Annotated in this window: 57 protein-coding genes (2 of these 57 cut by a window edge); 40 read left to right on the top strand and 17 right to left on the bottom strand. The window is 36.8% G+C overall.

What is annotated here, in order from left to right; all coding sequences use genetic code 11:
• Nucleotides 1-1,540: the 5' portion of an ABC transporter ATP-binding protein gene (locus tag MKX53_RS16440; RefSeq protein ID WP_340912644.1), read on the bottom strand. The gene continues 179 nt to the left of window position 1, outside the view; 1,540 of the gene's 1,719 nt are visible here — the first part of the coding sequence; its start codon is at nt 1,538-1,540; the stop codon falls past the left edge of the window.
• Nucleotides 1,541-1,864: 324 nt separating this feature from the next.
• Between MKX53_RS16440 and MKX53_RS16435 the strand changes: the two genes are divergently transcribed.
• From MKX53_RS16435 to zupT, 11 genes are all read left to right on the top strand, one after another.
• The gene (locus MKX53_RS16435) at nt 1,865-3,352 is read left to right on the top strand and encodes a peptide MFS transporter (protein WP_340912642.1); all 1,488 of its coding nucleotides are present in this window, start codon (nt 1,865-1,867) and stop codon (nt 3,350-3,352) included.
• Nucleotides 3,353-3,427: 75 nt separating this feature from the next.
• On the top strand, nt 3,428-4,273 hold the full coding sequence (locus MKX53_RS16430; protein WP_340912640.1) for a DUF6612 family protein: 846 nt from the start codon (nt 3,428-3,430) through the stop codon (nt 4,271-4,273).
• 328 nt (nt 4,274-4,601) lie between these two features.
• Nucleotides 4,602-5,558 carry an ABC transporter permease gene (locus MKX53_RS16425; protein WP_093537503.1) on the top strand — a complete coding sequence of 319 codons (957 nt, stop codon included), beginning with the start codon at nt 4,602-4,604 and terminating at the stop codon, nt 5,556-5,558.
• Complete coding sequence (locus tag MKX53_RS16420) at nt 5,545-6,501, top strand: iron chelate uptake ABC transporter family permease subunit (RefSeq protein ID WP_340912637.1); 957 nt, start codon at nt 5,545-5,547, stop codon at nt 6,499-6,501. The genes MKX53_RS16425 and MKX53_RS16420 overlap by 14 nt, the downstream gene beginning before the upstream one ends.
• On the top strand, nt 6,498-7,265 hold the full coding sequence (locus MKX53_RS16415; RefSeq protein WP_093537505.1) for an iron ABC transporter ATP-binding protein: 768 nt from the start codon (nt 6,498-6,500) through the stop codon (nt 7,263-7,265). The genes MKX53_RS16420 and MKX53_RS16415 overlap by 4 nt, the downstream gene beginning before the upstream one ends.
• A gap of 122 nt (nt 7,266-7,387) precedes the next feature.
• Nucleotides 7,388-8,425 (top strand): siderophore ABC transporter substrate-binding protein, encoded by a 1,038-nt coding sequence (locus tag MKX53_RS16410; protein ID WP_340831687.1) that lies wholly within the window; start codon nt 7,388-7,390, stop codon nt 8,423-8,425.
• 306 nt (nt 8,426-8,731) lie between these two features.
• Nucleotides 8,732-9,343, top strand: a complete 612-nt coding sequence (locus MKX53_RS16405; RefSeq protein ID WP_340912635.1) for a phosphatase PAP2 family protein — start codon at nt 8,732-8,734, stop codon at nt 9,341-9,343.
• A 44-nt stretch (nt 9,344-9,387) separates the two neighbouring features.
• Complete coding sequence (locus MKX53_RS16400) at nt 9,388-10,038, top strand: uracil-DNA glycosylase (protein ID WP_340912632.1); 651 nt, start codon at nt 9,388-9,390, stop codon at nt 10,036-10,038.
• 91 nt (nt 10,039-10,129) lie between these two features.
• A complete protein-coding gene (locus tag MKX53_RS16395; protein ID WP_340912629.1) occupies nt 10,130-10,486 on the top strand; it encodes a hypothetical protein in 357 nt (118 codons plus the stop codon).
• Between the two features lie 36 nt (nt 10,487-10,522).
• Nucleotides 10,523-10,855: an antibiotic biosynthesis monooxygenase family protein gene (locus MKX53_RS16390; protein WP_093537509.1), complete on the top strand. Its 333-nt coding sequence runs from the start codon at nt 10,523-10,525 to the stop codon at nt 10,853-10,855.
• A 284-nt stretch (nt 10,856-11,139) separates the two neighbouring features.
• Entirely contained in the window at nt 11,140-11,949 is an 810-nt protein-coding gene (zupT, locus tag MKX53_RS16385; RefSeq protein WP_093537510.1) for a zinc transporter ZupT, read from the top strand.
• Nucleotides 11,950-12,355: 406 nt separating this feature from the next.
• Here zupT and thrB read toward each other — a convergent pair whose 3' ends face one another.
• Together thrB and thrC are read right to left on the bottom strand one after the other, a co-directional pair.
• On the bottom strand, nt 12,356-13,267 hold the full coding sequence (thrB, locus tag MKX53_RS16380; protein WP_340912626.1) for a homoserine kinase: 912 nt from the start codon (nt 13,265-13,267) through the stop codon (nt 12,356-12,358).
• Nucleotides 13,267-14,325: a threonine synthase gene (gene thrC / locus MKX53_RS16375; protein ID WP_340913382.1), complete on the bottom strand. Its 1,059-nt coding sequence runs from the start codon at nt 14,323-14,325 to the stop codon at nt 13,267-13,269. The genes thrB and thrC overlap by 1 nt, the downstream gene beginning before the upstream one ends.
• A gap of 180 nt (nt 14,326-14,505) precedes the next feature.
• Here thrC and MKX53_RS16370 point away from each other — a divergent pair, with 180 nt between their 5' ends.
• From MKX53_RS16370 to MKX53_RS16355, 4 genes are all read left to right on the top strand, one after another.
• The gene (locus MKX53_RS16370) at nt 14,506-15,708 is read left to right on the top strand and encodes an MFS transporter (RefSeq protein ID WP_093537513.1); all 1,203 of its coding nucleotides are present in this window, start codon (nt 14,506-14,508) and stop codon (nt 15,706-15,708) included.
• Nucleotides 15,709-15,803: 95 nt separating this feature from the next.
• Entirely contained in the window at nt 15,804-16,334 is a 531-nt protein-coding gene (locus MKX53_RS16365) for a DNA topology modulation protein (RefSeq protein ID WP_340912624.1), read from the top strand.
• A gap of 105 nt (nt 16,335-16,439) precedes the next feature.
• The gene (locus MKX53_RS16360; protein WP_340912621.1) at nt 16,440-17,711 is read left to right on the top strand and encodes an acetyl-CoA hydrolase/transferase family protein; all 1,272 of its coding nucleotides are present in this window, start codon (nt 16,440-16,442) and stop codon (nt 17,709-17,711) included.
• 1 nt (nt 17,712) lies between these two features.
• Nucleotides 17,713-18,312: a DNA-3-methyladenine glycosylase gene (locus MKX53_RS16355; RefSeq protein WP_340832091.1), complete on the top strand. Its 600-nt coding sequence runs from the start codon at nt 17,713-17,715 to the stop codon at nt 18,310-18,312.
• 487 nt (nt 18,313-18,799) lie between these two features.
• Here MKX53_RS16355 and MKX53_RS16350 read toward each other — a convergent pair whose 3' ends face one another.
• Together MKX53_RS16350 and hmpA are read right to left on the bottom strand one after the other, a co-directional pair.
• A complete protein-coding gene (locus MKX53_RS16350; protein ID WP_340912618.1) occupies nt 18,800-19,564 on the bottom strand; it encodes a GNAT family N-acetyltransferase in 765 nt (254 codons plus the stop codon).
• A gap of 183 nt (nt 19,565-19,747) precedes the next feature.
• Nucleotides 19,748-20,935 (bottom strand): NO-inducible flavohemoprotein, encoded by a 1,188-nt coding sequence (gene hmpA / locus MKX53_RS16345; protein ID WP_340912615.1) that lies wholly within the window; start codon nt 20,933-20,935, stop codon nt 19,748-19,750.
• 154 nt (nt 20,936-21,089) lie between these two features.
• Here hmpA and MKX53_RS16340 point away from each other — a divergent pair, with 154 nt between their 5' ends.
• From MKX53_RS16340 to MKX53_RS16325, 4 genes are all read left to right on the top strand, one after another.
• A complete protein-coding gene (locus MKX53_RS16340; RefSeq protein ID WP_093537518.1) occupies nt 21,090-21,539 on the top strand; it encodes an RrF2 family transcriptional regulator in 450 nt (149 codons plus the stop codon).
• A 38-nt stretch (nt 21,540-21,577) separates the two neighbouring features.
• The gene (locus tag MKX53_RS16335) at nt 21,578-22,507 is read left to right on the top strand and encodes a manganese-dependent inorganic pyrophosphatase (protein WP_340763714.1); all 930 of its coding nucleotides are present in this window, start codon (nt 21,578-21,580) and stop codon (nt 22,505-22,507) included.
• A 240-nt stretch (nt 22,508-22,747) separates the two neighbouring features.
• Nucleotides 22,748-23,395: a DsbA family oxidoreductase gene (locus tag MKX53_RS16330; protein ID WP_340770602.1), complete on the top strand. Its 648-nt coding sequence runs from the start codon at nt 22,748-22,750 to the stop codon at nt 23,393-23,395.
• A 106-nt stretch (nt 23,396-23,501) separates the two neighbouring features.
• Nucleotides 23,502-24,899 carry an alanine/glycine:cation symporter family protein gene (locus MKX53_RS16325; RefSeq protein WP_093537520.1) on the top strand — a complete coding sequence of 466 codons (1,398 nt, stop codon included), beginning with the start codon at nt 23,502-23,504 and terminating at the stop codon, nt 24,897-24,899.
• A gap of 90 nt (nt 24,900-24,989) precedes the next feature.
• Here the strand turns inward: MKX53_RS16325 and MKX53_RS16320 are convergent, their stop codons facing one another.
• The gene (locus MKX53_RS16320; protein WP_340912613.1) at nt 24,990-25,346 is read right to left on the bottom strand and encodes a DUF2500 domain-containing protein; all 357 of its coding nucleotides are present in this window, start codon (nt 25,344-25,346) and stop codon (nt 24,990-24,992) included.
• A gap of 100 nt (nt 25,347-25,446) precedes the next feature.
• Between MKX53_RS16320 and MKX53_RS16315 the strand changes: the two genes are divergently transcribed.
• The 5 genes from MKX53_RS16315 to MKX53_RS16295 all read left to right on the top strand — a co-directional run bounded on the left by MKX53_RS16315 (nt 25,447) and on the right by MKX53_RS16295 (nt 31,631).
• Nucleotides 25,447-26,979, top strand: coding sequence for an FAD-dependent oxidoreductase (locus MKX53_RS16315; RefSeq protein WP_340912611.1), 1,533 nt, complete (start codon nt 25,447-25,449; stop codon nt 26,977-26,979).
• A 147-nt stretch (nt 26,980-27,126) separates the two neighbouring features.
• Entirely contained in the window at nt 27,127-27,588 is a 462-nt protein-coding gene (locus MKX53_RS16310; RefSeq protein ID WP_340912609.1) for a PadR family transcriptional regulator, read from the top strand.
• A 12-nt stretch (nt 27,589-27,600) separates the two neighbouring features.
• Nucleotides 27,601-29,343 carry an ABC transporter ATP-binding protein gene (locus MKX53_RS16305; RefSeq protein ID WP_340912606.1) on the top strand — a complete coding sequence of 581 codons (1,743 nt, stop codon included), beginning with the start codon at nt 27,601-27,603 and terminating at the stop codon, nt 29,341-29,343.
• Between the two features lie 118 nt (nt 29,344-29,461).
• Nucleotides 29,462-31,153 carry an ABC transporter ATP-binding protein gene (locus MKX53_RS16300; RefSeq protein ID WP_445678285.1) on the top strand — a complete coding sequence of 564 codons (1,692 nt, stop codon included), beginning with the start codon at nt 29,462-29,464 and terminating at the stop codon, nt 31,151-31,153.
• A 229-nt stretch (nt 31,154-31,382) separates the two neighbouring features.
• Entirely contained in the window at nt 31,383-31,631 is a 249-nt protein-coding gene (locus MKX53_RS16295; RefSeq protein WP_445678269.1) for a DUF4288 domain-containing protein, read from the top strand.
• A 42-nt stretch (nt 31,632-31,673) separates the two neighbouring features.
• Here the strand turns inward: MKX53_RS16295 and MKX53_RS16290 are convergent, their stop codons facing one another.
• From MKX53_RS16290 to MKX53_RS16255, 8 genes are all read right to left on the bottom strand, one after another.
• Nucleotides 31,674-32,708 (bottom strand): LCP family protein, encoded by a 1,035-nt coding sequence (locus MKX53_RS16290; RefSeq protein ID WP_340912602.1) that lies wholly within the window; start codon nt 32,706-32,708, stop codon nt 31,674-31,676.
• Between the two features lie 97 nt (nt 32,709-32,805).
• Entirely contained in the window at nt 32,806-32,928 is a 123-nt protein-coding gene (locus tag MKX53_RS16285) for a hypothetical protein (protein WP_340912600.1), read from the bottom strand.
• Nucleotides 32,925-34,211 (bottom strand): helix-turn-helix domain-containing protein, encoded by a 1,287-nt coding sequence (locus tag MKX53_RS16280; RefSeq protein WP_340912598.1) that lies wholly within the window; start codon nt 34,209-34,211, stop codon nt 32,925-32,927. Before MKX53_RS16280 ends, MKX53_RS16285 begins: the two co-directional genes overlap by 4 nt.
• A 353-nt stretch (nt 34,212-34,564) precedes the next feature.
• On the bottom strand, nt 34,565-36,286 hold the full coding sequence (locus tag MKX53_RS16275) for an ABC transporter ATP-binding protein (protein ID WP_340912596.1): 1,722 nt from the start codon (nt 36,284-36,286) through the stop codon (nt 34,565-34,567).
• 132 nt (nt 36,287-36,418) lie between these two features.
• Nucleotides 36,419-36,700, bottom strand: a complete 282-nt coding sequence (locus tag MKX53_RS16270) for a hypothetical protein (protein WP_340912593.1) — start codon at nt 36,698-36,700, stop codon at nt 36,419-36,421.
• A gap of 136 nt (nt 36,701-36,836) precedes the next feature.
• On the bottom strand, nt 36,837-38,012 hold the full coding sequence (locus MKX53_RS16265; RefSeq protein WP_340912591.1) for a M20 metallopeptidase family protein: 1,176 nt from the start codon (nt 38,010-38,012) through the stop codon (nt 36,837-36,839).
• A 111-nt stretch (nt 38,013-38,123) separates the two neighbouring features.
• A complete protein-coding gene (locus MKX53_RS16260) occupies nt 38,124-39,311 on the bottom strand; it encodes a hypothetical protein (protein WP_093537531.1) in 1,188 nt (395 codons plus the stop codon).
• Between the two features lie 182 nt (nt 39,312-39,493).
• Nucleotides 39,494-40,021 (bottom strand): YceI family protein, encoded by a 528-nt coding sequence (locus MKX53_RS16255; RefSeq protein WP_340912588.1) that lies wholly within the window; start codon nt 40,019-40,021, stop codon nt 39,494-39,496.
• A 250-nt stretch (nt 40,022-40,271) separates the two neighbouring features.
• Between MKX53_RS16255 and MKX53_RS16250 the strand changes: the two genes are divergently transcribed.
• The 6 genes from MKX53_RS16250 to MKX53_RS16225 all read left to right on the top strand — a co-directional run bounded on the left by MKX53_RS16250 (nt 40,272) and on the right by MKX53_RS16225 (nt 47,964).
• Nucleotides 40,272-40,577 (top strand): winged helix-turn-helix transcriptional regulator, encoded by a 306-nt coding sequence (locus tag MKX53_RS16250; RefSeq protein WP_093537533.1) that lies wholly within the window; start codon nt 40,272-40,274, stop codon nt 40,575-40,577.
• Nucleotides 40,578-40,656: 79 nt separating this feature from the next.
• A complete protein-coding gene (gene murB / locus MKX53_RS16245; RefSeq protein ID WP_093537534.1) occupies nt 40,657-41,574 on the top strand; it encodes a UDP-N-acetylmuramate dehydrogenase in 918 nt (305 codons plus the stop codon).
• A 234-nt stretch (nt 41,575-41,808) separates the two neighbouring features.
• Entirely contained in the window at nt 41,809-44,166 is a 2,358-nt protein-coding gene (locus MKX53_RS16240; RefSeq protein ID WP_340912586.1) for a penicillin acylase family protein, read from the top strand.
• Between the two features lie 199 nt (nt 44,167-44,365).
• Nucleotides 44,366-44,740 (top strand): ArsR/SmtB family transcription factor, encoded by a 375-nt coding sequence (locus MKX53_RS16235; protein ID WP_093537536.1) that lies wholly within the window; start codon nt 44,366-44,368, stop codon nt 44,738-44,740.
• Nucleotides 44,724-46,820: a heavy metal translocating P-type ATPase gene (locus tag MKX53_RS16230; RefSeq protein WP_340912584.1), complete on the top strand. Its 2,097-nt coding sequence runs from the start codon at nt 44,724-44,726 to the stop codon at nt 46,818-46,820. Before MKX53_RS16235 ends, MKX53_RS16230 begins: the two co-directional genes overlap by 17 nt.
• A 19-nt stretch (nt 46,821-46,839) precedes the next feature.
• The gene (locus tag MKX53_RS16225) at nt 46,840-47,964 is read left to right on the top strand and encodes a GNAT family N-acetyltransferase (protein ID WP_093537538.1); all 1,125 of its coding nucleotides are present in this window, start codon (nt 46,840-46,842) and stop codon (nt 47,962-47,964) included.
• A 62-nt stretch (nt 47,965-48,026) separates the two neighbouring features.
• Here the strand turns inward: MKX53_RS16225 and MKX53_RS16220 are convergent, their stop codons facing one another.
• Nucleotides 48,027-48,182 (bottom strand): lmo0937 family membrane protein, encoded by a 156-nt coding sequence (locus MKX53_RS16220; protein ID WP_340912582.1) that lies wholly within the window; start codon nt 48,180-48,182, stop codon nt 48,027-48,029.
• A 108-nt stretch (nt 48,183-48,290) separates the two neighbouring features.
• Here MKX53_RS16220 and MKX53_RS16215 point away from each other — a divergent pair, with 108 nt between their 5' ends.
• The 7 genes from MKX53_RS16215 to MKX53_RS16185 all read left to right on the top strand — a co-directional run bounded on the left by MKX53_RS16215 (nt 48,291) and on the right by MKX53_RS16185 (nt 53,833).
• The gene (locus tag MKX53_RS16215) at nt 48,291-48,569 is read left to right on the top strand and encodes a late competence development ComFB family protein (RefSeq protein WP_340912580.1); all 279 of its coding nucleotides are present in this window, start codon (nt 48,291-48,293) and stop codon (nt 48,567-48,569) included.
• 335 nt (nt 48,570-48,904) lie between these two features.
• Nucleotides 48,905-49,333 (top strand): transcriptional regulator MntR, encoded by a 429-nt coding sequence (mntR, locus tag MKX53_RS16210; protein ID WP_093537539.1) that lies wholly within the window; start codon nt 48,905-48,907, stop codon nt 49,331-49,333.
• A gap of 242 nt (nt 49,334-49,575) precedes the next feature.
• Nucleotides 49,576-50,436 (top strand): CvfB family protein, encoded by an 861-nt coding sequence (locus MKX53_RS16205; RefSeq protein ID WP_093537540.1) that lies wholly within the window; start codon nt 49,576-49,578, stop codon nt 50,434-50,436.
• A gap of 96 nt (nt 50,437-50,532) precedes the next feature.
• Nucleotides 50,533-51,450 (top strand): DUF1002 domain-containing protein, encoded by a 918-nt coding sequence (locus MKX53_RS16200; protein ID WP_093537541.1) that lies wholly within the window; start codon nt 50,533-50,535, stop codon nt 51,448-51,450.
• Between the two features lie 289 nt (nt 51,451-51,739).
• The gene (locus tag MKX53_RS16195; protein ID WP_340912577.1) at nt 51,740-52,708 is read left to right on the top strand and encodes a ring-cleaving dioxygenase; all 969 of its coding nucleotides are present in this window, start codon (nt 51,740-51,742) and stop codon (nt 52,706-52,708) included.
• Between the two features lie 33 nt (nt 52,709-52,741).
• The gene (locus tag MKX53_RS16190) at nt 52,742-53,023 is read left to right on the top strand and encodes a GNAT family N-acetyltransferase (RefSeq protein ID WP_340912575.1); all 282 of its coding nucleotides are present in this window, start codon (nt 52,742-52,744) and stop codon (nt 53,021-53,023) included.
• Nucleotides 53,024-53,347: 324 nt separating this feature from the next.
• Nucleotides 53,348-53,833, top strand: coding sequence for a DUF4064 domain-containing protein (locus tag MKX53_RS16185; RefSeq protein WP_340912573.1), 486 nt, complete (start codon nt 53,348-53,350; stop codon nt 53,831-53,833).
• Between the two features lie 17 nt (nt 53,834-53,850).
• Here the strand turns inward: MKX53_RS16185 and MKX53_RS16180 are convergent, their stop codons facing one another.
• Entirely contained in the window at nt 53,851-54,342 is a 492-nt protein-coding gene (locus tag MKX53_RS16180; protein ID WP_340912572.1) for a GNAT family N-acetyltransferase, read from the bottom strand.
• Between the two features lie 220 nt (nt 54,343-54,562).
• Here MKX53_RS16180 and MKX53_RS16175 point away from each other — a divergent pair, with 220 nt between their 5' ends.
• A complete protein-coding gene (locus tag MKX53_RS16175; protein WP_093537546.1) occupies nt 54,563-54,901 on the top strand; it encodes a hypothetical protein in 339 nt (112 codons plus the stop codon).
• A 45-nt stretch (nt 54,902-54,946) separates the two neighbouring features.
• On the opposite strand, the gene MKX53_RS16170 is transcribed toward MKX53_RS16175, so the two are convergent.
• Entirely contained in the window at nt 54,947-56,071 is a 1,125-nt protein-coding gene (locus MKX53_RS16170; protein WP_340912571.1) for an MFS transporter, read from the bottom strand.
• 104 nt (nt 56,072-56,175) lie between these two features.
• On the opposite strand from MKX53_RS16170, the gene MKX53_RS16165 reads away from it, so the two are divergent.
• Both MKX53_RS16165 and MKX53_RS16160 read left to right on the top strand, forming a co-directional pair.
• On the top strand, nt 56,176-57,063 hold the full coding sequence (locus MKX53_RS16165; protein ID WP_340912569.1) for a diacylglycerol/lipid kinase family protein: 888 nt from the start codon (nt 56,176-56,178) through the stop codon (nt 57,061-57,063).
• Between the two features lie 111 nt (nt 57,064-57,174).
• Nucleotides 57,175-57,671, top strand: partial view of an AraC family transcriptional regulator gene (locus tag MKX53_RS16160; protein WP_340831647.1) — the 5' portion only. 295 nt of this gene lie beyond the right edge of the window; the window shows 497 of its 792 coding nt (coding positions 1-497); it begins with the start codon at nt 57,175-57,177; the stop codon falls past the right edge of the window.

Below are 57,671 nucleotides of genomic sequence, written 5' to 3'. Positions count from 1 at the left end.
CCATTAAAGACTTCTGGATAAACCGCTCTGTTTCCGTATCAAGAGCTGATGTAGCTTCATCCAGAATTAGAATTGGTGGGTTTTTTAAGAACATACGAGCTATCGCAAGGCGTTGTTTTTGTCCACCTGATAACTTAAGTCCACGTTCCCCGATTTGTGTATCATAACCTTCTGGTAGAGAAGCAATCATATCTTCTAAATGTGCCTTTTTGGCAGCGTCTCGAATTTCTTCCTCACTTGCATCTTGTTTACCATAGGCAATATTCTCACGAATAGATCCCGTAAACAAAAATACATCCTGTTGAACAATTCCAATTTGAGAACGCAATGATTTCATCGTAATATCTTGGATGTTCAATCCATCTACGGAAATCGCTCCTTCTTGAACATCGTAAAACCTTGGGATTAGGGAACAAATAGTAGTTTTCCCTGCTCCAGATGGACCTACGAATGCGATAGTTTCTCCTGCTTTAATAGACAAGTTAATATTATCTAATACAGGTTTATGTTCATCGTATCGGAAACCAACTTGCTCGAAATTTATATCTCCTTTTAAATGCTGAACAGTTAGGGCGTTTGGAGAGTCTTGAATTTCAGGGTCCTGTTCAATTAGTTCTAAGAAGCGTTTGAAACCAGCCATTCCTTTAGGATATAGCTCAAGTAGTGCCGTTATTTTATCAACAGGTTTTATCAACACGTTGACATATAGTACAAAACTTACAAGTTCCCCGGTGGTAAGAGCTCCTTTATATGTAAACCAAGCTCCGACAACAAGCACGACCAATGTTACGAGACGAGTTAACATATAAATACTAGAATGTGTACCGGCCATCACTTTATAGGCCACCAGCTTAGCTAAACGGAATTGTCCATTATCTTCTTTGAAACGGGCAATTTCAAAAGTTTCATTGGTAAATGATTGAACAACACGAACACCAGAAACACTGTCTTCTACTCGTGCATTTACATCTGCAATATTTCCATACATGTTTTTCCATGCTCTATTCATCATAATGTTACCGTACGTTGCTACGACGGATAAGATCGGCACCATGACAATAGCGATAATCGCAAGTTCCGGATTAATATTGTACATAATCGTAAAAGCACCGATTAATGTCATAATAGCAATGAACAAATCCTCCGGACCATGATGGGCAAGTTCACCAATATCAAATAAATCATTTGTAATTCGACTCATAATATGACCTGTCTTCGTATTATCAAAGAACCGGAATGATTGACGTTGAACGTGGGTGAATAATTGCTGTCTCATATCGGTCTCTATATTAATGCCGAGTTTATGGCCAAAATAACTTACTACATATTGTAGAAAAGTGCTGAGGATAAATACTACCAATAGTAGGATGCTTATTTTTGTTATCATGCTCCAATCCCCAGTAGGTAACAAGTCATCGATAAACCATTGAACTGCAACTGGATAGGCGAGCTCTAAAATTGCGACAAATACAGCACTACTGAAGTCAATGATAAATAGTCGTTTATGCGGTTTGTAATATGAAAAAAACTTCTTGAGCATTTTCTTAGCTCCTTCCTTCTGTCATAACGACTATTATAACCAACAATTTCAAAAGTCGAAATAATTAAATTCGATAGAATAAATAAAATTCCAATTTCAGTAAAAAAATGCTCTGTATTTTATATTAAAACGTTGATATTACGCTGTTTTATACTAGAAATCTTCCTAGTTGAAATATAAAAGGTTTTTTGACAATTGCAAAAGGGCAGTTTATAATAATTGTCTTGTTAGTTTTATGGGCATTAGGTTACTTTTCATGTAATCCATTAATATGGCGATAGTGTATGTTCCTAATGTTTTCAAAATTAGAAAAGAGGTAAAGAAATGGCAACAAGAGAAGAGATTGTTAAATCCGTCCCTCAGAAGGGATTTTTTGGTCATCCGAAAGCATTACTATCATTGTTTTTCACGGAGTTTTGGGAGCGTTTTTCTTACTATGGAATGCGCGCAATACTAATCTACTATATGTATTACGAAGTAACACAGGGAGGATTGGGATTAGAACGTTCTACTGCTAACTCCATTATGGCTGTGTATGGTTCACTAGTTTATATGTCTGGAATTATTGGAGGTTGGATAGCTGACCGCCTATTCGGTACGACGAAAACGGTATTCTATGGTGGGGTTCTCATCATGTTCGGTCATATCGTCTTGGCATTCCCTGGTGATTTAACTACTTTGTTTACCTCAATGGCATTAATCATCATTGGGACAGGCTTGCTGAAACCAAATATTTCAAGTATTATCGGGGATCTGTATTCTAAAGAAGATACTCGTCGTGATTCAGGTTTTAGCATTTTCTATATGGGGATTAATATGGGAGCGTTTATCGCACCATTAATCGTTGGAACAATTGGTCTTGAGTATAACTTCCATTTAGGATTTGGTCTTGCGGCTGTAGGTATGGCAATTGGTTTAGTCGTATTTTTAGTAACTAAAAAGAAATATCTAGGGTTAGCAGGTACATATGTGCCAAACCCAATGGCTAAAGATGAACGTAAAAAAGTACTAACTAGAATTGGTATTGCTTTAGTCATTATTTTAATTGTTGGATTCATATTGATTCAACAAGGTATTTTAACAATTGATAGTTTCATTATGACAGTTTCTATTTTAGGTATTGTTATTCCTACCTTGTACTTTATCGTTATGTATAGAAGCAGTAAAACAACAGAGGATGAAAAGTCTCGCTTACTGGCATACATTCCATTATTTGTTGCAGCTATGATGTTCTGGGCAATTCAAGAACAAGGGTCCAACATTTTAGCACAGTATGCAGATGAACGAGTAGACTTAATGATTGGATCTTTTGAGATTTCACCTGCCTGGTTCCAATCATTAAATCCATTGTTCATCATTGCCCTTGCACCAGTGTTTGCATGGATGTGGGTAAAACTAGGAGACAGACAACCATCTACTCCTAAGAAATTCTCATTTGGTTTGTTCTTTGCGGGGATGTCCTTCATCGTCATGATCATTCCAGCTTACTTCAATGGCACTGACTCTCTAGTTAGTCCTTTCTGGCTAGTACTGAGTTTCTTCCTTGTAGTATTAGGTGAGTTATTATTATCACCAGTAGGATTATCTGCTACAACGAAACTTGCACCGGGAGCATTCGCAGCACAAACGATGAGTTTATGGTTTATGACGAACGCGTCAGCTCAGGCTATCAATGCCCAAGTTGTTAAATTTTACTCACCAGAAAACGAAATTATATACTTCGGTGTTATAGGTGTAGTAGCTTTAGTAATTGGTTTATTACTCTATGTAATGACTCCATTAATCCAAAAATATATGCGTGGCGTTAAGTAAAATTCAAAATAGTGAAACTTTATAAGTAATCATCCCGTAAAGTAAGTATCTTACTGAGAAGGGATGATTATTTTTATGAAGAAATGGACAGCTCTATTATCTATAGCAACCTTAACATTAGGCTTAGCTGCTTGTAACGAAACTGCAACACCCGTACAAGAAAAAGAGGTAACAGAAACTAGTAAACTTACTTTACAAGAAGTATATGACAAGTCAATGAAAGTTTCTGAAGAGTTAAAAAGCGTTAAAGGCACGATAGATATGAATCAGACGATGACAATGCCTAGTGAAGAAATGACTTTGGACATTAAGTCAGCGCTAGATATGGAATATATACTGGAACCAATGCAAATGCACCAAAAGGGCACAACGACAATGATGGGTATGGGTGAAGGTGGAGAGTCTCAAGAAACTGAGATGGAGACTTATATTACAGAAGATGCAATGTATGTGTATGAAGGCACAACTGCACAATGGATGAAGTTCCCTCAGGAAATGGTAGACCAAATCATGAGTTCTGCAAACCAAACAGATCCAGCTACTCAACTGCAACCCTTACAAGAGTATTTAGAACAAGTAGAATTTGAACAAGACGATGACACCTATATTCTAACACTGAAAGGCAGTGGTGAAGAGTTTACTGCCCTTGTGAAAGACCAAGTAGATGAAGCACTTCAAAATTTAACTGCAGGTGAAAATATTAACTTAGACTTTACGATTAACTCGGTTGACTACGAAGTCCATATTGATAAAGATTCGTATCAAACGACCAAATTAGATACAGTGATAGATATGGATATGACGATGGACGGAGAAACAATTAATCTGAAAATGGATGCTAAAACAGACTTCTCTAAGTTCAATGAAATAGGGGGAATTGTCGTTCCTCAAGAGATTATTGATAGCGCTACATCAATTTAATAAAATAATAGAATAGGTTTTAGCTAATAGGCTGTTTCAATTGTTATGAAATTCGACAATTGAAACAGTTTTTTTAATTAAACCAAAGTAGGATAGGGTGGGATTAATATAGGGGAATAGTCACTCATTCCTATATCTAAATGACAAGCGTTTTCATTTAGACATTGACTTAAATAGTCAGGATGCTATAATTAAATTGATGGTAATTGATAATGATTTTCAATGCTGTTTATTATAAAAATATCTTCTATATACAATAAATAAATGTTTACTCAGTGTGGAAGAAATTTCACTATCGTCTGAGAATAAAAGAAATATGGGGTTTAAAATGAGACTGTGGATGTTGATAGTTACAGTGATCATCCTGTCAGTTATTTCGCTATTTATTGGTGCGATTGACATAAAACCGAGTCATTTGCTTAATTGGGAATCGTTAGAGACACAGATTTTCTTAATAAGTCGTTTACCAAGATTATTAGCTATAATTTTAGCTGGCGCAGGGATGGGTATCGCAGGTTTAATCATGCAAAGTTTAAGTCGAAATAAATTTGTGTCGCCAACAACGGCTGGTACATTAGATGCAGCAAAATTAGGGATTATCATATCAATGATATTCTTTACAGGTTTATCTTATATTGGACAAATCCTTTTTAGTTTTGCTTTTGCTTTAATTGGTACATTTATCTTTATGCAGTTACTTGAGCGTATTAAGTTCAAAGATGCAGTGTTTGTTCCACTTATCGGAATTATGTACGGAAATGTTATTGGAGCACTATCTACTTTCTTAGCATACGAAGCAAACATTTTACAAAATGTAGATGCGTTTTTCCAAGGAAGTTTCACGTTAGTTGTATCTGGGCGCTATGAGCTTCTATATGTAGCTGTACCAGCGATCATTATTGCTTATATATATGCCAATAAGTTTACTGTTGCAGGTATGGGTGAGGATTTTGCTAAAAATCTAGGTTTAAGTTATCGAACGGTGTTGAATATTGGTTTAATAATTGTGGCTATTATTACGACAACAGTTATTTTAACTGTTGGTGTAATTCCGTTCTTGGGATTAATAGTGCCAAACCTTGTTTCTCTTTATTTAGGGGATAATTTACGTAAAACGATACCCCATACTATTTTTATGGGTGCAGCATTTTTATTGTTCTGTGATATTATTAGCCGCTTAATCGTACATCCATATGAAATTCCCGTTAACACAACCGTTGCAGTAATCGGTAGTGTGATCTTCTTAATTATGTTGTTTAGGGGGAAAGCATATGCGCAAAAATAGTACGAAGCTAATTATATTAGCAGTTATTGCAATTATTTGTATGCTGTTATTTGCTTTTTATAATATCCAAGGCGGGTTTAGTTATGCATTTCCGAAACGTTTAGAACGAATGTTTGCGATGGTTATTACAGGAACAGCGATTGCTTTTGCTTCTATAGCGTTCCAAACCGTAACAAACAATCGACTATTAACTCCATCGGTTATGGGTATTGACTCTATGTATGAGATAGTTCAAACGATTATTTACTTTGCGTTAGGATCGACTTCGATTTTTGTTGTAAGCCGCTACTTAAACTTTGGAGTATCCATTATAGCGATGGTTTTATTTGCTTTAATATTATACCGTTTCTTATTCCGTGCAGATAAGTATCCAATTTTTTTACTACTATTAGCAGGGATGGTTCTCGGTACACTACTAGGAAGCTTAGGTACCTTTATGCAGGTAATAATTGATCCTGTAGAATATGAAAGTTTACAAGCTCGATTGTTTGCGAGCTTTATGAACGTAAAAACAGAATTGCTATTTTTATCCGCAGGTATTTTAGTTTTAGCATTTCTTTATGGTTCACGCATATTACATAAGTTAGATGTTATGGCTTTAGGGCGTGATAATGCTATGAACTTAGGCATTGACTATGACAAAATGGTATTACATATTCTGATTTTATCTTCGATTTTAATAGCTGTATCCACAGCGTTGGTCGGACCAATTACGTTCTTAGGTTTAATAGTTTCTAACTTGGCATATCAATATTTTGCTACATACAAACATTCAGTCTTAATAATAGGTGCAAGCTTAATAAGCATTATTGCATTAGTCGGCGGACAATTTTTAGTGCTACATGTATTTAATTTAACAACAACGATTAGTGTCATTATTAACTTTATCGGTGGTCTTTACTTTATATACTTATTACTAAAGGAAAGTAGGAAAGCGGCATGATTGAGATTAAAAGGCTTTCTAAAAGCTTTGGGAAAAAAACTGTTGTCGAAGATGTCACTCTAAAAATTCACTCGAAAGCCATTACGTCCTTTATTGGACCTAATGGTGCGGGTAAATCAACGCTATTATCAATGGTAAGTCGATTGTTAGATGCGGATACAGGAGAAGTATTGTTAGATCAATCAAACGTAAAGAAAATGAAGTCTGATGCATTTGCAAAACGTGTTGCAATTTTGAAGCAAGCAAATCATTTTAATATTCGTTTAACTGTTAGGGAACTTGTAGCTTTTGGGCGTTATCCGTATTCAAAAGGCCGGTTAAACGCAGAAGATCACAAATTCGTTGACCAAGCGTTAGATTATATGAACTTAACAGATATGCAAGATATGTTTTTAGATGAGCTTTCGGGTGGTCAAAAACAGCGTGCATTTATTTCGATGGTTATTGCGCAAGATACTGAATATATTTTGCTTGATGAACCCTTAAACAATCTCGATATGAAGCATTCTGTACAAATTATGAAAATTTTGCGTAAATTGGTGGATGAGCTAGGTAAAACAGTTGTAATCGTATTGCATGATATTAACTTTGCCTCTGTCTATTCAGACCGAATTGTTGCATTAAAAAATGGACGTCTAGTAAAAGATGGTCCTACGGAAGAGATTATCAACTCAGAATCTTTACGTGAAGTGTATGATATGCACATTCCTGTTCAAGTGCAAGATGGATGTAGAATTTGCGTCTATTTTAATTCACACAATTAATTTTCAAGATAGTATTTGACAATTGAAGCAAACTAAATTAGAATTTGAGGTAGTTGATTGAGAATGATTTTCATTATCAATCAAAACTTGAAAGAGCATTTATTTAGGAGGAGAAATTTAGCATGAAGAAATGGAATATAATTACTGCTGCTGCATTAGCATTAATGTTAGCTGCATGTGGATCAGAAGAAACAGAAACACCAAAGGCAACTGAAACAAACGAAGCGAGTGATACAGAAAAAGATGTAGCAGAAGAGTCAGCATATCCGATGACGGTATCTTCTTTAAGTACTGCTCGTGAAACAGAAGAAGGTGCTTCAGTTACTTTTGAAGATATTACATTAGAAGAAGAGCCTAAGCGCATTATCTCTTTAGACTACGGTTTCTTAGATACTCTTGATGCTTTAGGTGTTGAAGGTATCGTAGGTGTAGCAGCTAACGGTGGTCAAGGGAATATTCCAGAACACTTGAAAGAAAAGTATGCACCAAGTGATGATATTGCTGATGTTGGTACTTTAAAATCTATTAACTTCGAAGCAGTTGCAGCTGCAGATCCAGATATAATTTTTATCTCTGGTCGTCAAACAGCCTTCTATGAAGAGTTAAAAGAAATTACACCAAATGTAGTATTTATCGGTTCAGATAACTCTAACTATATTGATGCAGTTTATGAAACAGTAGACTTAGCGGCTAATATGTTTGATAAAGTGGAAAAAGGTGAAGAGCTAAAAGCTGCATTACAAGAAAAAGTAGATGAAGTGAAAGAAAAAGCAACTGGCTATGAAAATGCATTAGTTGCTATGTATAATGACAAAAAAATGTCTGGCTTTGATAACAGTGCAGAATCACGTTTTGCATATGTGTACAATGATTTCGGTTTCAAACCAGCAACAACTGATATTGAAGCATCTTCACACGGATCAGACTTTTCTTATGAGTCAATACTTTCAGTAGATCCAGAAGTATTATTAGTAATTGACCGCACAGTTTCGGATGTAGAAACGATTAAAGCGGATATCGAAAATGATATTATTAAACAAACTCGTGCTTATAAAGAAGGCAAAATCGTATACTTAGATGGTACGAACTGGTACTTCTCAAGCAACGGTGTAACAACTGAAACAGCAAAATTACAAGAAATCTTAGATGAATTAAAATAATTCATAGTAACCAGAACTACTCTATTCGTGTAAACGAGTAGAGTAGTTCTTTTTTTATACGTTTATGAGGATCGATAAGCCGGTATCATCTCTAACGTGCCATTTGATGTCTTATCTGGCTCAATCATCCCACCTGATTTTCCAACTTCTCATAATCTCCATCAGAATAACTCGGTTAATAATTAGCCGGAATTCTGCACGCAGGTCTTTCGAAGACTATAAACAGATTCTGCTTAAAGGGTAGGTATTCATTGTACATCCATATATTACTAGCTTATAATTTTGTTATGGGATAGGAGGGATTTTTTGAAGAAATGGTTTTATCCACTTAGTCTGGTAACATTATTAGGTTTTGCAGCACTGTTCGTATATTTCAATTCAAAAGAAATAGCACAGTTTGATAATCAAATGTCCCAAATATTTGGAGATAATAATATTATAGGATTTTTTCATAATTTCGGGGACACTAAATTTATTATATTTGTCACGCTGTTATTAGTTATTTATCTTTGGTTACGCTCAAAAAATTATCGAGGAATGCTTTTTGTTTTACTCTCTGTAGGGTTTGGAAATGTTCTGAATCAAATGCTTAAAAAGTGGGTGGAAAGAGAACGACCAAATATTCCACAACAGCTGGAGACCTTTAGCTTTCCATCTGGACATGCCATGGTGGGCCTTTTATATTTATTTACCATTGCCTACTTTTTAACAGAGCATCAGTCGAGTAAACCGAAACGAGTTCTAATTTGGTTAGTCGCTATACTTGCTACCATAATGGTTGGACTTTCACGGATTGCGGAACATAGGCATTATGCTTCAGATGTTTTAGCTGGGTGGATGATTGGGTATTCTTGGTTTGTCATCGTAGCATTGTGGTATGAATACAGAAACAGAGTTTTTAAAAAGTATACAGAGTAGAAACCTTTCCTCGTTGGAAAGGTTTTTTCTAAGGAGTGGGGTATATGTTTGAAATACCAAAGGAGCTTATTAAACTTGGGATCAACCGGATAGAGGGTTTTCCTGTAGAAGGGTTTGTTAAAGGGAAGGGACCTAAAAAACCAAGTATCTTACTTATAGGCGAAGCTCCTGGAGAGAATGAGGCTATAAAAGGGGTTCCATTTATCGGTAGAGCAGGTGACGAACTCAACAAGTCATTAGAAAGTATTGGATTGACCAGAGAAGACGTATATATGACTAGTGCAGTTCGTAGCCGGCCGTATGTATGGAGAGATAAGAAGACTCGTAATGGTGAGTTAATACAAAAAAAGTATAATCGCCCACCAACCCAATTAGAAATAGTGGCACATGCACCCATATTAGATTATGAACTAAAAAATATTGTCCCTAATATTATTGTTACGTTAGGGAATGTAGGTTTAAAGCGTTTGTTAGGAAAAGAGGCAAAGGTTTCCAAGTTACATGGAGAGCTGCTTCATCGACCAGTACGTCACTTAAAATCACTAGATTCTATTGAATTTGTATGGTCGGACGAAAGCTATATGATTATTCCTACCTACCACCCTGCCTCTGTGTTTTATAGACCTTCCAATCGCGACTTTCTTGAGCAAGATTGGATTAATATTGGGAATTATTTAGCGAATAGAAAGTATTGATTGTATTTGAATTGAGTTAATTGATTGACTCGATGTATACGTTTGTATACAATATATATAAGTATACAAACGTATACAAAGGGGGCTTTGTATGAGAAGTGAATCACATCCTCGAGGGAGACATGACCGAGACGAAAATCATCGGGGGGATAGACGTGGAGGAAGACCAATACAAGCAGAAGACAAAGAAAAAAGACATGGTGCGAAAACGTTCCGACGTGGGAGAGCGTTAGCGTTTTATGATATGATGAATATGAAATCAAACGCATTAAAGAAGCAATTAGAAACTCCTGAATTACAATCGATTAATCCGATTATAGTTGGTGAATTGAAGGCAGTAGAAACTCTTATGGAAGAGTTTGCACAGTTATTTGAACTATATGAAGTAGAAGAACCCACAACTCAAGACACAATTAATGAAGAAAAACCAATTGATACACAAAATTAAAAACACAATCGCTAAGATAAAAATGGGGGAATAGAAATGTTAGTACAAATTCGTAAATGGACAGTGACAGAAGGAAATGCCGATAAGATTCTTGAACGTTTTAAGAAGAAACCAGATCAAGGTCCATCATTGATTGAACAACGTGAAGGATTCATCGGGCGTGAGTTATTAGTTAAGAATGTTCGTCGAGGTGAAGAAGAAGTAGTAATGATTGTTCGTTGGGAATCAGAAGAGGCTTGGAAAGCATGGGAAAAGAGTCCTGAGCATATTGCCGGACATAAAAAGAAAATAAAAGAGCATGGTGGAAAACCACCACAGCCTGAATTTGTAATTGCTATGGAACATGGTAGTTATACTGTTGTGGAATAGAATATAATAACAAAAGTAGTCATATTATGATAAAAAAATTAGCATTGGATTAAGTGGTATACACTTCTTCCAATGCTTTTTTGTTTAATAACATCACTTATAGGTTAAACCACTGTTGCTTAGGGAAGTAATAAATAACTAAGTGATGTCTCCATAATTAGTAATAAATTTGTAGAATTCGTAAAAATAAAAAAATTATATTTTCACTAGTTGAAAAGAGTTGCGCAAAGGAAACATTTTGCGTATAATAAATGAAAATCGATAAATAGAAAGAAGTTGGGTCAATGGATGGAAATGTAGCGTTTGCTTTATTACTTACATTATTTGCTGGTCTGGCAACTGGTATTGGTAGTCTACTTTCATTATTGACATCTCGCACAAATACTAAATTTTTATCCGTTGCACTAGGTTTCTCAGCAGGTGTCATGATTTATGTATCCTTGGTAGAAATTTTTGTGAAAGCTAAGGACTCTCTCGTTGCTGAACTTGGAGAGACAAATGGGTATTGGATGACATTAGTTGGTTTTTTCGGTGGGATGTTCGTAATTGCGGTAATTGACCGATTAATACCTAGTCTTGGTAACCCACATGAAGTTAAAAGTGTAGAAGATATGGATGTCAAAATCAGTAATGCTGAGCAGACAAAACTCATGAAAATGGGTGTCTTTACAGCACTTGCAATAGGGATTCATAATTTTCCAGAGGGAATTGCAACCTTTGCATCTGCTCTACAAGATCCCAATTTAGGGATTGCAATTGCCGTTGCCGTAGCTATTCACAATATACCGGAAGGAATTGCTGTAGCAGTTCCTATATATTATGCAACTGGTAGTCGTAAGAAAGCTTTCAAGTTATCTTTCTTGTCTGGCTTAGCGGAACCGGTTGGAGCGTTCGTAGCTTATTTAATACTGATGCCCTATTTAAATGGAGTCATGTTTGGAGTAATATTTGCCGGAGTAGCGGGGATTATGGTCTTTATTTCTTTAGATGAGTTATTGCCAGCAGCGAAAAAATATGATGAAACCCATTCATCTATTTATGGACTCGTTGCAGGAATGGCAGTAATGGCCTTAAGTCTTGTTCTCCTAGCTTAATAAAAGCTCAATCATAAAAAGGCAGTGTAACCTTCAAACGAAGTTGCACTGCCTCAGACTATAGACAAACTTAATTTTATAGAGTTGAATATTAAACTCGGCAATGCCCATCACTTCGCTTTCCATGGGCTTGGCTTCAGCCTCCTCGTCACTACGTTCCTGCGGGGTCTTCAGCTCAAGCTATTCCCATAGGAGTCTTCGTGGTGGACCTTGCCTTATAAACAGTTCCAACAGAGTATGCAATATATTCCCTTTTCAGTAAATAAATCCCTTGTGGATATTTATTACTATTCATAACCATTTATAAAAATACCTTTGTCGTCAAACTGAGGCAGTGTAACCTTCAAACGAAGTTGCACTGCCTTTTATAATGGAATGTATAACTTCTGACTAGTGAAAGTTTCCTTTAGTGGGCATTCTCTGTATCTTTAATCGTAACGACAATACCTGTGCGATTCATAGGTACTTCAACGAGATTAAAATCAGGGAATTGACCTTTTAACTTAGAGATGAAATCCTGTTCTGTTCCTTTTTCCACTAACGAGAGCAGGGTAGGTCCTGCACCACTGATACAAGTTCCATAAGCACCCGCTTGTTTAGCTGCTATTTTTATCTCTTTGCTCTGTGGAATCATATCAAGTCGGTAAGGCTCGTGAAACAAATCTTGTTCCATATAAGTTCCAACCTGTTCAAAAGCTGATGATAGGAAAGCGGCAGTTAATAAGTTTGCGATTGCACTTGCTTGTGCTGCTTCTTGACGTGAATAAGAATCCGGTAAAACTTGTCTCGCCATTGTTGTTTTTAATTCAAAGTTGGGTATAAATAACACAAATGAGGCCTCGATGTGATTTGCATGAAACACATTTATCTCCCCGTTTGTTGCATTAGAAGAGATGGTAAAACCTCCATAAATGGAAGCTGCTGCATTGTCAGGATGTCCTTCCATTAGTGTTGCAACTTTTAGTTTATCCTGTGCAGTTAGATGTAACTCCATAATTTGATTGGCTAACTCAATACCAGCAACAATGGCTGAAGCACTGCTCCCCATTCCTCTTGCTAGTGGAATTTCACTCTTCACTCTCACTGTGCATGGAGGAAGGGAAAAACCATGTAACTCGGCCGTTTTTTCAGCTGCTTGGACAATTAAGTGATCTAGTGGGTTTGGAACATCCGGAAGATTACCGGACAAGTTAATGATTTTCCAATCAAATCCTAATTCGACTTCCAGTTCTAAATATTTGTCTAGGGCGATACCGATGGAGTCAAAGCCTGGTCCAAGGTTCGCTGTACTTGCTGGTATTGAAATACACCAAACCATTAGACTAGCACCTCCTCTATAAATGCGCTAAGAGCTGAAGCATTACTTTCAAGTTTATGGGGCTCAGCAACTTTAACATCAATTGCAGTTTGTGGATCCTTTAAGCCATTGCCAGTTAATACTGCAACTACTGTACTTCCTGCTGCTATTTTTCCTTCTTTTACGGAACGTAGTAGTCCAGCTATTGAAGCGCATGAGCCAGGCTCTGCGAAGATGCCTTCTCTGCTTGCGATTAGTTTATAGGCTTCGATAATTTCATCATCCGTTACAGCTTCGATGACACCATTAGACTCATCGCGGGCAGCTTCAGCATCTTTCCAACTTGCTGGATTACCGATACGAATTGCAGTAGCAATTGTTTCAGGGAATTCGATAGGTTTTCCTTGTACAATAGCAGCAGAGCCCTCTGCCTCAAATCCAAAAATTTGAGGTAAACCTGTTTGTTTTTTGTCGTTATATTCTTTGAAACCTTTCCAGTAAGCCGTAATATTACCGGCGTTTCCTACTGGTATTGCTAGATAGTCTGGAGCTATTCCTAACACATCGCAAATTTCAAAGGCAGCAGTCTTTTGTCCTTCAATACGATATGGGTTAACTGAGTTCACTAGTGTAATAGGAGAGGTTTCGCTAATTGCGCGTACCATATCGAGTGCTACATCGAAGTTTCCTTCTATTTGAATAACCTCTGCTCCGTACATATATGCTTGAGCTAATTTTCCTGCAGCTACTTTTCCTTCGGGTATAACAATAACTGCACGCATTCCAGCACGAGCCGCATAAGCAGCAGCCGCGGCTGACGTATTTCCTGTAGAAGCACAAATAACTGCTTTGCTTCCTTCTTCTTTTGCTTTTGCAACTGCAAAAACCATCCCTCTATCTTTAAAAGATCCAGTAGGATTTGCTCCTTCTACTTTCACATATACTTCGACGCCTAATTCTTTTGAAATATTTTCTAGTTTAATGAGAGGAGTATTACCCTCCAGCAAAGTCAATTTAGGGGTATTTTCTGTTACTGGTAAAAACTCCTTATATTCTTCGATTAGTCCTTGCCAAGCCATGATGTATTCCACCTCTCTGTTCTCCTTGAACAAACATATGTATTTGTATAAAGGACATTTTACTCTAATAAAGTGGAAAAAACAAGGTAAAATTTATATTGTAACTTTGATATTGAATGCGTATACTAAACAGGTAAACTAAAAACTTTACAGGTGTAAAGACAGGAGTGAAAAAGTAGCATGAAAGAACAAAAAAAGATATCAAAAAATAAATTACTCGGGATAGCAGGACTTGCATGGATGTTCGATGCAATGGACGTTGGGATTCTTTCATTTGTAATTGCAGCCTTAGCGATAGATTGGAATTTATCACCAGAGCAAATGGGATGGATTGGTAGTGTCAACTCTATTGGAATGGCAGTAGGAGCTCTTGTTTTTGGAGTTTTTGCAGACAAAGTAGGGCGAAAGAAAATATTTATGATTACATTACTGTTGTTTTCTATTGCAAGTGGATTGTCTGCACTAACAACAACACTTGCGGCATTTTTAATTTTAAGATTCTTTGTAGGAATGGGTCTCGGTGGAGAGCTACCGGTAGCGTCAACATTAGTATCTGAAAGTGTGGAAGCAAAAGAACGAGGAAAAGTAGTTGTTCTTTTAGAAAGCTTTTGGGCCGCAGGATGGATTATTTCCGCAATCATTGCCTATTTTATTATTCCTGATTACGGTTGGAGAATTGCTTTAATAATTACTGCATTACCTGCATTTTATGCAATTTACTTACGTTTAAAATTACCCGATTCGCCTAAATATACAGAGAAAAAGTCCGAAACTAGAACGATTATGCAAAATATGAGTGAGGTTTGGTCAAAGAAATATGCGAAGCGAACGTTAATGTTATGGATAGTATGGTTTACAGTTGTATTTTCCTATTATGGAATGTTCCTATGGTTACCAAGTGTAATGGTCATTAAAGGATTTACGCTTATTAAAAGCTTTGAATATGTATTGATCATGACGATAGCTCAATTACCGGGTTATTTCTCAGCAGCTTGGTTAATAGAGAAGGCAGGACGTAAATTTGTATTAATTACATATTTATTGGGAACTGCGGCAAGTGCATTCGTCTTTGGTTCTGCGGAGACAACAACGCTATTGATGGTTTCAGGAATTCTTCTATCATTCTTTAACCTTGGGGCATGGGGAGCCTTATACGCATATTCTCCAGAGCAATATCCAACTGTCATTCGAGCTACTGGTTCTGGTATGGCCGCCTCTGTTGGACGTATTGGAGGCATCTTAGGACCTCTATTAGTTGGGACTCTAGTTATGAGAGGCTATGAAATTGGCTACATCTTCACTATTTTCTGTATTGCGATTGTTATTGGAGTATTGGCGGTACTGTTCCTAGGCACAGAAACAAAACAAATAGAATTAGAGTAGAAAACAAAACCTGTTCCTCCTTGGGAGCAGGTTTTGTTTTGCCTAAGGGTGAAAACATAGTAAAATGAAGAATGGCTATACAAGGGGGGCAGAGGATGTATCAATTAAAACATAAACGCATACTCATCATCGGTTCAAGCGGTGCTGGTAAGTCTACATTGTCCAAACGATTATCTAAACAATGGGGTTTGCCTTTAATACATCTCGATACCCTTTTTTGGAATGAGGGTTGGGTCCCTACACCAAAGCCAGAATTTCGCGAAAAAATTCAAGAAGAGTTAAAAAAAGATAAATGGATTATAGATGGGAATTTTGATTCGACATTAGAGTTGCGGGTTTCCTATGCAGATTTAATAGTCTTTTTGGATTTCTCTAGAGTATTATGCACGTACAGAGTCTTGAAGAGAGCATGGATCTATCGGGGTAAAACACGTCCGGATATGGCTGTGGGCTGTAAGGAAAAAATGGATATGGAATTTGCAAAATGGGTATGGCGATTTCCACAGGATGTACGTCCGCATACCCTCGACATATTAAGGGACGTCAAAAATACAGATATATGCATTTTAAGAAATCCTAAAGAAGTAGAAGGATTTCTAATGACTGCACCAAGGAGTAAATCGTGAAAAACGCTGGACGGATAATTATTTGTAGAAGTTTATCCACAGGTCGTAGATTTTATGATTTCTAAGAGCATAAAAAAATATCGAATACCATAGGAGTATGCCAATATGAATAACAAACTACTAACAGCACAACAAGTAATTGATTTGATTCCACATAATGCAGATATTATTCTTCCACTAACAAACGGGGAACCACATAAATTACTGGACATTTTAGAAGATCAAGCACATCAATTAAAGAATGTAAAAATACATCAACTGCTTGCATTGCAATCTAGAAAGTATATGAATGGTGCGTTTCCTGGGCAACTAAACCATGTCTCTTACTTCTTAAGTGGGGCAACAAGAAAACAGTTTTACCAAGGTTTAGTAGACTTAGTGCCAAATCATTTTCATGAAATGCCTCGTATATTAAAAAGCTCCACAAATCTCTCCATGATTATGGCTGTTGCTTCACCAATGGACGAATTTGGTTACTTTTCACTTGGAACACAAGCAGATATCGTAAGTGAGTTTATCGGTACAGTACCATTTATATTAGAGGTGAACCAGCATATGCCTCGTACTTTTGGCCAAAACCAAATACACATTAGCCAAATAGCAGGATTTGTTGAAAATGATCGTCCTTTATTCGAGGATGTTGCTGCTCCTATTGGTGAGAAAGACATGAAAATTGCTGAGTATGTGACGGAATCGATTAAAAATGGAGACACGCTCCAAATAGGTATTGGCTCAATTCCCAATGCAGTAGTAAGCTTGTTAAAAAATCATCGTCATTTAGGAGTTCATACAGAAATGTTCGTCGATGGCATTGTTGATTTAGTACAAGCTGGTGCTATAGATGGCACACAAAAGTTTACGAATAAAGGGAAGATTATTGCAACATTTGCTCATGGCTCAAAGAAAATGTATGACTTCCTAAACAATAATCCTTCGGTAGAGTTTTTACCTGTCAGTATTGTGAATGACCCAAGAGAAATTGCTAAAGAAGAGCGAATTGTTTCGATTAATGCCACTACCGAAGTTGACCTATTCGGGCAATGTGCTTCCGAAACAGTAGCTGGAAAGTACTATTCATCTACTGGTGGGCAAGCTGACTTTGCTCGTGGTGTTCGATTTGCTAAAGAAGGAAAAGGCTTTGTTTGTATGACTTCTACAGCAAAAAATGATGAAATTTCTCGTATAAAACTAAGTCTTAGTCCAGGTTCAGTTGTTACGACTTCTAAAAATGATGTAGATATGATTGTTACGGAGTACGGGGTAGCTAAAATGTTTGGAAAACCAATTTCAGAACGTGCGAAACAACTTATCTCGATAGCACACCCGAAATTTAGGGAAGAGTTAACATTTGAAGCAAAACAAAATGGTTATATTTAATATGGAGCCAATTGATGTAAGTTTTTTTCAACAACCGACTCTAGAGCTTGCCCGCCAATTATTAGGCAACTATATTGTTCATGAGCATCCAAGTGGATTAATAATCGGTAGGATTGTAGAAACGGAAGCGTATATGGGACCAGATGATCGAGCCGCGCATAGTTTTGGAAATAGAAGGACGAAGCGCACAGAGATTATGTTTGGTGAGCCAGGTTTGATATACAGTTATCAAATGCACACCCATACCCTGATCAATGTTGTCTCGGCACCTCCAGATATTCCTAATGCGATATTAATCCGTGCTGTGGAACCAGTAGAGGGCTTAGAATTGATGAAGGAATTCCGTAATGATCTTCCGATGAAGCAGTGGACGAACGGACCCGGAAAGCTAACAAAAGCCATGGGTATAACCATGGAACATTATGGTTCCCATTGGACTGAGAAGCCTTTGTATATAGCAGAGGGTGAGCCAGTAACCGCTGTATCAACGGGTCCGAGAATAGGCATTGAAAACAGCGGAGAGGCTGTACATTACCCCTATAGATTTTGGGAAACAGATAATCCATTCGTATCAAAAACAAGAAAACCAGTGAAGACCTGAAATTAGGTCCTCACTGGTTTTTTAGATGATAAGAGTAGTCCAAGTTAATGTAAGGATAAAATCGACTTTTAATTAGGGAAACTATTCTACAAGGAGTTGAGGAAGAAAGTGGATTTTCCCTTATCTAATGGAATTAAAGAGAAATAGTAAGTGCTCCCTAAATAAAGAAGCGAAAGAGCGAACGAGATTGTATCTTCGTGAGCTTATACTATGAATAGGAGAGTTTCATATCTCTAGTTACCCAAAAACGAACTAACCCGTTTTTAAAAGTTGTAGGAAAGCGACGGACAGTAAAATTGTAAGATTACTGTGAAAAAAGAGGTTGGTAGTGACGTCAGTCACTACCAACCTCTTTAAAAAAATCAAACGGTAATCATAGAGCAATAAGTCTGTCCAAAGCCCTTCGGAAACATTAGAAACAGATTTAGATCTTAAAGGAACGGGCGTTTTTTTACCCAATTTTTTTATTATGAAGTATTGGTTTTCCTTAAATCTGTTTCCCCATGTAATATTCATCAACGAATTGGTCATTTATAACCAATGCGTTTTTTCGAGTACCTTCTAATTCAAACCCCAGTTTCTTATACAGTCTTTGAGCATTCGCGTTTTCTTTAATAACCGTAAGTTCTAGCTTAGAAATACCAGATCCCTTTGCCCATTTCTCTCCTTGGAGCATTAGTGAAGAAGCAATTCCTTTCTTAGAGAAGGCCTGTTTGACCCCGATAACTACGGAAGCTCGGTGGACAGCACGGGGAGCAGGACCTCCGATAAACTGTACATAACCAGCATATTGACCGTTCATAATTGCTAAAAGTAAAATGGAATTTGGTGAAGTTTTCCAAGTGTTCATGCTTTTACGGATACTTTGGACTGTTAATTGTCTATCTGCTTTTCCAAATAGCATAAAATCAGTCTCGGTAAAGATAGTTTCTTGTAAGTTAATGAAAGGGCGAGCATCCTCTAAATCAGCTTCCCGAATTATAAGGATATCCTGACTATCATCATCAGAATTTCGTTCATTGGATTCATGTAAAATACTTTGGAAATGAATGGCTTTTCCAAGATCCACGTTTTTTACAGAATACCCAGATTCGGTCCATGCAAAATAATGAAGTGCAGGGGGCTTTGTTTTTTTCCACCAGCTACTACTTAAATAGGCGGCATTCGGCAGAACATGACCAATAATTGCTTCAATTTCAACATATGTTAATGTAATTTCTTGGGTAGTCGATTGTTTAAAAAAGGCTGCCAAGGGAATGTACTTGCTCTCGGAATTTTTGGGCATTGAACATGTTCACTCATTTCTTCTGAATTAGGAATATATCCTAATTATAACATTATTGTTGATAACTTCACATCTCTCGCAATGTATAATTATTCCATTATAAAAAAGTGTCACTCCATATAGAAGTGACACTTTTTTGAGATTATTTTATTAAGCGTTTGCCAGCTCTAATTGTATGGCAGGTCCAAAGAATTCATAATGAATTCTTTCATTTGGAACTCCTAATTCCAATAAGTAGTTGATCATAGATTCCATAAATCCTGTTGGACCACAAACGTAAACGTCACCATCTGCAATAGTATGTTCTTTAAGCACGTCTTTCGTGATAAAACCATCGCCACTTTCGGAGTAAAGTGTTACATATTTTGCATCATCCATATTTTCCGATAAAGAACGGATATCTAGGTCAAATGGATGCAAGTTCTCATTGCGGGCACTATAGATAAAGGATACAGGACGGCTCTGGTTGTTTTTTGCAACCGTCTCAAACATACTCATCATTGGTGTGATTCCAACCCCACCACTTACAAAAGTAACTGGTGTTGTTTGTGATGGATCTAAAACGAAATCTCCCGCTGGAGCGGTAAGCTCTACTTTATCGCCAACTTTCACATTATTGTGAAGGTGAACCGATACTTTACCCTCTGGGTTATTTTCATCCTCTTTTTTTACAGAAATACGGAAAGATTCATTGTCCGCAGCTTTTGATAAACTATATTGTCTATTCATCAAGTATTTTTCACCAGGAATACTCACTCGAATCGTGATAAATTGACCAGGTTCATAAGATGGAACTACTGAACCATCAGCAGGTTTTAAGTAGAAAGAAGTGATATTATCACTTTCTTTTACTCTTTCGGCAATAACGAAATCCTTGAAGAATCTCCAACCGCCTTGCTTGGATTCCGTAGCAGTATACATTTCTTCCTCAATACCGATAAATGCATCAGCAATTACTCCGTATGCCTCTGCCCAAGCATTGATAATATCATCGGTTGCTGCATCACCTAGTACTTCTTTAATAGCACCAAGAAGATGCTCACCAACGATTGGATAATGTTCAGGTTTGATACCTAAGCTTACATGTTTTTGGCCAATTTGTTTTACTACAGGAATGATTGCAGCAAGATTATCAATATGAACAGCAGCAGCATAAACGGTATTCGCTAATGCAGTTTGTTGACGTCCTTTTGCTTGGTTGGCATGATTGAATATATTTAATAATTCTGGATGAGCTTTAAACATATTTTTGTAGAAAGCGGTGGTAATAGCGACACCATGGACTTCTAAAACCGGTGCAGTAGATTTTACAATATCAATTGTTTTTTGAGATAACATTCTAATCCACGTCCTTTTCTTTGTTTATATCCACAATATACTCTTGTAATTTTTTAAAAGCAATATTTAAAATACATCTTTAATAAATCAGACACATTTATACCACAATGTTGTCAAAATCGTTATAATGATATGGAAGAATGGCGGTGGCAATATGAGAATGACTATGTATACAGATTTCTCACTTCGCGTGTTAATATACCTTGGAGCACAGGAAAAGGATAAACTCTCTACAATACAAGCTATATCAGATGCATATGGTATTTCTAAAAACCATTTGATGAAAGTGACCCATGAACTTGGAAAGCTTGGATATATACAAACTGTTAGAGGTAGAGGTGGCGGCATCCGTTTAGCGATGGAACCGGAGGATATTAATATAGGACAAGTCGTAAGGCATACAGAGGACGATTTTCATCTCGTCGAATGCTTTGATTGTCAAACGAATAGTTGTGTTATAACCCCAGTTTGTGGGCTACGGGCAACCCTTCGCTTAGCGCTGAATGCTTATTTAAAGGTGTTAGACGAATATACGCTTCAAGATTATCTGCATCAAAAGCATAAACTAGCAGATTTACTTTTCAATGACACCCAAGATGTATGATAAAATATAATCGGAAATAGATTTTAGGAGGATTATTCATGACAAAGGTACTCGTTTTTGGTCATCAAAACCCAGATACAGACACAATTACATCAGCAATCGTTTATGCACACTTAAAAAATCAGATTGGTATGGAAGCAGAGGCGGTTCGTTTAGGTGATATAAATAATGAAACGAAGTTTGCTTTAGAAAAATTTGGCTTCGACTCACCAAGACTTATAGAAAACGTATCGACAGAAGCAAAAAAGGTCATTTTAGTTGATCATAACGAAAAACAACAAAGTGCAGAGGGCATAGAAGAGGTTCAAATAACAGAAGTAATCGATCATCACCGTATCGCAAACTTTGAAACAGCTGACCCACTATATTATCGCGCTGAGCCAGTAGGCTGTACAGCAACAATTATCAATAAAATATATAAAGAAAAAGGCATAGAAGTGCCTGCAAATATTGCAGGATTAATGCTTTCTGCCATTGTCTCAGACACATTATTATTCAAATCACCTACTTGCACAGAGGAAGATATAGTAGCTGCAAGAGAGTTGGAAAAAATTGCTGGAGTCAATGTAGAAGAGTATGGACTTGCAATGTTAAAAGCAGGGGCAGATTTAAGTGACAAGAGCTTAGAAGACCTGCTTACACTAGATGCTAAAGAGTTTGGAATGGGCGAATCGAAAGTAATCATTGCACAAGTAAATGCTGTAGATGTCAATGATGTAATGGATCGTCAAGTTGAACTAGAAGAGTTAATCACACGTGAAATCCAAGAAAAAGAATTAGATTTATTCTTCTTTGTTGTAACGGACATCCTAAATAACGATTCTGTAGCATTAGCTCTAGGAAAATTAGCGTTAAAAGCAGAAGCGGCATTCAATGTGCCATTTGTAAATAATACCGCCCTTCTAAAAGGTGTAGTATCCCGTAAAAAACAAGTAGTACCGGCTCTTACAGAAGCTTTAGCTGAATAAAAATGGCTAAAAAACGATGCATTTAATTTGCATCGTTTTTTCTATTATAGGTAATTTCACCTCAAGTATCCCCTCCCGTTTAAAGGGATTTATTTGCGGTTATATATTGGTTGTTAGTTTAGTGGAATATTTGAGATAACTGCTCGTTTATTTTCTTAATTTAGTCCACACATATTATGAGGCAGTAATTTTGAATTCAAGATTTGTTCCTATTACAATGTAGAAGAGGTGATGATGATAATGAAAATTGAAGTTTGGTCCGATTTTGTATGTCCTTTTTGTTATATTGGAAAGAGAAGGTTAGAAGAAGCTTTAGAACAAACCGGTTTTGCTTCACAAGCTCAAGTAGAATTTAAAAGCTTTGAATTAGATCCGAATACACCAAAACAATCAGATAAAACGATGTATGAAGTGCTAGCAGAAAAATATGGTTCTACTGTAGAAGCTGCAAAAACGATGACAGCAGGAGTAGTAGAGCAAGCAAAAACTGTAGGTCTTGATTATAATTTTGAAAAAATGAAGCCTGCCAACACTTTAGATGCACATCGGTTAGTAAAATGGGCATCTGCACAAGGTAAAGCAAAAGAGGCTAACGAGCTATTGCTACATGCTTATTTTATCGAAGGGAAAGCAATTGGAAATAATGATGTACTGTTGGATCTGATGGAATCGCTTGATCTATCAAGAGAAGAAGCAGAAAAAGTATTAAACTCTAAGGAATACTTAGCAGATGTACGTATAGACATTGCTAAAGCAGGACAAATCGGAGTCCGTGGAGTACCTTTCTTTGTCATAAATGACAAGTATGCCATTTCAGGAGCTCAACCAACGGAAACATTTGTTGGAGCCTTACAAAAAGTAGTAGAAGAAGAAGGACATCAAGCCTAAAATATAATAATGCCATTCCACTAAACCAATAGGAATTATTCTATTGGTTTTTATAATGGGTGAAAAGGGTATATAAACAAAGTTAATAAAATTGGAGGAGAAAATTATGGACTGGTTAGGGAACTTAGTCGATGGAGTAAATAATATTTTATGGACTTACATATTGATAGCTTTGTTAATAATCGCTGGACTGTACTTTACTATTGGTACGAAGTTTGTACAATTTCGTCTGTTTGGAGAAATGTTCCGACTGATTGTTGAAAAAAAGGAAGAAAAAGGAGGGGTATCACCATTTCAAGCTTTTACCATTAGTACAGCTTCCCGTGTAGGGACTGGGAACATTACTGGTGTAGCACTGGCAATTGGTGTTGGTGGACCAGGGGCTGTTTTTTGGATGTGGATTATTGCAATTATCGGGATGGCAACTGCTTTTATCGAAAGTACACTTGCCCAAGTTTATAAGGTGAAGGACGGAGATACTTTTAGAGGTGGACCTGCATATTATATGGAGAAAGCATTGGGCACACGCAAATTAGCAATCATATTTAGTATTCTATTAACGCTATGCTTTGGCTTTATCTTTAATGCGGTTCAATCTAATACAATCGCTGCTTCAGTAGGGGATGTATTTAGTATCCAGCCTTATGTAATAGGTATTTTGCTAGTACTGTTAACCGCAACCATTATATTTGGAGGAGTACATAGAATTGTTAAGGTGACACAAGTCATCGTGCCAGTAATGGCTATATTTTATTTAATCGTCGCGATGTATGTCGTGGTGACGAATTTTACAGAAATTCCAGCAGTATTTAGCTTGATCTTTACGGAAGCATTTGGTCTTCGAGAAGCAGCAGGAGGAACTCTTGGTGCTGCAATCATGCAAGGGGTACGTCGTGGACTATTCTCCAATGAAGCTGGTATGGGGAGTGTGCCAAATGCGGCAGCGACTGCAAGTATTTCACATCCTGCTAAACAGGGCTTAGTACAAAGTCTAGGAGTATTCTTTGATACTATAATTATTTGTTCAGCGACTGCTTTCATAATTATTTTGGCGGGTCTCTATAAGACCGGAGAAAATGATGGAATCGTGTTAACTCAAAACTCATTGGCCGAACATGTTGGTAGTTGGGCGCCATACTTTATCGCGATTGCAATTATCTTCTTTGCGTTCAGTTCTATCATAGGAAATTATTATTATGGTGAAACGAATATTGAATTTATCCATGCGCATAAGGGTTGGATGACCGGTTACCGTATGCTAGTACTAGTTATGGTGATGTTTGGTTCTATCGCACATGTACAACTCGTATGGAACTTAGCGGATCTATTCATGGGACTAATGGCGATATTGAATATTGCAGTGATACTTTTACTTGGAAAGACAGCATTTCAAGTGCTTAATGATTATACGAAACAACGTAAAAAGGGAGTAAATCCAGTATTTTATGCAAAAACAATTCCTGGGTTAAAGAACACGGAATGTTGGGAAGAAGAGGATCGTTAAAGTTAGCGGCAAAAGCAAAATGTATTAGTGCAGTTTAAAAGTATACGAACTCTCAAAAACCGTGCAGCTCCATTTGGAGAATGTACGGTTTTATTTTCTTTCAAAAGAATGATATCTAGTTCCTTGGAATGTTAATACACCAAGATCATCCTCTGCTAACATTCCATATTCTTTTCCACTAAGCTGTAACTCCAAACGGTCGCCACTATCAAACTGAAAAGTAATATAGTAGGTTGTTGAAGCTGAACTATTGCCTGAACCACCACGTGTATTAGCGCGTTTCGCCACTATTTGAGCGGGTATAGATAACTTAGGAGAGTTATTGTTTTTGTTCCACTGTTTTACACTGCTAATAATCGCAAAAATAATAAATCCAAAAACTATGACAAATACAGCACCGATAAAAATAGGAGCAAAACCTACAAAATATAAACCAAAAGTATCCACATTCATTCCCCTTACTAAAACTGTTTTTCTGTTATACGCAAAAAAATGAATAAAGTTTCATCAATAGATAGACACTGTAGTAAAAAGGAGGAAATACACATTGTCTGATCAAATTTTACCTACAGAATCTAAATCCTACTGGAGAGCAAATAATGACTTTCCATTATTCTCTAAAATAAACAACAATATCGAAACGGACATTGTCATCATTGGTGCTGGTCTTACAGGTATCACTGCAGCATATTTGTTAAGTAATAGCGGTCGAAAGGTGATTGTGGTAGAGGGTAGTCGAATATTAGAAGGTACTACGGGATTCACAACCGCCAAGGTGACTGCGCAGCATGGTCCTATCTATCAGCAACTAATTTCTACTTTTGGAGAAGAAAAAGCGAGATTATATTATGATGCAAATACGGAAGCTAAGGAATATATCAAACAAACGATTGAACAATTGAACATTCACTGTGACTACGAGACGATGCCTGCTTATATTTATGCAGATACGGAGGTCGGTATAGAAAAAGTAGAAAAAGAAATGGAGGCATATAACACTCTTGGGATAGAAGGTGCTTCCTTAACAAAGGATACAGGACTTCCTTATACAGTGAAGCAAGCCCTTAAGTTAGAAGATCAAGGGCAGTTCCATCCTATAAAATATGCAAAAGCTTTATTGGAAAAAGCAATCGAAAATGGTGTGGAATTTTACGAGGAATCTCGTGCTAAGACTGTGAAATCGAACACAGTAGAACTAATGGAAGGACAGCATATTCGGGCAAACAAAATACTGGTATGTAGTCATTTCCCGTTTAATGATGGGGATGGTTTGTACTTTGCTAGAATGCATCCTGAACGTTCTTATGCTCTAGCTTCTATCGCCCCGACTAATTATCCAAAAGGGATGTATATAAATGTAGAGAAACCGACCAGATCTGTACGAACTGCGCTAGGACAAGATGGTAAAAGGTATTTGATATTAGGTGGAGAAGGACATGTAACTGGTCGATTCGAAGGAGATACCAATGTAAATTATGAAAACCTCGCAGCTTTCGGTCGAGAACAATTTAAGGTGAAAAATTATGATTATCGTTGGTCTGCTCAAGATTTAGTGACCTTAGATCAGCTTCCTTATGTTGGTACAATGACAGCGGGGAAGACTGATGTATTAGTAGCTACGGGTTATGCTAAATGGGGTATGACAAATAGTATGGTTGCAGCACAGATAATGGCTGATCTAGTGCTTGAAAAAGAAAATCGGTATATAGAGTTGTATGAACCAACCCGATCTAAGATGAAAAAAGAAGATATCACTAGTTTTGCGAAGACGAATGCAAGTGTTGCAAAAGAGCTGGTTAAAGGAAAGACGGAATTACTAGATTTGAAGCTGGATGATTTAAAAAATGGTAGTGGAGATTTAATAATGCTAGATGGCAAAAAGGTCGGTGCCTATAAGGATGACCAAGGAAAAGTTTATTTGGTAAAACCGGCGTGTACTCATATGGGCTGTAATGTCTCCTTTAATAATGCAGAAAGTTCATGGGATTGCCCATGTCATGGTTCTAGATTTAGTTATAAGGGTGATGTACTCGAGGGACCAGCATTTGAACCGTTAGAAAAGGTTAAATACGGGGAATAACAAAAATGACATATAACATATACATTTCCTTTTAAATAATTTGATCACAAAGGAGTTACCCACATATAAAATGGGTAACTCCTTTACTATTGTTTTTAATCGATATATCGATTAAAATTATCGATATAGTTAAAGGAGTTGGTTTGCATGAAAAGGCGTAGAGGTTTTGTTCAACTGGCTATCTTACATTTATTAGAAGAGGCACCGATGCATGGCTATCAGATTATGAAGGAATTAGAAATTAGATCAAGCGGACATTATACTGCAAGTGCGGGAACAGTTTACCCGGCACTTCAGGAATTACTGGAGCAGGAATTGATAAAACTTGAACCTTCAGCCGAAAAAAAAACTTATATCATTCAAGAAAAGGGAAATAATCGATTGAAGGAGTTTGAAACCCGTAACGAAGGACTATTCTGGAGTAATTGGGAGGCTCGTTGGATCTGGCAAAAATCTGAAGAAGCAATTCATCTAAAGGAACAAATAGATTTATGGGAGTCTGAACTTAGAAAGGCGATAAAGCAAACTCGAACGACTCCTGAAAATTCGCCAAGACTAATCTCATTTATGAAAGAAATAACGGAACGATTAAAGACAGATAACTATTAGGGAGTGAGATTTATGAAATCATTTTGGGAATTACTTCCTTATGTAAAACCATATATGCTTTTTGCAATATTAGCCCCAATGTTTATGTGCATTGAAGTTGCCATGGATTTACTTTCCCCGACAATTATGCAACATATTATTGATAATGGTATTGCGAATGATGATACAGCCTATGTCATAAAACTAGGCGTGTTAATGCTTGTAACCGCAGTTGTTGGGCTGATAGGTGGAGTAGGGTGTACGATATATAGTACTAGAGCGGCTGTGAATTTTGCTGCTGATATTCGAAAAGATGTATTTAAAATGACCGAACGATTTTCCAGTGAAAATATGGACAATTTTGGTGTAGGTAAGCTAATAACGATTGTGACAAATGATATTACTGCCGTTCAACAGGCACTTATGATGACGCTTCGAGTGTTTGTAAGAGGACCACTATTATTTATAGGAGCAGTTGCGATTGTTTGGTTTACAGCAAGAGAGTTATTCCCAGTGTTATTGGTAGTAATTCCGATTTTGATGATTTTAATCTATTTTTTCTCGTATAAAACAGGGAAATTATTTGCGAAAGTACAAAAAGCTATGGATAAAGTAAATACAAAACTTCAAGAGACGTTCGCAGGGATACGTGTGATTAAAGCATTTGATAGACAAAACTTTGAGGTAAAAGCATTCAAACATGTGAACGAGGAGTTAACGAAGCGTAATATGTCGGCAGAACAACTCATTCTTACGCTTATGCCAGTGATGCTATTCATCGTTAATATTGGAGTGGTTGTTGGTATGTGGATGGGTGCCATAAAAGTAAATGAAGGAACACTGCAGGTTGGTGTTATTTTAGCATTCATCAATTATTTAACAATAATCATGAACGGGTTGGTATCGAGTAGTCATGTATTAATGCAAATTACGAGGTCGTTTACTTCGGCACGTCGAATTCAACAAGTATTGGAAACTCAAATTGATATAACTGATCCTGTGAATCCTTTATCGAATAACGAGTTCAAGGGAGAAGTTGAGTTTAAATCAGTTTATTTTAGTTATAGTAAAAACGGAGAATATGTATTAAAGGATATTTCATTTCATGTGAATAGTGGAGAAACGATTGGAATTATTGGACCGACCGGAAGCGGAAAGTCGACACTTATAAAACTTCTCCCTCGATTGTATGATCCGGATTTAGGAGAGGTAATGATCAATGGCATAAATATAAAAGAGTATTCTATTAAAAATTTAAGAGATTTAATTGGTTTTGTGCCGCAAAAGGCAACGTTATTTGCAGGATCCATAGAGGAAAATATTCGCTTCGGTAAAGAAGAGGCAACTATAGAGGACATGGAAAAAGCGGCTAACTCTGCGGCTGCAAGCGAATTTATCAACAAAGTAGATGGACGATTTGGGCATGAGCTTATGCAGGGGGCAACAAATCTTTCAGGTGGGCAAAAGCAACGAATATCGATGACTCGTGCATTTATCCGTCAACCGAAAATACTAGTTTTAGATGATTCTACCTCTGCGATAGATGCCATATCGGAAGTGCAAGTACAGCAAGCACTTACACATGATTTAGCTGATACAACTGTATTCATCGTATCTTCCAAAGTCTCTTCCATTATTAATGCTGACAGAATTTTAGTACTGGAAGACGGCATGATTGTTGCCAGTGGCACACATGATGAACTGATTGAAAATAGTGAGGTTTACCGCAGTATCTATGCGACGCAAAGTGGAAAGGGGGTCCTTTCATATGAGTAAAACTTCCGCTCCACCGGTATCTAATGCAATAGGTCGTGCAAGGGGTCCAAGAGGATTTGGAGGGCCAGTAGAGAAAGCAAAAGATAAAAAAGGAACGCTTATACGAGTATGGCGATATATGGAGAAACAGAAAATAGCAATTGTAGTATCAATCATATTAGTTATTATTTCTACTCTATTAAACTTGTTAGTTCCCTACATGATAGGTGTAACCATTGATGAGTTTATAATTCCAAAGGATATGGATGGAACGTTACGGTACTTAGTGATCCTAGCAATTGTGTACACAGCGGCGGCTGCATTTACTTGGCTACAAAACTTTTTAATGATTAGAGTGTCGTTAAAAACTATTCGGTCACTACGCCAGGATCTATATGAAAAGTTTCAAACTCTATCTCTACGGTTTTTCGATAAACGTACCCATGGAGACCTTATGAGCCGTGTGACGAACGATATTGAAAGTTTGAATAACGCATTAAGTCAAAGTGTGATCCAAATTATTTCAACTGTAATGATGGTGACAGGTGTTACGATAGCTATGTTTATACTTAACTGGGTGTTGGCTATTGTGTCACTGTTGGTTGTTCCATTAGTTATATTCACAACGAAAAAGATTATCAGCTATAGTAGTAGCAACTTCATCAAAAGACAACGTGATTTAGGTGAGTTAAATGGATTTGTAGAAGAAGCCATATCTGGCAATGAAGTAATTACTCTTTTTGGTCAAGAAGAAAAGAACATCCAAAAGTTCTCGATTGTAAATGAACGACTTCGCAGTTCTGCAACAGCTGCCGATACTGTGTCGGGGTTTTTAGGACCTATCAACAACTTTATCAACAATTTAGGTCTTGCATTAATAATTGGAATCGGAGCTATAATGACTGTTCAGGAATTGGCAACTATCGGTATAATTGCAGCATTTGTAAATTACTCTAGACAATTTTTCAGACCTATTAATCAGCTCTCAACATTATTGAACACTTTTCAGTCTGCTATAGCAGGAGCAGAGCGAGTATTTGAAATAATGGATGAAGCTCCCGATATTCAGGATCAGGAGTACGCACTTACAATAGATCATTTAAAAGGAGACGTTACTTTTAACAATGTTCACTTCTCATATGAGAGTGGCAAACCAATTCTAAAAAATATTAGCTTCGAGGCAAAAGCTGGTGAAAAGATTGCTTTAGTAGGTCCAACAGGCTCGGGGAAAACGACAATTATTAACTTGCTTATGCGTTTTTATGAATTGGACTCGGGAAATATTAAAATCGATGGGAGATCAATTAGCGATTATCAAATAAGCAAGCTTCGAGAAAAAATTGGGGTTGTTTTACAGGATACTTTTCTCTTCACTGGTTCCATTTTGGAGAACATTCGATACGGTAGACTAGAAGCAACGGATGACGAAGTAATAGAGGCAGCTAAACTAGCGTCTGCTCATCGATTTATCAAGCATTTACCTGATAAGTATGATACCCAGATTACCGGAAATGGATCTAATTTAAGTATAGGACAGCGTCAGTTATTAGCGATTGCTCGTGCCGTTTTAGCAGACTCAGATATATTAATACTAGATGAAGCAACTTCAAGCATTGATACGAAAACAGAGATAGATATTCAACAAGGACTCAATAGACTTTCAGAAGGCCGTACCAGTTTTGTCATAGCACATCGTCTAAAAACGATTGAAAATGCGGATAGAATTTTAGTTATTCATCAAGGTGAATTAATTGAAGTCGGGACTCATACAGAGCTACTGAAACAAAAAGGTTTCTACTCCGAGCTATATGAAAGTCAGTTTAATATTTAAATGGAAGAGAAATACCCTAACAAATATAAAGGTATTAGCTAGGTTATTTCATCTAGGAAAGCAAGAACAAAAATAGACGTTTAATGTTGGATTTACAACACTACATTCACACATGAAATATCTAGCAATCTACGTGCTCACATACTAAAGTTATAAGTAAGAGGTGAGCGTAATGTATAAAATTTTTTCTGTTAAATTGTTGTTTGAACACATTTCAATATCCGGTTCTATGTCTAATAAAATCTATGAAGAGACCATTAATATCATACGTGCCGTTAGGCTAGAGGATGTCGATAAGCTAGTGAAATCCCATTATAAAGATGTTATTTACAAAAACATTTTTGGGGAAGATACGACGATCAGACTTGTAATGATTCTGGATGTTTTTGAGTTAGTAGATAATATTGAAGAGTCTTTGGAATTTGTTGAAGTATACAGTCAGCATATTATTGCAGAAGAAGAAGTGACAGTTGAATAGAAGTTATAAACAAAAACGAGTCTGAGGACTCGTTTTTTATTGTTATTCATATTCATAGTGGAGTGTTAAGTTGATATTACTTGGGGAGATGTTTTTTTGTGTTTTTTTTCCCAAGTTGGTTTTTAGGTTCTTCTTTAATTTCTCTAAGGAAGCTTCGTTTGGTATAAAGTACCATAATTCTTTTCCTTCTGTTTTACTGTATATTCTTTCATCTTGGCCTTCTAGCGTTAATTGATCGATAGGGGAATCCTTCATTTGTTGAAATAGTTGTACAAAGCTCCAATAATCAGCAGTTGAAATGTTTGTTTTGACGTTTTCACCGACATTTTTTATCAAATCATCTAGTTTAGCTACACTGCTAAAACGAGTGGATTCGTTTAGGATTTCTTGAATCACCTGTTTTTGACGTTTATTGCGACCTATATCGCCTTCTGGATCTTTTTTACGCATTCGAACATAGGCAAGCGCCTCGTTTCCCTTTAATAGCATTGGCCCTTCGGTATAAGTTTTCCATTCCAATGTATCTGCCATTTGAATATCAACTGTAAACGGCACATCTACTTCAATTCCGCCAAGTGTATCGACTATGTCTTCGAACCCCTGGAAATTTGTAGAAACATAATAATCGATTGGAACATCTAAGAGCTTTTCAAGCGAATTTATCGTATAGTTTATCCCGCCATGTGAGTAGGCGTGATTCACTTTGTCCTCTCGTTCCAATTCCTCGACATAAACCCTAGTATCTCGAGGGATATTCACCATGGAAATTTTACCTAATTTAGGATGTATGGTGACTAATAGGAGCATGTCAGAACGACCGTATGTTTCCTCTTTCTTATCGTCCACACCAGCTACTAATAGACTAAAAGGTGTTGTTTTAAGTGGAGACTTATCACTCTGAGCTTCCTCATCGCGTATTAAAGGCACGTACATCTTGGTTGTTGCTTTCTTCGCTTCCAATGATAGATTTACAGCAAAAGCAATAATACCCACTAAAAGTAGTGCAGAAATAATAATAAAGGTATATTTTAAATTCTTTTTTTTCTTTCCAATTCTTTTAGAATTACGTGTAGACATAGATCCTCCTTTTTTGGTAACTTATGTATGATAATAAGTAATAAAAAAGCACAAAATTCTAAATCGAATCTTGTGCCTTAGTTTTTCAATCAATCAGTTAAATAAGCTCCCCAATAGATGTAATTTTGGGTTTGTCGTCCTCAGTAGAATGGGTTGAACTTAGAACTGGAAATGTGAATAAGACGAAACAAAGTAGAACACCAAATACAAATTTTTTCATGACAATTCCTCCCAACTAAATACTTTTGATTGCTTCAAATGATAGTGGAATCCTAATTCATAGTAAATGGACGCTTGCTTATACTGTTTAGTTTCAGCTAGTCGTTTAGCCAATACGTTGCAATAAATCATACAATGTTTATAATCTTGCTTTCCTTCGAAATAGTCCAAGCTTTTCTTAAATATAGGTATAAGCACTTGGTTTTCCAGTAATATCGCTCCATATACGGAAAAATGATTGGTATAAAGATCTTTCTTACTCTCTCCTACATATTGGACAGTTTCTAATCCTTTTTCCAACCATACTAAAGCATTCTGTAAATCCCCATTTTTGTGATATTCCTTAAGTATAGAAAGAATAGTGACAATCCTGTCCTCAGGGTTGTGTTTGGAATCCAGAGCATTAAAAAAATGTTGTAAGGCTTGGTCAGATTGCAGTTGCAAAGAGTAGCATGAACCCAGATTATGCTCAATCATCCCGTTAAACTCAGAGGATTCAATCTTCAGGTTTATATCTTTTGCCTTCTCAAAAGTAGCAAGAGCATCCTTTAAGACGCCCGAATTCTTTTGAGCAATCCCCAGAATCATTAAACATTCAATGGATCGATCGATTAATATTTCTTGATTGAAATAAAAAATTGCTTCCTTTACATAGTCGATAGCAAGTATGTAACGAGACTCAGATAATAGAGATAATCCAGATATGTAATGCAATTCAGCCATTTCCCAGTCTTCCATACGATAGCCTTTGATTAATTGAAAAACTTCCTTAAAGAAATGAGAAGCCTGACTAAACTGATTATCTTGATACGCAATAATACCTTGAATTGTGTACAGATAAAATAGTTGTTCTATTGTCATTTCCTTTTTGAAATCTACTAAAATATTTATATTCCTTTGTATTTCCAACTCCTCAGGTAACATAAGCATCAATCGAGCTTCCAATAACAGCAGTGTAAGTCGATCTGCTTCTAAGGGATGTTCGGTAATATGAAGGTGAATATCAACTAGTAGTTGTTTAGCCAACTCTTTATCTCGAGAGTTTATAACTTGCTTGAACCGTATTTTAAACTGCGTAGTATTTTCTTCATTGGGTCTTTTCGTTAATGTATCTGCCGAGATGTTTAGCCGCATAAGAATAAGGTGCTTTATATCTTCGCTTGGAATGACTAAGCCGTTTTCAATTCTGCTTAAGTAAGAGGGAACACATATACCCAAAGCTAAAGCCTCTTGCTTAATATTTTGTCTCTGGCGCTCTAACTTAATCAATTGCCCAAGGTTCATAAAACCCACACCCTCTTCTAAATCAATAAAAGGAAATCAAATCCAATTATAAATAAGATACCATATTATAGAGAGTAATACATAGAAAATTTAAAATATGAAAGAAGTTATGAAAAGTTTGAAATAATGCCCATATTTTAGTTCAACTTTCATGATCTAATAGTGTTAATATAATTAAATTGGATTAATTCTACTACCTATTATTTTGTATACCTTCTACAAGGAGAGCTTTACTTCTTTGTGAGTTTGACACCGACTATTAGATATCAAATCAAATATCATAAGAAAAGAAGGAGCAGATAGTGACCTTGTCACTTTCTACTCCTTCTTTTGTTATTTATTATGACAGGTGATTAAGACAAGCCTTGTCCGTGAGTAAATTCCCGATAAAGCTGATGTTTGGCAAGCAATTCTTCATGTGTACCGCTACCAGTAATTTTTCCTTTTTCTAAAAAGAATATTTGGTCGGCGTGAATAATCGTTGCTAGTCTATGTGCAATGATAAGGGTAGTTCTCCCATTCATTAGCCGTTCGAGCGCTTCTTGCACCAATGTCTCCGACGCACTATCAAGATTAGAGGTCGCTTCATCCAGCAATAATATTTTCGGGTTGTGCAAGAGGGCTCTTGCAATTGCGATACGTTGGCGCTGGCCACCAGAAAGTTTAATGCCTCTTTCTCCGACAAGCGTATCATACTTTTCTGGTAGATTATCGATGAAGTCTGCAGCATTTGCTGCTGCCGCTGCTCCAATGACTGTATCCATAGAAGGAATAGTCGACATACCATAGGTGATATTCGATAAAATAGTACCACTCATTAATGGACTTTCCTGAGAAACATATCCAATTTTAGAGCGCCATGCATTTAACGATAGGTCGGTGATAGGAGACTCGTTAAATAAGATGGTTCCAGAATCGGGTTCATAAAACCGTTCAATTAAGGAAAATATAGTAGTTTTACCGCCACCACTAGGCCCGACAAAAGCGGTGACAGTTCCAGGATGTGCTATTAAGGAAATGCCATCTATTATTTTCTTATCGGGACCATAAGAAAAATGCACATCTTCAAATGTGATAACACCGTCTTTTAAATGTTTTGGTGCTTCTAATTCAACAGCTTCACTGTCCATATAGAAAATTTCTTGAATTCGTTCTGTAGCCCCAACGGCTTTTTGGAAAGATGTGAAAAAGGTAGCCATTTGTGCAAAAGGCACAATAATATTTACTAAGTAAAAGATAATCGCAACAAGATCACCAGCTGATAATATTCCTTGAGATACCTGCAAACCGCCATAGCCTAAAATGACGACTAAAATGGCCATCATAATAAGGGTCATAAAAGGGGAGATGAAAGCTTGTATTTTTGCTTCTTTTAAGCCAAATCGATATAAATTTTGGATAGCTTCATTTCCACTAATAGTTTCCGTTTTCTCGGCTCGATAAGATTTAACTAGGCGAATTTCCGATAACACTCGGCCCAGGAGACCAGAAAACGATGCCATTTCTTTTTGTGTGGATTTGGATACTTTATGCATCATTGATCCAAGGGGCATCATAATTGCTATACTTAATGGCACACTAACAAGCATGATCAATGTCATTTTCCAATCGATAAAAAATAGGATAATAACCGACCCAATAATGGTAATAATCCCAGATACAAAATTTACTAGATGATCCGTAATAAGAGATTTCAAAGTAGTAGTGTCCTGTGTAATACGACTCATCGTCTCTCCACTTTCATTTTGATCATAGTAGGGGACAGGGAGATGGAGTACTTTGCTCCAGAGTTTTTTTCGAAGATCTGCAACTATAAATTCTCCTATATAAGATAATAGATAAAATGAGAATCCACCGGAAATCGCTTGTAGAAGGAATACGACTAGCAATATTCCAATCATTTTCCAGTTGAAAGCACTTGTGGTTAAAGTGTCAACTAAATTCTTCGTGACAAGTGGAACGATTAACCCAATAACAGTGCTTATCAAGGATAGAGCAACGGCTATAATTGTTATCTTGACGGGCCATTTAAGACTTTTGAGTAGTTGAAAGAATCCTTTAGTAGATGTTTGCATAGTAAGCTCCTATTTAGTTTAGTAGAATACTTCTATTGTAATCGATGCACTGTTAAAGTAGCGAATGAGAGGGGTTACAATGGAAATAAGCATTCAAAAAAATCGTGCAGAAATGAAATCAGCACGATTGTTTTAAGAAGATATAGTTTTTGTCTCTTGTTGTGCACTTTTTTGTAAATCTAAAACAAGTGGATCTGAGCTTTCTAGTAAGTTAGCTTGTTTGTGCTGAAGATCCATTCGCATTTTTTCTGTTTCGAGCAAAAAGTTATTATATTTGAGCTTTTCCAGTTCAATTTCATCTTTTACAATGATTAATTTCACTTTTTGAGACTTTCGTAGATGTGTTGTCCATATTGCAGTCAGTGGTATGGAAAAAACCATCACTACAGCAACTAATCCTATAAAATCCTCCATACATATCCCTCCAAGCCTTTTACATAAGTATATACGATTTCTTATATAAATAGTTTAAAAAGTCAGATAAAAGTTAATGAAAAAAAGATGGAGAAAACCACTAACTGTTTTCTCCATCCGACTGCATTTAAAATCTTTACTTATTCAAATATGTCCAAGCATACTGAGCATAGAGTTCAGCTCCAGTAGAAAGTGCATCCTCATCAATATCAAAGTTACCGTGATGATGAGCCCATTCTGTGTCCTTTTTAGAATTACCGCTACCGACAAGTGCAAAACTACCAGGTGCTTTTGTTAAAAACTCCGAGAAATCTTCTCCGCCCATTGTCGGCTTCTCATAATAGACAACGTCTGAACCAAACGAAGCAGATGCCACCTGTTGGACAAGATTAGCGCTTTCTTCGTTATTATCTACAGCGTCTGTGCCTCTTGTATATTGTACCTTAGCGGTTGCGCCGTAAATAGCCGCAACACTTTCCGCATATTGGCCAATAGACTTTTCAATATGGTCGCGAGTATTGGAATGGAAGGTACGGACAGTTCCCTCAATCTCGGCATTCTCCGCAATGACATTAAATCGAGTACCAACCACCATTTTACCAACTGTTAAAACAGCAGGGCTTTGCGAATCAATCGTCCTAGAGATAACTGTTTGAACGTTCATGACGAAGGATGAAGCAACAAGAGCTGCATCGATACAAGCCTCTGGAATGGCGCCATGACCACCTCGTCCTTTGAATGTCACTTTGAAGATATCGGCTGCAGCAAAGGAAGGACCTGGATTACAGGAAACCTTACCAGTAGGCATTTGAGACCAAATATGGATACCGAATACATTATCAACATCATCCATTGCGCCTTGTTTAACCATAGCCTTTGCCCCTTGTGCTATTTCCTCTGCTGGTTGAAATAACAAGCGTACATTTCCAGAAAGCTGATCTTTTACCGCTGAAAGTGCCTTCGCTGCTATTAATAACATAGCAGTATGTGCGTCATGACCACATGCATGCATTTTTCCTTCAGTTTTAGAGGCATATGGGACGTGTTTATTAAGTTGTTGAATCGCAAGGGCATCCATATCACCTCGAAGAGCAACGGTTTTTCCACCTGTTGCCCCTTTGATTTCCGCGATAACTCCAGTAGGTTCCGTTTTACGATAAGAGATTCCAAGATTATCTAAATACTCGCATATAAACTGAGTCGTTTGGAACTCCTCAAATGATAGTTCAGGCTGGCTGTGCAATTTTCTGCGAAGTTGAACTAATTCTTCCCTATTATTTTTAATGGATTCTTTTATTTTATTGTTTATCATGCTGATCCCCCGTTAACTTTTATATGATTTTATATATTATTATGGTTTCTTTAAATTATGCGAAACTTAAAAGATTATTAGATTGGCTCTCTATGTAAGCATTAAGCAGTTTTATAAAAACCCTACGAATATACCTGCTAGAATAACAGAAACAATAGTTACACTGATAAATCCTCCTACAAGCATGGGAGGAAGCATGTGACTAGTTAAAACTTCTCTTTCTTTCTCATCCTCTGTTAAAGATTTAATAACTTCATTTGTGATAATGTAGTCAGCAGGGAATCCATAAAGTGCGGTCAATGAAACTGCAAAGGCCATATTTTTGCTGACTTTTAGAATTTTTCCAATGATGAAGGAGAATATGTACATTCCTATGACTCCTATGACAATTGTTCCTACAAGTGGATAAAACAGTTGCATAATCATAGAAGGTGTAGCGTTTTTCAAGGCATCAAAAACAAATAACATTAATACTAAGATACAAATACCGAAACTGTTTGCCTTTTGAAGGACGTTTCTTTCTAAGAAACCAATACTTCCCGCGATAATCCCAAATAATAAGCAAAGTACGAAAGGACTAATTTCTAGAATAGGGTTTAATAGAGTAGATACCCCATAAGCAAGGAATCCGACGAAAGCTAGACGAAACAATTTAAAGTAGTCGGTATTATATTTTTCTGGCAATTTACGAAACATTTTGAGTTCTTCTTTTGGTTTTCCTACTTCATCTTTAGTTTGTCCTGCAATAGTAATTTCGCCGATGCGGAACTTTTGAAGAAGTTCTTTTCCTTCTTTTTTAAGTACAATTGAAGTAAGTGGATACCCGGCGAATCCTTGCATAACGTATATGACTATTGCAAACACCGACAAAGTGGTAAGACCTGCATTTGCAGCACCTTCTGACATGATTAGCGCTGACACCACACCCCCAACCAATGGAGGAATAGCCACGATAACAGTTTTAACTCCGAATAGTAAAGTACCTATTGTGAATAATGCGACAATTATACCTAAAATCCCAGCTAGTGAAATTAATATACTTTTCCATTGTTCCTTTAATTGTCTAAGAGAAAGGAGTGTACCCATATTTGTGATGAGAAGATAAATCATCATTGTTGCAACTACTGGAGGCACACCAGCTATTGAAATGATTTCCTTAGGGAAAAATGTCCAGTAACCAAGAATGAACAATATGGCAGCTATGAAAACAGACGGGATCCAAGCTTTAGTTCGTATAGAGACAAAGTCTCCAATAAATAAAATAGCGACAACAATAACCAAAGCTAGCATTTGTGGCATAATATTCCGTCCTTTCTGAAAATAAGATAATTCATACAATAACACATTCTTTACTCAATATAAAGTATATAATATATCACTTAATATTCAGTTAATTTAATTACTTATTTTTTACACAGGTTATTTAATAATAAAAACAAAAAAGCTATCCAAAAGGATAGCTTTTTGTACTTATGAGATGATTATTGAGCTGGGTTTAACTCAAGTTCAACAGTAATTTTAATGTCTTCTCCAACTAGAACGCCACCAGTTTCTAATGCTTGGTTCCAAGTTAAACCAAACTCTTTACGGTTAACTTTAGACTCAGCAGAGAAAGCGACTACTTCTTGCCCCCATGGATTAGTACCTTTACCACCATATTCAACGTCGAATGTTACTGGTTTTGTAACGTCTTTAATCGTTAGGTCGCCAGTTACGTCGTACTCACCATCGTCTTTTTTCTTAATATCTGTAGCCACAAATTTGATGCTAGGGTATGTTTCTGTATCAAAGAAATCTCCAGAACGTAAGTGGTTATCACGGTCTACGTTATTTGAGTTGATAGATTTTACGTCGATATCAAAACTAATTGTAGCACCTGTTAAGTCTTCTGTATTACCTTCTAAGTCTGCTGTGAAATCAGTGAAAGCTCCTTTTACTTTTGAAACCATCATATGTTTTACGGAAAAGTCGATCGTAGAATGCGCTGCGTCAAGATTAAATTTTGTCATTTTTTATTTCCTCCTAAGTTTGTTGTTATTCTAACTATAAAACAATATTACTTCGAAATCAAGAGTTTTTATTTCGAAGTAATATATATTGCCATCATTTCGTTTACCTTCTTTTACAAATAGCAAATATCTGGTTACTTTATGTAACTAAATATAGATTAATATATTAGTTACGTCAAGTAATTAAATTACTTTAATTTTACTTTAGAAGAAAAAAAGAATATAATAGAAGGTAATAGAGGTGAATCAGATGAAAGAAACGTTATTATGTCCACGTTTATCAAAAGCAATGGAGTTGTTAGGTAAAAGATGGACTGCCCTAATCGTATATCAACTAATGGATGGAGCAAAACGATTTAATGAGATTGAGTCGTCCCTTCCTATAAGTGGTCGTTTGTTATCAGAGCGTCTAAAAGAACTCGAAAAAGAGGGGATTGTTGAAAGAACTGTCTTTTCCGAGGTGCCAATACGGGTAGAATATAACTTGACAGAGAAAGGTCTTGCTCTAAAAGAAGTAGTTGGAGGAATTGAGACTTGGTCTAAAGAATGGTTATAGCATTTTCTCTTGATATATTATGTGTGAAAATGCATACTATGTAAGGATACAAGGTTAATGAAGAAAGGATTGTCTCTCTTTGAGTAAACAAAAATGGTTTGAAAACTTAAGTGAAAAGTTAAACCCGGAGAATATTAAAATAGATGAAGCATTAAATTTGCATACAGTAACAAAAATGGGTGGGATGGCAGATTTGTTTGTCACACCGTCCACGCAGGATGAAGCAGCCTTTGTTGTGCAGTATGCTTATGAACATAATATACCAATGCTACTATTAGGAAATGGATCTAATATGGTCGTACGGGATGGTGGAGTAAGAGGAATCGTACTTCGACTGGAAAATTTAAATAATATTATAATAGATGGTAACCGAGTAATTGCCGAGAGTGGTGCGGATATTATTGATGTGTCAAAAGCGGCAGCACAAGAGTCCTTAACTGGTTTGGAATTTGCCTGTGGTATTCCCGGATCTATCGGTGGAGCAATGGCGATGAATGCAGGAGCATATGGTGGCGAAATTCAAGACGTAATTGTGCAATGTACTGTACTAACACCATCTGGAGAAAAGTTAGTTCTTTCGAAAGAGCAATTGGAGCTAGGGTATCGAAAGAGTATTATTACGAAAAAAGGCTATTACGTATTGTCGACAGAATTTTTATTGGAAAAAGGGCATCAAGAAGAGATCGACTCAAAAATTGCAGATCTTACTTTTCAAAGAGAATCTAAACAACCATTAGAATATCCTTCTGCTGGTAGTGTATTCAAAAGACCACCAGGTTATTTTGCCGGGAAACTCATTCAAGACAGTGGCTTACAAGGTAAAGGCTTTGGTGGTGCAGAGGTTTCCACGAAGCATGCAGGCTTTATCGTCAATAAAAATAATGCTACAGCAACTGATTATATTAGCACGATAGAAATGGTGAAAGAGAAAGTGAAAGAAAACTTTGGTGTTGAGCTAGAGTTAGAAGTAAAAATTGTTGGAGAAAATATAGATTAATACAAGCCTAGGCCCATGAATATAATTATTCATGGGCCTTTTTTATATGTTTGAACGAGCATTGTAACCATTTTTAGCGTGAAGCACTCCAAAAAAATTGTGTGAAGGTTGAGGATGGGACTAGAGGTCTTTTGGGATGGTTTCCTATTTCTCTATTTGTATTCTAGCGAGATATATAGAAGGAAAAAAGTAGGAAATGTCGAATACTGTAAAGGAACAAAGGGGGCAAGGTATATGAGAAAAGGATGGAAAATAACTGCTTGGCTTATAGGTACTATCGTTGTGTTAGCAGTTATTGTCGTTGTAGGTTTGAACCTGTATTTATCTAGCACAAAAGCCATTATTGAAGGTGAACTTGCAATGAAGGTGCTAGACGCAGATGTAAAAGTAGTACGTGATACAGATGGGGTACCACATATTACTGCACAATCAGATGCTGACCTTTACCGTGCGCAAGGATTTGTGCAAGCACAGGATAGACTTTTTCAAATGGATTTAGCTAGAAGGCAGGCTAGTGGGCGTTTAGCAGAAGTGGTAGGAGAATCTGCGGTAGATACAGATAAGTTTTTCTTAACCTTTAGCTTACGTGATGCTGCTGAGAAATCTTATGATGGATATAGTGAGGAAGCGAAGGAAGTATTAGAGTTCTATGCAGAAGGGGTCAATGATTTTATCGAATTTGCGAAAGAAGAAAATAAATTAAGCTATGAGTTTAAATTACTTGGATATGAGCCAGAAGAGTGGACTCCAACTGACTCATTAGCAATTGGAAAGTATATGGCATATGACTTAGGTGGAAATTGGTCGACACTTGCAATACGACATTGGGCTTTAAATGAATTGGATGAAGAAAAGGCGAAGGAACTTTTTATTACTTATCCTGAGAATGCAAAATCGATTATAGAGGCGAATATAAGTAACCCAGTAAATGTAAGTGGTCACTTTGACTCATCGGTTTTACCGAATGAATTTAACGGTAGTAATAACTGGGTTGTGAGTGGGGACAAGACAGCTAGTGGTCTTCCACTACTTGCAGATGATCCACATTTGGGATTGAGCACACCATCTGTATGGTATCAAATGCATTTAGAATCACCAGAACAGAATGTTAGTGGTGTTATATTTGCTGGGATACCCGGCATTATTCTTGGTCATAACGAAGATGTTGCTTGGGGTGTAACCAATGTAGGGCCGGATGTGCAGGATCTTTATATTGAAACACCAAACCCAGAGGATCGCACCCAATTCTTATATGAGGGGAAATGGGAGCAAGCAGAGGTTCGTAATTCACCTATTAAAGTAAAGGGGCAGGAGGATATACCTTTTGAAGTAGTGGTAACTCGACATGGCCCAATTATTTCAGATGTCGTATTCAAAGAGGAAGAAGCATCAGCGTTATTTTCCATGCAATGGACTGCGTTAGCTCCAACACTTGAATTACAAGCAATCTTAAAAATGAATAAATCTGCTGATTGGGAAGAATTTGAAGTAGCACTAGAAGACTTCCATGCACCAGCTCAAAATTTTGTATTTGCTGCAAAAGATGGGACCATTGCCTATAAAGCAAATGGGAAGATACCTTTAAGAAAGACCGGGGATGGCCAATTGCCTGTTCCTGGAGACTCGGCGGAATACGATTGGCAAGGATTTGTTCCTTATAACGAGCTTCCAGTTGTTGTGAACCCAGAGGAAGGCTATATAGCGACAGCGAATAATGAGGTCGTAGATGATTCCTATCCATACCATATTACTGATTTTTGGGCTCAATCATATCGGTATGAGCGAATTGCTGAAGTACTGGAGAGCAAATCGGATTTCACAAAAGAAGATATGATGGATTTACAGATGGATCAAACGAATCTATACGCTAAAGAATTCTTGACACAGATGCTTGGATCAGTTGAAAACTTAGATACCAAGGGTGAATATAAAGAAATCCTTTCCTTAGTGAAGCAGTGGAATCAGGTAGATGATAAAGAACAAGCTGCTCCGCTAGTTTTTCATAAATGGATGAAGGAGTTACCTCAGACATTACTCGAGGAAGAAATGCCAGAGGATGTATATTCGATGTTGCCAGGAAAAGGTAATATTTCAGATCAATTATTACGAAAAGGCTATAATAATGAACAAAGTGCTTGGTTAGAAGCATATGGCGGTGTAGACAAGTGGGTATATGACTCATTTGTGAAAGCAACCGAAGAAATATCCGAAGAGTTTGGTTCAAATGAAAAGAAATGGAAGTGGGGAGATTACCACCAGTTAACATTTGATCATCCACTGGGAGGGGCCTCTCCAATCTTGGCTTATCTCTTAAATCCAGATCCAGTTCCTATAGGGGGATCCAATATTACCGTGCAAGCAGCCGGTTTTGGAGAGGATGGAAAAGTGGACCACGGAGCGTCCTGGCGATTTGTAGCAGATTTGGCTGATTTAAATGAGGCCTATCACATCGTAGGGCCGGGACAAAGCGGTCATATGAAATCCGAGTGGTATCATAGCCAAGTAGATGACTGGGCAGAAGGAAACTATCACACTACCGTAATAGACGGAGACATCAAAGAAGGATATGAACTAATATTAAAAGCAAACTAAAATTGGCAGCCGAAGGTGTTTATCTTCGGCTGTTTTTTTATATTAAGAGGAAATGAAGAGTAAAAGCTACCCTGTTTTTAAGCGATAAAATCTAAAATAGTAAAAACATTCAAATACTCATTAGAATAAGTTGCATATTAAATATTCTGAACATATACTGAATATAACAATCAAACAATCATTTGAATGAGGTGGAAATATGCAGACAAAGGATATGTGTGAAGTAACAAAGGTGAACGAAGACATAGTGTTTTCCATAAAGAACCAAATACCAGATTTAGGAGCAGCAGCTCAAATCTTTAAAGCACTAGCAGATGAAACAAGGTTGAAGATAGCATTTGCATTAACAATAGAGGAAGAACTTTGCGTTTGTGATGTGGGTGAGATTATAGGTTCATCTACAGCTACAGCATCTCATCATTTGCGATTTTTAAGAGACTTATCCCTTGCTAAATCAACACGTAAGGGAAAACAAGTTTATTATTCCTTAGCAGATCATCATGTGAACGCGTTAGTAAAAATCGCATATGAACATGCAATAGAAGAAGGTGAAAAGGATGGTAAAAGTAGCTAAACAAGAATATCGATTAGAAAATCTTTCATGTGCCAATTGTGCCATGAAATTTGAGCAAAATATAAAAAAACTTCCTGATGTAGAGGATGCAACAGTTAACTTTGGTGCTTCTAAAGTATCGGTCATTGGTAAAGCAACAATAGGGGATATTGAAAAAGCTGGGGCGTTTGATGGCATAAAAGTGACTACAGTCAAACAAAGTCAATTAGAAAAAATTCCTTTTTTCAAACGGAAAGAAAATATACTCACGGTTATTTCATTTGTATTTCTAGTTATAGGGATTATCGCATCGTTCACTTATGAGGAAGCACATCCACTTTCTATAGGGTTATTCATGATTTCTATAGTAGTAGGAGGCTTCGATTTATTTAGAGGTGGATTAGCCAATTTATCTCGTTTTTACTTCGATATGAAGTCGTTAATGACTATAGCTATTATTGGTGCAGCAATTATTGGAGAGTGGCGCGAGGGAGCGGTAGTAGTATTCTTATTCGCGGTGAGTGAAGCTTTAGAGGCTTATTCGATGAATAAAGCGCGTCAATCCATCAGTCATTTAATGGATATTGCGCCACCTACTGCAACGATCCGCAAAGATGGAAAGTTAATAGAGGTTGATACAGAGTTTATACAAATAAACGATGTACTAATTGTGAAACCAGGGCAAAAAATTGCAATGGATGGAATTGTACTGAAAGGTACTTCTACAATCAACCAGGCGTCTATCACCGGTGAATCATTACCAGTTATGAAATCGGTAGACGATGAGGTATTTGCTGGTACGTTAAACGAAGAAGGATCACTTGAAGTACGAGTGACTAAGAGAGTAGAAGATACAACAATTGCGAAAATCATACACCTTGTTGAAGAGGCGCAAGCGGAAAAAGCACCTTCTCAAAAATTTGTAGATAAATTTGCAAAATATTATACACCTGCAATTATCATGATAGCTATATTAGTAGCTATAATTCCTCCGTTGTTCGGATCAGATTGGCAAACATGGATTTACCAAGGGCTAGCGGTATTAGTTGTGGGTTGTCCATGTGCGTTAGTAGTATCAACTCCCGTTGCCATTGTTACGGCAATCGGAAATGCAGCAAAACAAGGTGTATTAATCAAAGGTGGTATTCACTTAGAAGAGATTGGTCGACTTCAAGCAATTGCATTTGACAAAACTGGCACGCTTACCAAAGGGTATCCAGAGGTAACGCATGTAGAAGCAGATGCACCAAAAGACTTTATCCAAAAAGTAATGTCCATTGAAATCTACTCTCAGCATCCATTGGCAAAGGCTATTGTAAAATATGGTGCAAAAGAGCATATTCAAAGTGTAGAAATCGAGCATTTTCAATCTGTTACTGGCAAAGGGGCAGAGGGTATAGTGGACGGAACAAAATGGTCAGTTGGAAGTGTTAGTTGGATTTCTACTATCAGCACTGTTTCCTTTGAAGTCATTACTAAAATTGAACAGTTACAAACGGAGGGTAATACAGTCATGCTAGCTTCGGCAGATGGTGTATATCAAGGGTTTATAGCTGTAGCAGATCCAATCCGTGAAACTAGTGTAAATGTGTTAGAGCAACTGAAAAAAGCAGGGATAAAGCATACTGTCATGCTAACAGGAGATGACAAACGTACGGCAAACGCTATCGCAACAAAACTAGGTCTGACGGACGTAGAAGCAGAGTTAATGCCAGAACAAAAACTTTTTGCCATAAAAGCATTAAAAGAAGAGTACGGTACGGTTGCAATGGTAGGAGATGGTGTTAATGATTCTCCTGCCCTAGCAGCGGCATCAGTTGGTATAGCGATGGGTGGAGCAGGAACAGATGCGGCACTTGAAACAGCGGATGTGGCTTTAATGGCTGATGACCTAGATAAGTTACCTTATACAATCCGATTAAGTCGAAAAGCATTGCATATTATTAAAGAAAATATTATGTTTGCATTAGGATTAAAAATAATTGCATTGCTACTCATTATTCCAGGATGGTTAACTTTATGGATTGCTATCTTTGCAGATATGGGGGCTACTCTATTGGTAGTGCTTAATTCATTAAGACTTATAAGGATAAATAAATAGCGTGTACGGAGGCGGGAAAATGAAGCTTACGGAATGGACGATGGAAGAACAAGAACAACTGATCCACTTCATGACGACGAATAGTTGGCCGTATCATGGAAACTCACACCCAGCAAGAGAACTAATCGAAAAAACGATTGAAGAAGGCGGATATCAATCGGATGAAGTTAAAACCTTTTGGATTGAAAATGAAACAAATGAAAAGGTTGGTTTCGTAAAAATTTATGACCTACGAGATGAAATTCCTCTTTTTGACTTGCGAATTGCAGATCATGCGAGAGGTAGTGGTTACGGACCGGAGGCATTAAAGCTTGTAGCTGAGTATGTATTCCAACTACCAGAAGCGAAAATTCGTTTAGAAGGACATACAAGACAGGATAACTTTGCAATGCGCAAAACTTTTGAACGAGCTGGCTTTGTAAAAGAAGCACAACTTCGACAAGCATGGTTTTCTCCTAAAGAGAGTTCCTATTACGATGCTGTAACGTATGGTCTAACAAGAGAAGATTTCTTAAAAGGAACTGCAACTCCCGTGAAGTGGGATGAAGATTTCCCTAAGACTTATCCTGCTAAAGAAGAGCTAACCTTTGCGGAGGAGTTTTACACAGAACGATTGTTGATACGAGCTCCAAAGGTAGAAGACGCGGATGAAATTTGGAAGGCGGTAGTCAATTCGGATGCTGCACTGAAAGAATGGATGCCATGGGCCCAAAAAAAGCAGTCATTGGAGCAAATTACAACGAATATACGTCAAGCAGTTGCCGACTTTATAACTAGAAAGGATTTACGCCTGCAATTGTATTTAAGGGAAACAGGAGAATTTGTAGGTGCTTCTGGATTGCATCGAATTGACTGGAACGTTCGGAAATTTGAAATTGGCTATTGGATTGATAGTAAGTTTGAGGGGAAAGGCTTAATGACAGAAGCATGTGAACGCATAACACAATTTGCATTCGAGGAACTACTGGCCAATAGAGTAGAAATTCGTTGTGATAGTGAAAATGTTCGAAGTCGCTCTGTAGCCGAAAGAGCTGGGTTTAAGTTGGAGGGCATACTTCAAAATGATTCTTTATCTGCCGATGGGGAAAAATTGAGGGACACATGCATATATGCCAAAGTTAGGGAATCTCAAGATTCTATTTAAAATTTCAATTTGAATATCAATGAAAAAATAAAAAGGTGTTGCCGTTTAGGCAACACCTTTCTTTATAGTGATCGTTTTCCACTGATTAGTTGAACTACAAAAATGATACCCGCAATGATTAGTAGCGCATGAATAAATCCGCCGCCAATTTTTAATACTAAACCAATTAGCCAAAGTACGATTAATACTACGATAATTCCCCATAAAATTCTACCCATTTCATATCTTCCTCTCTTTATTTAATTTATCAAGTCATGTTGATATTTAAATTTTACCCGTTTGGGTATAGTATTAAACATGCTTCACTTTTTATATGCATGAAAGGAGTGTTATCATTGCTTACTAATGTGATGCAAGAAATAGTTCATAGCCTTGTCAGAGTGATGATGAGAGGGTCCGAGTATCAAACCTTTTGCAAATGCGGACAATGCGAACGTGATATTATTGCCTTGAGTTTAAATACATTACCTGCTCATTACGTTACAACAGAAAAAGGAAGAATAGCCGTTTTTGAGCGCTTAAATACAGCAGAAAACTTAGAATGGATCAACAAAAGAATTATCCACTCCATCTATGTTGTGGGTAAGTACCCGCATCGTCACTAAAACCTTGTCTTTTTTCGATAAGGTTTTTCCTCTGTTTAAATATTAATAGATAAATGCTTTTTGCTCAGACTCTTTCTAGTTCCAGCGCCTAGCCCCTCGAGTCGTTTCAGACTTGCGGGGCCGCAGGATGCGGGTCAGTCAGTCGTTGCGACACGATGTCGCGAACTTAGACTGACTTCGACTGGGCAAAGAGTGCCTTATTCCAATTCTTCCAACGCATTTCGGGGCTAACATAGGCGCTTGCACCCTCCAAAATATAGGAATAAATATCTAGAATTGTGATAGGGTCTTTATTGTAGTAAAATATATAGAGCAAAGATGAGAGGAAGATAAATATGCCAACACCAAGCATGGAAGACCATATTGAACAAATTTATTTGTTGATAGAGCAAAAAGGATATGCTCGTGTGTCTGATATTGCAGAAGCATTGTCTGTATTACCATCTTCCGTAACCAAAATGGTTCAAAAACTTGATAAAGATGGCTTCTTAATATATGAAAAGTATCGCGGGTTAACTCTTACGGCAAAAGGAATGAAGCTCGGAAAAAAATTAGTAAAAAGACATGAACTTTTAGAAGATTTCTTGAGAATTATTGGCGTAAAGGAAGAGAATATTTACAATGACGTAGAGGGAATTGAACACCATTTAAGTTGGAACTCCATTGACCGTATTGCAGATTTGGTATTATTTTTAGAGGAAAATCCAGCATTACAATCCAAGTTAATGGAATTACAAGAACCAGAAAATGAGCAAACCTTGTAAATGTTGTTTAAAGGAATACCACATGATACATACAATCTTTGGGAATGATAGAGGTTGAGTTTTAACACAAAAAGTAGAATATAATCTTTTGTGTGTATGAGTTTACAATAGAGTTTATGATTTATATGAATCGGCTATAGGGAAGTAGCATAACCTTTTTTGCAGTCTAATCACTTTATATATAATTCAGAAGAAGCGAGTAAAGATCGATACCATATTTGGTGAGAAGGAGAGCGGTAATTTTGATAGGAACAGCATCAGGAGAAATAGTCAAGTTACAAGTGAAAGAACAGGACGGATCGAAATGGATTTTAACATATGATGGAATGGATATTCCGTTAAATGCATCTGAAGCACCAGAGGGTGTAGAGGTAGGTGGCACAATAGAAGCATTCTTATTTGTGGACAGACGTGGAAATCTATCTGCCACAACACAGCTTCCATCTATTCAAAAAGGCACATACGGATGGGCTCGTGTCATTAAAGTAGTCGATAGAGATGGCGTTTTTGTTGATATCGGTACTTCTAAGGAAGTTCAGGTTAAAGAAGATGATCTTCCAAAAATAAAAGAACTATGGCCTGCTGTTGGAGATCATTTATATATGACACTCCGTACCGATAAAGATGGTGAGTTATTCGGTCGATTAGCAACTGAGGACCGAGTAGAAGAGCTATATATAGATGCACCAACGACATTATTCAATCAAAATCTACAAGCACGTGCATACCGCTTGCTTCCTGTAGGTACGTTTTTGTTAAGTTTTCCTGAAAACTATCGAATTTTTGTACATGAGTCAGAACGCTTTAATGAACCGCGGTTAGGTGAAGATTTAACAGTACGCGTTATTGACGTGAAAGAGGATGGATCTTTGAATGGTTCCCTTTTGCCACGTAGACATGAACGTCTAGGAGACGATGCAGAATCTATATTCCGTTACCTGAATGATGTTGGTGGTAAAATGCCATTCACAGATAAGTCTTCTCCAGATGAAATTCAAGAAATGTTCAGTATGAGTAAAGCTGCTTTCAAACGCGCCCTAGGTAAACTTATGAAAGATAAAAAAATTGTTCAAGAAGATGGTTGGACACAATTGAAAATGTAGTTCATACGGAGTAAAAAGAATCGATTAGTCGGAACTTTTTACTCCTATTTTCGTATTATTGAAGGAATGGAAGAGAAAGGAAAGGGGTTAAATAGTATGAAGAAATTATTATTGCCATTCATTACAGCAATGTTATTAATAGGTATGGTTATTGCGCCTACCTATTCATTAGCAGACTCAGATGGCTCCACTGAAGAAGAAGTTGTAAATGAAAAATTTGGTGCACCTATCATCGTATATGGAGGAAATTTAACTGCTGAGCAAAAAGACAGTGTAAAAAAGAGCTTAAAAATAACGGATAAATCAGATGTTCAAGAAATAGAAGTAACTGGCAAAGATTTAGCAACATATTTACAGGACGGAGATGCATCTGCAAGAATGTTCTCTTCTGCTAAGATCACTCGAAAAGACGCTGGTAAAGGTCTAGTGATAAGCATAGTTACACCGGATAATATTACAGAAGTAACATCCGAGATGTATGCAAATGCAATGCTAACTGCGGGCATTAAGGACGCAGTAGTAGAAATTGCTGCACCTAAGCCTGTAACGGGTCATTCAGCACTAGTAGGGATATATAAAGCCTATGAGGTTTCGGGGGAAGAACTTGATCCCGAACGTACAGATGTGGCCAATGACGAACTATCTATTGCTACTAATCTAGCAAAAGATGCAGGTATTGATGAGGCAAAAGTGAGTGAGTTATTAACAGAGATTAAAAAGCAAATTGCAGAACAAAATCCAGTATCTCGTGAAGAGGTGGAAAAAATTGTTTCGGAGCAATTAGCTAATCTAAAAATTGAGCTTTCGGAAAAGGATCGTCAGCTGTTGATCGATTTAATGGACCGTATTCGTCAATTAGATATCGATTTCAGTCAATGGTCAGATCAACTGAATGATTTAAGTAAAACAATTGAAGACAAGATTGGAAAAATAGTCGATAATGAAGGATTTTGGGAAGGTGTCAAAAACTTCTTTACGAATCTAATAGATTCGATTCGTTCTATTTTTAACTAATGTATAGGCCCTCCTTCTTAAATAGATAGGAGGGCTTTGTTTTGTTCAAGATTTATTTTAAGATAATGCACCTATACTTATATAGTTTTATATTCAATTACCGATTATATAATGTGGATCTAGTTGATTGGAGCGAAGAGCCGTGACTGCAGTGGGAACAGCGCGAGCTGAAGACCCTGGACTGAGTTTCTTAAAGCCTTGTTCTCTTTCTTTGCACAAAATACAAGGATTTGTTATCATGGAAGTAATATATCTCGACTTCAAGATAAAATAATGAGGAGGTAAAGAAATGAAATTAGCAGGTATCCACCATGTCTCAGCAATTACTGGAGACGCTGATAAAAATCATGACTTTTATACAAGAATATTAGGAATGCGATTAGTGAAGAAAAGTGTAAATCAGGATAATCCTTCTTCTTATCATTTGTTTTATGCAGATGCTGTAGGTACGCCAGGAACAGACATGACTTACTTTGACATACCCAATGCAGGAAGAACATATCCTGGTGTATCTAGTATTAGCAATACAAGTTTCCGGATCAAAAACGAGCAAGCTCTACATTTTTGGAAAAGTAGATTTGAAAAATTTAATGTACCACATGATTCTATTATAGAAAGGTTTGGTCGTAAAACACTTTACTTTGAAGATTTTGAAGGGGCAAGACTTATGTTAGTAGTCGACAACGGGGCTGGAATACCTTATGGCGAAGCATGGGTTAGAGAGGAGATTTCAGCGGACAATGCAATTGTTGGTTTAGGTCCCGTAAAGCTTACAGTTCGAAAATTAGCACCTACTGAAAAGGTCTTAACAGAAATACTTGGATTTGAGTTAGCTGGTTCCTACCCATCGGAGGTACTGGACATGCCAGATATTCAAGTTTATACGACGGGAAAAGGCGGTCCAGGTGGAGAAGTTCATATCGAGACACGCACAGATTTACCAATGGAGCGACCTGGAAGGGGTAGTGTACATCATGTAGCATTCCGAATTCCTTCAATGGAAGATTACCCAAAATGGGAGGAGCGCTTACGTGAAAATGGCTTTACCACTTCTGGTTTAGTAGACCGATACTATTTCAAGGCAATCTATTTCAGAGAACCAAATGGCATTTTATTTGAATTATCTACCGATGAGCCAGGATTCGATACAGATGAACAAATGGATAGCTTGGGAGAACGATTAGCACTACCACCTTTTCTAGAAATGAGAAGAGTGGAAATTGAAGCGAAGTTGCGTCCGTTGTCAATCAATAAATAAATGTGCTAAAATTCAGAAAAGGAGTGGTTATTGATGGAATTTGAATTTAAAGAATTAGGAAACGATGTTTATGCGTTTCAATATATACAAGGCGGGGAAAGATTAGGCGAAATTACTTGGACGTTACTTGGAGATGTCATGGTGATGGATCACACATTTGTATCGGATAAGCTGAGAGGACAAGGGGTTGCCAAAAAATTATTAGATAGCGCTGCTTCTTATGCAAGAGAGCAGGAGCTAAAGATGGAGCCGGTTTGCTCATACGTAGTGGCAGCCTTCTCAAAATCTAACGAATATGATGATGTAAAAGCATAACAGAAATTTGTATACTTCATAACAAAAAGGCAATCCGCTTCTATTTAGAAATGGATTGCCTTTTTATAATAGCATTATTAAATTTGTGTGAAAAACACTAAAATTCCTGTTAATACCGATGCACCTGCTAACGTATAAAGGAAATCTGCTTGGTTAAAAATTATCTTTTTTTCCATAAATTCCACCCTCTCTTTTTATGTTGATAGTTAAATATTACCCTGGTTTATAAATGTTTAAACAGGTTTAAATTATTTTATGAAGGGGATTTTAAAATTATACGAAACCTTTTCAACTATTAATCGTAGAATGATAAGAAGTGTAAAAATGAAGGGACTGAATTCTATGTCACGTACAGGAGAAGTAGTATTAAGTGTTATTAGTGCAATTATGACATTACTTAGTATTATTTTAGTAACAGTTTTAGTGGTAAGTGGAAGCAGCATATTGAAAGATGAAGAATTTAAAAAAGAATTTGAGAGTACGATTTCGAATGAGCCTACATTTACGGAAACTGACCAACAATTGATAAATGATAATATGGATGTAGTTATTGATGCATTTAGTTTATTTGGTTGGGTGTTTATAATTATTCTTGTTATTAGCCTAATCTTGAATATTATCGGAATCATGTCTATTTCCAAAAATAAAAACCCGAAGTTAGCAGGAATTATGTTCATCCTTGCAGGTCTTTTTGCTGGTGTAATATCGCTAACATCAATTCTATTGTATATTGCGGCTATCATGTGTTTCGTTCGCAAACCACCAGTTCAAATACAAGAGGAATACTATACAACTGAAAAGTCACTTTAACAAACAAAAACACCGACCTATAAGGCCGGTGTTTTCAATAGATATACGTATTTAGCGGTAGATAAAGGATGTCCCTCAAAATATTCATCGAATTCTTCTAAACATTCGAAGCCAAAATTTTCATAGAATTGACGGGCATTATCATTTAAGCTTTCCACGTAAACAAATAACTGTCGTCCAGATGGCATTTGGTTTAGCCCAGCTAATAATAGTTTTTTTCCATATCCACTTTGTTTATATTCAGGTAACACATAAATAGCAGTTAGTTCTGCATCTCCATCTTCGTCGGTATAAGTAAAGTTAGCGAAACCGATGGGATTGCCTTCATATTCAGCGATTAAGAAGATAGTTTTCTCTATTCTCTTCACAATCATCATAGGGGAATAAGCCTTTTCTAGAAAAAGAGTTTGTATGTCATCAGGTATAATATTCTTGTATGTATCGTTCCAACTGACCTTTGCGATCTGTTGAATTACTTGAATGTCATCTAACGTAGTCGCTCTAATCATTTGAAATCACCTCTAGATTCTTTTTGTAATCATAACAAAAATAACTATAATCTTCTACATATATATACAATTAAAATCATTTAGATATCAAACTGTAATATAAGATGGGTAATCTCAAGCATTAAAATCATATACCTCTAAAGAATTAGTTTGTTAAGGTGTTAACTTATTTAATAGTGGGTATATACATTATATATAGAAAACCTTGGAGGTAATTAGGATGGCAAAAAACAAATCACTATTATTGGCAGGATTAGCGGCAGGAGCGTATGCATATTTCAGTAAGAAAGAAAATCGTGAGAAAGCGGTAGTGGCTTTTAATAATACAAAATCTAAAGTGAATGCTTACATAGACTCACAAAAACATCAAAGATCCGATTTAACTGCAGCAGGACATCCAGATCCTTACGATACATCAGATAATAATATGGTCGATGAAGGAGCTCTTACAAGCGTCCAGTACTATAATGATGAAGTTCAGGACAACCAAAAGAAAGACGATACAAATAAGCAAGACGGAGAAAAGAAGTCTAATCCTAATGACCAAATAACTTTATAATCTTAATAGGACAGGAATGTGTCAAAAACCACATTCCTGTCCTATTTATTTTCTCCACGTAATGGCCAAGATAGACACTATTAACAATATGATTCCTGTCATAGTAAACCCGCTCGTAGCATCCAATTCTAGGAAGCCAGTGATACTCGATCCCACAACTACTCCTATAGAAAAGAAAGCATAGAAATAGCCATATGCTTTTCCTCTATAGGATTGTTCTGTTGAATCTATTAATAATGTGTTAATAGATGGGAAAAGAAATGCAAATCCTATTCCATATAACCCCATCCAAATATATAGTAAGTTCAGTGAATCTGTATGGCCGAGCAATAGCATACTTACTCCCATGATGCTCATACCAAAAGTAAGTGTATAGATGGGTTTTACTCGGTCAAATATTCGATTTATCGGAAGGATAAACACTAAAATTGCGACAAAGCCGAAAGTACTTAGAAGAAATCCGCTTGTTTTAGTGTCAAATCCTAAATCCACTATTTTTAAAGGGAGCATATACGCTAATACCCCTTGCGAGAACATTAAGAAAAAAGCACCTGCAAATGACTTAATCACTCCACTTTTTTGGAAAATAGAGTGAACGGAATGCTGAGAGACATCCTTCTCTTTTCTTTCGATAGCTACTTTTCTTAACAAAACTAAAGACAGTATACTTAAAGCAAGCATAATAGAACCTGTCATTCCTAACACAAATACCTCATTTTTTTTGCTTGCGAGAATACCACTTGTAGCGGGACCAACAATTGCAGCAAGTCCAACAAATGCACCTGATAGTGCAACTCCTTTACCTCGTTTTTCATGCGAAGTCCTATTAGCTGAGTAGGTAAAAGCTGCAGGTACAATTAGTCCAGCTACTAAACCATGTATAAAACGTATTAGTAATAATCCAAACGGCTCGCTAGCAAATTGGTAAAGGAATAAGGAGAAACTCGTTGCAAATAAACCAGTGATGAGTATGTAATAGGGTCCTTTTCGATCAGTTAGAAATCCAGAAATAATATTACCAAATGTATTCGAAAGAGAATACATCCCTACAACTAAACCAGTTATAAAAGGAGTGGCACCAAGAGATTCTGCAAAGGGGCTCATAATTGGTAGTTGAGAAAATAAGTCGAAAAATGAGATGAAGATAATAATATATATAAAAAAGTGCAATACTGCTCCTCTTTTCTATAGTAGCTTTTATTCTAGTATAAAGGTTTTAAATGTATCGATAAAGGGAATTTGGAACAAAACAAATCATACAAGGGGGAAGTCTTATGAAAGCAATGTTCATCTATAACCCATCTTCAGGAAAAGCGGATGCCGAGCGATATAAAGAAACAACAGTTAATGTGTTAGAAGGCTTGGGGTATGAAGTGATTATTAAGGAAACGAGTAAACAAAATGATGCCACCATATTTGCCACACAGGCGTGTGCTGAGAAAGTAGACTTTTTGTTAGCAATGGGTGGAGATGGGACGATAAATGAGGTTGTCAATGGTCTCGCTGAACAACCTAATCGACCTCTATTTTCATTTATTCCACTCGGTACTGTGAACGATTTTGCTCGTGCACTTGGCATTCCATTGGAGCCTGAGCTTGCTATTGAAGCTTTAAAAATGACGAACACACGATTAGTGGATATTGGGCAAATTGGGGATAAATATTTTATGAATATAGTAGCTGTTGGTGAGATAGCTAGTCGTGTTGCGGATACTACTGTTGAACAAAAAACAAAAATGGGTTCACTTGCTTATTTGCTAGAAGGAGCAAAAGCCATTATTTCGAAAGAAGAAATAAAAATGACAATAACGCATGATCAAGGAATTTGGAAAGGGACACCTATGCTTATACTTGTGGCTTTAACGAATTCTGTAGGTGGATTTGAAAAATTGGTAAATGCAGCGGAAGTAAATGATGGAAAGTTACATATTTATATTATAAAACAAGCAGGATTGGCTTCTATAGCAAGAATGGGAGCAAAAGTCCTGTTGGGTACACTAGAGGAAGATATTGGAGTGGAAGTAATCGAATCTAGTAATGTATTAATCGAATCTGGAAATCCTCTATATTGTAATGTAGACGGGGATGAAGGAGATTGCACGCCACTGAACATTCAAATATTACCTAAACATTTAAAAATGCTAGTCCCTCAAAAAAACTGAGTCTAAAAGGTTGAAAAAATATATTATTTCCAGGATAATGATATAGACTAATACAACATACCTAAAAGGTTATATAAACATTAAGACCTACTTAGGGAAAAAGAGGGAAATATGAAGACTGTAGAGAAGCAATTTTTAGATAATTTCTCTAAAATATACACTAGAGAAATAGGTACAACAACAAGAGTAGAAGGTTTAGATTCTTTCCTAGAATTAGAAGAACAGCTATTTCAAAAAATGTTTTCTTTTGAAGTAACGGAAGCAAAAGAAATTCTAAGAAGCATGATAGATTTAATAATTGCTAGAACACGTAAGAATATGATCCAAAATGTAAAGTATTACTACATTCAGCTAGTGGCTATTATGGGAAGAAAACTAAATGAGAGTCAAGTTCCTACTGATAAAGTTAGCGCGTTTAACATTGCATGTGTAGAAACTATTGAGACGAAGATGAGTGATGCACAATTTTTATTATGTGCAGATGAGTTGGTTGAGTTTTTTGTGATGGTCATAACCGAAAGGAAAAAGCCGTCATTTGGCCATCAAACGGTTAACAAAGTAATCCTCTATATTAATGATGAAATAGAGACAAATTTAACGGTAGAGGA

Source organism: Psychrobacillus sp. FSL K6-4615, from assembly GCF_038008225.1.
In the GTDB taxonomy this organism is placed as follows: Bacteria; Bacillota; Bacilli; order Bacillales_A; family Planococcaceae; genus Psychrobacillus; species Psychrobacillus psychrotolerans.
The sequence above is the reverse complement of the archived record's forward strand: the minus strand, read 5'-3'. Positions and strand labels throughout refer to the sequence as shown.

Excerpts from the sequence above, each read along its gene's own strand:
- MKX53_RS16435 (WP_340912642.1), top strand. The coding sequence starts at position 1,865 with ATGGCAACAAGAGAAGAGATTGTTAAATCCGTCCCTCAGAAGGGATTT.
- MKX53_RS16430 (WP_340912640.1), top strand. The coding sequence starts at position 3,428 with ATGAAGAAATGGACAGCTCTATTATCTATAGCAACCTTAACATTAGGC.
- MKX53_RS16425 (WP_093537503.1), top strand. The coding sequence starts at position 4,602 with ATGAGACTGTGGATGTTGATAGTTACAGTGATCATCCTGTCAGTTATT.
- MKX53_RS16420 (WP_340912637.1), top strand. The coding sequence starts at position 5,545 with ATGCGCAAAAATAGTACGAAGCTAATTATATTAGCAGTTATTGCAATT.
- MKX53_RS16415 (WP_093537505.1), top strand. The coding sequence starts at position 6,498 with ATGATTGAGATTAAAAGGCTTTCTAAAAGCTTTGGGAAAAAAACTGTT.
- MKX53_RS16410 (WP_340831687.1), top strand. The coding sequence starts at position 7,388 with ATGAAGAAATGGAATATAATTACTGCTGCTGCATTAGCATTAATGTTA.
- MKX53_RS16400 (WP_340912632.1), top strand. The coding sequence starts at position 9,388 with ATGTTTGAAATACCAAAGGAGCTTATTAAACTTGGGATCAACCGGATA.
- MKX53_RS16395 (WP_340912629.1), top strand. The coding sequence starts at position 10,130 with ATGAGAAGTGAATCACATCCTCGAGGGAGACATGACCGAGACGAAAAT.
- MKX53_RS16390 (WP_093537509.1), top strand. The coding sequence starts at position 10,523 with ATGTTAGTACAAATTCGTAAATGGACAGTGACAGAAGGAAATGCCGAT.
- zupT (WP_093537510.1), top strand. The coding sequence starts at position 11,140 with ATGGATGGAAATGTAGCGTTTGCTTTATTACTTACATTATTTGCTGGT.
- thrB (WP_340912626.1), bottom strand. The coding sequence starts at position 13,267 with ATGGTTTGGTGTATTTCAATACCAGCAAGTACAGCGAACCTTGGACCA.
- thrC (WP_340913382.1), bottom strand. The coding sequence starts at position 14,325 with ATGGCTTGGCAAGGACTAATCGAAGAATATAAGGAGTTTTTACCAGTA.
- MKX53_RS16370 (WP_093537513.1), top strand. The coding sequence starts at position 14,506 with ATGAAAGAACAAAAAAAGATATCAAAAAATAAATTACTCGGGATAGCA.
- MKX53_RS16365 (WP_340912624.1), top strand. The coding sequence starts at position 15,804 with ATGTATCAATTAAAACATAAACGCATACTCATCATCGGTTCAAGCGGT.
- MKX53_RS16360 (WP_340912621.1), top strand. The coding sequence starts at position 16,440 with ATGAATAACAAACTACTAACAGCACAACAAGTAATTGATTTGATTCCA.
- MKX53_RS16355 (WP_340832091.1), top strand. The coding sequence starts at position 17,713 with ATGGAGCCAATTGATGTAAGTTTTTTTCAACAACCGACTCTAGAGCTT.
- hmpA (WP_340912615.1), bottom strand. The coding sequence starts at position 20,935 with ATGTTATCTCAAAAAACAATTGATATTGTAAAATCTACTGCACCGGTT.
- MKX53_RS16340 (WP_093537518.1), top strand. The coding sequence starts at position 21,090 with ATGAGAATGACTATGTATACAGATTTCTCACTTCGCGTGTTAATATAC.
- MKX53_RS16335 (WP_340763714.1), top strand. The coding sequence starts at position 21,578 with ATGACAAAGGTACTCGTTTTTGGTCATCAAAACCCAGATACAGACACA.
- MKX53_RS16330 (WP_340770602.1), top strand. The coding sequence starts at position 22,748 with ATGAAAATTGAAGTTTGGTCCGATTTTGTATGTCCTTTTTGTTATATT.
- MKX53_RS16325 (WP_093537520.1), top strand. The coding sequence starts at position 23,502 with ATGGACTGGTTAGGGAACTTAGTCGATGGAGTAAATAATATTTTATGG.
- MKX53_RS16310 (WP_340912609.1), top strand. The coding sequence starts at position 27,127 with ATGAAAAGGCGTAGAGGTTTTGTTCAACTGGCTATCTTACATTTATTA.
- MKX53_RS16305 (WP_340912606.1), top strand. The coding sequence starts at position 27,601 with ATGAAATCATTTTGGGAATTACTTCCTTATGTAAAACCATATATGCTT.
- MKX53_RS16300 (WP_445678285.1), top strand. The coding sequence starts at position 29,462 with ATGGAGAAACAGAAAATAGCAATTGTAGTATCAATCATATTAGTTATT.
- MKX53_RS16295 (WP_445678269.1), top strand. The coding sequence starts at position 31,383 with ATGTCTAATAAAATCTATGAAGAGACCATTAATATCATACGTGCCGTT.
- MKX53_RS16290 (WP_340912602.1), bottom strand. The coding sequence starts at position 32,708 with ATGTCTACACGTAATTCTAAAAGAATTGGAAAGAAAAAAAAGAATTTA.
- MKX53_RS16285 (WP_340912600.1), bottom strand. The coding sequence starts at position 32,928 with ATGAAAAAATTTGTATTTGGTGTTCTACTTTGTTTCGTCTTATTCACA.
- MKX53_RS16280 (WP_340912598.1), bottom strand. The coding sequence starts at position 34,211 with ATGAACCTTGGGCAATTGATTAAGTTAGAGCGCCAGAGACAAAATATT.
- MKX53_RS16275 (WP_340912596.1), bottom strand. The coding sequence starts at position 36,286 with ATGCAAACATCTACTAAAGGATTCTTTCAACTACTCAAAAGTCTTAAA.
- MKX53_RS16270 (WP_340912593.1), bottom strand. The coding sequence starts at position 36,700 with ATGGAGGATTTTATAGGATTAGTTGCTGTAGTGATGGTTTTTTCCATA.
- MKX53_RS16265 (WP_340912591.1), bottom strand. The coding sequence starts at position 38,012 with ATGATAAACAATAAAATAAAAGAATCCATTAAAAATAATAGGGAAGAA.
- MKX53_RS16260 (WP_093537531.1), bottom strand. The coding sequence starts at position 39,311 with ATGCCACAAATGCTAGCTTTGGTTATTGTTGTCGCTATTTTATTTATT.
- MKX53_RS16255 (WP_340912588.1), bottom strand. The coding sequence starts at position 40,021 with ATGACAAAATTTAATCTTGACGCAGCGCATTCTACGATCGACTTTTCC.
- MKX53_RS16250 (WP_093537533.1), top strand. The coding sequence starts at position 40,272 with ATGAAAGAAACGTTATTATGTCCACGTTTATCAAAAGCAATGGAGTTG.
- MKX53_RS16240 (WP_340912586.1), top strand. The coding sequence starts at position 41,809 with ATGAGAAAAGGATGGAAAATAACTGCTTGGCTTATAGGTACTATCGTT.
- MKX53_RS16235 (WP_093537536.1), top strand. The coding sequence starts at position 44,366 with ATGCAGACAAAGGATATGTGTGAAGTAACAAAGGTGAACGAAGACATA.
- MKX53_RS16230 (WP_340912584.1), top strand. The coding sequence starts at position 44,724 with ATGGTAAAAGTAGCTAAACAAGAATATCGATTAGAAAATCTTTCATGT.
- MKX53_RS16225 (WP_093537538.1), top strand. The coding sequence starts at position 46,840 with ATGAAGCTTACGGAATGGACGATGGAAGAACAAGAACAACTGATCCAC.
- MKX53_RS16220 (WP_340912582.1), bottom strand. The coding sequence starts at position 48,182 with ATGGGTAGAATTTTATGGGGAATTATCGTAGTATTAATCGTACTTTGG.
- mntR (WP_093537539.1), top strand. The coding sequence starts at position 48,905 with ATGCCAACACCAAGCATGGAAGACCATATTGAACAAATTTATTTGTTG.
- MKX53_RS16200 (WP_093537541.1), top strand. The coding sequence starts at position 50,533 with ATGAAGAAATTATTATTGCCATTCATTACAGCAATGTTATTAATAGGT.
- MKX53_RS16195 (WP_340912577.1), top strand. The coding sequence starts at position 51,740 with ATGAAATTAGCAGGTATCCACCATGTCTCAGCAATTACTGGAGACGCT.
- MKX53_RS16190 (WP_340912575.1), top strand. The coding sequence starts at position 52,742 with ATGGAATTTGAATTTAAAGAATTAGGAAACGATGTTTATGCGTTTCAA.
- MKX53_RS16185 (WP_340912573.1), top strand. The coding sequence starts at position 53,348 with ATGAAGGGACTGAATTCTATGTCACGTACAGGAGAAGTAGTATTAAGT.
- MKX53_RS16180 (WP_340912572.1), bottom strand. The coding sequence starts at position 54,342 with ATGATTAGAGCGACTACGTTAGATGACATTCAAGTAATTCAACAGATC.
- MKX53_RS16175 (WP_093537546.1), top strand. The coding sequence starts at position 54,563 with ATGGCAAAAAACAAATCACTATTATTGGCAGGATTAGCGGCAGGAGCG.
- MKX53_RS16165 (WP_340912569.1), top strand. The coding sequence starts at position 56,176 with ATGAAAGCAATGTTCATCTATAACCCATCTTCAGGAAAAGCGGATGCC.